The organism is Kaistella soli, assembly GCF_019038595.1.
Lineage (GTDB): Bacteria > Bacteroidota > Bacteroidia > Flavobacteriales > Weeksellaceae > Kaistella > Kaistella soli.
Map to the genome: position 1 here is coordinate 519,045 of NZ_JAHOPF010000001.1, position 57,671 is coordinate 576,715.

Sequence of the window (57,671 nt, forward strand, 5' to 3'; positions counted from 1 at the left end):
GTAAAGAAAAATGACGATAAGATTTATAACTATATCGTAAACGGAAACCTTACAGTAAAAGGAAAAACCAACGCCGTTTCTTTCCCTGCAAAAATTTCTTACAGCAAAGGGGTAGTAAGCCTGGTTTCTAACAAATTTTCTTTCGACAGACAGAAGTTTGATGTAGCTTATAAAGCAGCAATGCAGGATGTTTTGGTAAAAGACGACATCGATATGTTGGTAAAAGTTACCGCAAAATAATTCCTTAAAAATATTTGGATTGAAAGAGCAGGTTTTCCCTGCTCTTTTTTTATTTTTACATTATGAAACTTTACGTGATAAGCGGACTTGGTGCCGATTTCAAAGTTCTGGAGAAACTCAGGTTCCCTGCCCATCTGGAAGTGGTTTTCATTGATTGGCTGATTCCTGAACGCGGCGAAACTTTTCACCGATATGTGGAAAGGATGGCTGAGAAAATTGACGCCTCAGAGCCTTTCTGCCTTTTAGGATATTCCTTTGGCGGCATTATGGTGCAGGAAATTGATAAAATAAAACCTGCAGAAAAAATTGTTATCCTTGGAAGCATAAAATCAGATAAGGAAAAGTCACGTTTCATTAAAGTGGGAGAAATTACCCGTCTTCCCAAATACCTTCCGGAAAATATTTTTACCGAGAAATCTGCTTTGGCTTATTCATTTTTAAGGAAATTTTTCGATCCGAAAAATCCAAAAATCATGGAATACTTTACGGTAAGAAATCCTTATTACCTGAAATGGAGTATTGAAAAAATCGCTGCCTGGAAATTTGACGAAAACCCAAAAGTGATTCAGATTCTGGCAGATAAAGACATTGTTTTTCCAATCAGATATTCAAAACCAAATTACGTGATCGAAAACGGAACACATCTTTTCCCGGCTACAAAACCGCGTGAAGTCTCCGCTATTTTGAATGAAATTTTCAGTTGATTATTTTTTCAGTTTAAAATCTTCGTCTTTCATCATCATTCGTAAAACCATCCATAAGCCTATGATTGCGGCCGCACAGAAAAAAATCATGGCAACACCGGGATAACCCAGAATCGTGAAGGAGGATGGGATTCTCATGAGCAGTGCGGCACCGATAATCAGGGAAGCTACAATTAAACCTATGGAGATTCTGTTTGCGACTTTTTGAAAACCGTCTGTCAGCCTCTGTTCGTCAATGGCGTCTATTTTCAGTTCAAATTCGTTATTGGCAAGCTTTTCTGTGATAATGTTGAGTCTTTGGGGAAGTTTTTCTGCGAGTTTTTTAGCTTCAAGGGCTTCTGCGAAAAAATTATGAGGTTTGAGTTCCTGCATAATTTTTTTCTGCATCATTTTTTCGACATTTCTTTCGATCGCCCGCTGCAGATCATATTCCGGAGTCAGTACAGCTACAATCTGATCCATATTCATCAGGATTTTTCCAAGAATGTTAAGTTCAACCGGAAGTTTAATACCTTTTTCAGCCGCGGTTTTATTCATCTGAATAAGCAGTCTGCCGGTCTGCATGTCCTTGGCGGTTTTATTCTGTGAATCCAAAACGAGGCGGTTAATGGATTTCCTGAAATTCGAAAGGTCTGCCGTTTTATCATATTCGCTCATTTTCAGCAGCTCTTCGGAAGTTTCGTCGCCATTATATTTGCTGATTGCAATGAGTAGTTTTAAAATATTTTCCCGGAGTTCGGGTCCGAATTTAGCCACCATTCCCAGATCCATCAGGGCAATTTTGTGATCTTTGGTAAGATGCACATTTCCGGGATGTGGATCGGCGTGCGCAAAACCGTCCAGAACAACCTGTTTGAGATAACACGCCACGAGATCGTCAATCAGCGGCCGGTAGTTGGTTTCAATTCTTGAAATAGGAGAGATACCGGTGATTTTCTGCCCGTCGATATATTCCATCGTGAGAACTTTCGAGGTAGAATAGCCTGCTATCGGCTGAGGAACGATAATGCGTGGATATTTCTCCATATTTCTTCCCAGAGTCACCAGGTTTTCTGCTTCTTTTACATAATCGAGTTCGTTCAGAAGGATAAACCGGAGTTCATCCAGAATATCATCAACGGCATATTTTTTCGCGGTATTATTATGTTTTACGGCAAAATCGGTAAGTTCTTTTAAAGTGTCAAGATCTTCAATAAAATTTTTTCTGACGCCGGGTCTCTGAATTTTAACGGCAACTTCCTTTCCTGAGCGCAGAACGGCTCTGTGAACCTGGCCGATGGATGCGCTGGCAACAGGCTCAATTTCAAAGCTTTCAAAGGCCTTGGAAATTCTCTGCCCAATCTCTTCTTCAACAATTTTCTGAATCTCGCTGTAGGGAATTTCGTCCACATGGTCCTGCAGTGCTTCGAGGGCTTCCAGATAAGCTTCCGGAATCAGATCGGGTCTGGTGGAAAGCAGCTGTCCGAGTTTAACATAGGTTGGCCCCATTTTTTTTAGGTCTTCCGCCAGTTCTTCGGGCTTTTGGTATTGATATTCTGTGTCATCACTGGTCTGCTCGCTATTAAGTGCGTTGTCGGCTGCAGCTTTAAAAACATCACTGTTCCAGTATTTCAGGATGAAGGAGATAAATTTTGAATAGGTATTGAATTTTTCAGGGATTGTCGCCATATTTTCATGTTTGAAATTATCGTTACAAAAACTGTGCTTAAGCTCTGATTTTTTATTTGGTCAATTAAAATTTCAAATGGCATTTCTAATCTGGTGAGAAATTCCCTTAAAATTTTCCGTAGTTCAAGAGTATAGGAAACTATATCCCGTCAAAGCTGAAATCTACATTGGGTTTTTTCTTTTTTATAAAGAGGTAAAGTTCGGCTGCCAGTAACATTCCGATGGTCGGACAAAGCATATAAAGCCAAAAATCAGTATAAATATGTGCAGGAACTGCACTTGCAATGGTTCTTGCCGGATTCATTCCAAACCCGGAAACCGGCCCGGCGATATACACATAAATTCCGACCAAAACAGCAGATGCATAGGGAACAGCATTTTTAAACCGCGTATCCGAAACGAACAAAACCATTGCAATCATTAGAAATGCGGTGAAGGTCTCCATCGTTGCAGCTTCAGTTATTGAAATGGTTTTCCCCGGAACGGTGACCGCAAAATTTACCGGAGGATCTGTTAAAAACCTGCCCATCAGAAATGACATGATATACACCGCCAGCATGCCGCCAATCGTTTGAAAGACAGAGTACCATATTAAATTTTCCAGGCTCAGCTGGCCAAGTCTCCACCGCATAATGCTGACAGAAGGATTGATAAATGCGCCAGAAGGAGAGGTTAACGGTGACAAGAAAATAAAAAGTGCCGTTGTTCCCATCGCCGCTGCCATGATGAATAACCTGATTTTGGGATTAGGTATTGCAGCATTTAAGGCAGAACCGTGATGTTCCAGCAGTCCGGAAAAAAAACAGGCAGATACCATAAACAGGAAAAGTCCCAAACCCTCCATCAGGAAAAAACGGTAGTTGGATTTTAAAACTTTTAGCAAGGTTTGAAGGTTTAAATTAAATTTTTTAAATATTCGCCCACCCGGATTGCATTGGCAATAATTGTCAGAGACGGATTTACAGCGCCTGAACTGGGAAAAAAGGAGCCGTCAACCACATATAAATTATCAATTTCGTGAGTTTTACAGTTGATGTCAAGCACAGAAGTTTCAGGATTGTCGCCAAAACGCAGAGTTCCGACCTGATGGGCAACTCCTGCAAGTGGAATCTTTTTGCTGATGTTAATGTTTTCAGGCAAAAACTTTATTTCGTCTTCAATTTCCGTTAATATTTTTGAGAACTTTTTGATCAGTCTGTTAAATCCGTCTTCGTTATTTTCGGTGTAATTCAGCTGAACTTGTCCTTTATTCCATAAAACGCGGTTTTCATAATCGGGTAAGTCTTCGCCGGTAAACCACCAGTCCACCGAATGTTGCGACATTTCGTCAAGGAATTTTCCAGGGGTAAAAATGGGTGCATCGTCTTTCAGCATGTACCGGTTGCTTTTTCCCATCAGCTGCACGGTTCCCATAGGGAATTCAAAATCTTCATCACCGAAATAAAAATCAGTAACCGCAAGGGTTTTCTGAAATTTAGTTCTGTTTTCCTTGGTGGAAATGGCAAGCATTGCCGCATTTTGATGTTTCATAAAATTCCGGCCAACCTGATCGCTTTTATTGGCCAAACCATTAGGGTGTTTCTCATTGGCAGATTTTAAAAACAAAAGTGCAGAATTGATGGCACCACAGGAAACAATCACGGTTTCAGCGGAAAAAATCTGTTTTTCATTCTGGAGATAAGTTTCCACTCCTACAATTTTGTTTCCTTCATCGTTGGTCAGAAGTCTTTCTGCCATTGCTTCTGTAAGCAGATTGACATTTTCTTTTTTCATTATCGGACGGATGCAGTTGATGTCCGCATCGGCTTTGGCATGAATTAAACAGGGAAAACCATCGCAGGTATCACATTTTATACACTGGCTTTCAAGCGGATTTCTTTCATTTAATTTAATCCCCAACGGAATATCAAACGGTTTCAATCCGTAATTTTTCAGTGCTGTCCGGATGTCAGCGATTCTGGGTTCATCCAAAACCGCTTCGAAAGGAAAAGGTTCTGATCTGAAAGGCTCCGTCGGATCTTCTCCGCTTTTACCATGCACATCGTACAGTTTTTCTGCTTTGTCATAGAATTTTTCGAAATCCTTATATTTTATAGGCCAGGACGGGGAAACTCCTGCGCAATGCTGTATTTCTTCAAAATCTTTTTCGCGGAGCCGGAACAAAGCCGCACCGTAAACTTTGGTATTTCCACCCACCCAATATCCGGTTCCGGGATGGATGCTTTCGCCATTTTTATCCTTCCAAACCTCTTTTGTATGATAGCGTTCTTCGCCGAAAACGGCAACCGAATCCCAGTTTTCCTTTTCTTGGGGAAGAAATTTCCCGCGCTCTAGGATCAATATTGATTTGCCTGAATCTGCCAGGATTTGTGCAATAGTGCCGCCGCCCGCTCCGGTTCCGATGATGATATAATCGTAATGTGTTTTCATCTATTATTAACTTATTATCAAAATCAGGTCCTGGATGATTATTTTTAAAAACTTTTTAGTATTTAAGTACTGCAGTTAGATGGAAATGTAAATCTCAAAAGTGGTTTTATTGATATTTTTAATTTTACCGGCCCTGATTTTTCTTTTGTTTTTCAAGTTTTTTAAAATATCCTCTGAACAGAAAATTGTGTTTCAGAGCCTCGAGATTCTGGTTAAGATTATAACTCGCTTTATTGATATTTACCATCGTAGAATCGATGTTTTTAACCAGCGTAGAGTCGTTCGACAGGTAATTGATGGCTCCCTTTCCTTCCTTTGCGTTACGGATCGTGGCATTCAAGTTGTCTACCGTTCTGTTGATGCTTGCGGAGGATTGGTCGAGATTTATGATGACTTTTTTTACTTTATTGGCAACAGCGGTATCTTTCAGAACGCCTATTACATTTTCTTTCCTGTCGAGCCCGGAAATCATTTGGTTCAGCTGACTGATCGTTCGCGTAGTTCCACGGCTTGTATTTTTCAGATAGGCAATACTTGCTCTGAGTTCGCTGACGCTGATTTTCAGATCTTTTCCCATATCCTGATCATTCAGCAAAATGCCTAACGGTCCGTGTCCTCCATTAATTTTATCAGAAATTTCCAGAAAATTTTTGGTGATCATCTGGGCATTAGTGTTGGTTTTGCTCAGGGTTTTGAGTAAATCGTCGGTGCTTACTTTTCGGTCTGTTTTAATGAGATCTCCGCTCGTAACGCCGGGCTGATTTCCGCTTCCGGGGATGATATTAATGACCATGTTTCCCACCAGTCCGTCGGTTCCGATACTTGCATGTGCATCTTTTTTAATGAAACGGAAAACGTCTTTTTCGATCACCATTTCCACGCTGATCAGGGTGTCGCTGATGATTTCTATCTCTTTAACGGAACCGGCATTGATCCCCGAAAACCGCACTGCGTTACCAGGCTGTAAACCGCTCACGTTATTGAAGTTGGCTCTCAATGTTTCGGTTTTTCCAAAAATCTGCTGTTTGCTGCCGATATAATAAATGGCCAGGATAAAAATTATTAATCCGATGAGGACAAATAAACCGAGCCTTAGTTTTTGTGATACTGACTTTTCCATTTTCAATAAGTTATTTAAAAAACGCCTGCACTTCCGGATCTTTGGATCTGGAAAGTTCCTCAAAGGTGCCTTCGGCGTAATTTTTTCCGTCAATTAATAAAATCATTCTATTGGAAATCACTCTTGCACAGTCTACGTCATGGGTTATGATAATTGAGGAAGTATTGTATTTTTTCTGGACAGATTTCATGAGAATAATAATCTCTTTTGCTGTAATCGGATCCAGACCTGTGGTAGGTTCATCATAAATAATGATTTTGGGCTGCAGGATCAGTGTTCGCGCGAGTGCGATTCTCCGCTTCATGCCGCCGGAAAGCTCACTGGGCATCAAATCAATTGAATGGGCCAATCCAACATTTTCCAGGGCTTCAACAACAAGTGGAGTAGGATCTTTCAGGATACCGAATTTTTTGGTATGTCTTCTCAATGGAAATTCTAGATTTTCTCTCACCGACATGGAGTCATACAGTGCGCTTCCCTGAAAAAGAAAACCGACTTCAGTGCGGAGATCATCCAGTTCTTCATGGTTCAGAAGATCTGTTTCTTTTCCCATAATTTCAATGGTGCCGCTGTCCGGGATTTCTAAACCGATTAAACATTTAATCATTACTGATTTCCCAGCTCCGGATTTTCCCATCACCACTAAGTTTTCACCTTCAAATAAGGTGAGATTGAAATGGTCGAGCACAACATTTTCCCCGAATCTTTTTCCCAGATTTTTTATATTGATTAACGGCGTTATTTGGTGATCTGTTTTCATTTCACTGCACAAAAATATTGGTAATAAGTACGGCGATAAAATCGATAATAAACAGAAACACGGAGGAATAAACCACCGCTGAATTGGCGGCAACTCCTACACCTTCTGTCCCTTTGCTGCAGTAATATCCTTTGAAGCAGCCTACTAAACTTATCGCAAAACCGAAAAAGAAACTTTTGATGGTCGCCGGAATCAGGTCACTGAATTCCAGACTGTTAAACACCTGATTGAAATAAAGCGTAAACGAAACCTGACCTTTGGTGCTTTCCACTAAATAGGAACCGAAAATTGCAATAAAATCACTGTACATCACCAGAACCGGAAGCATCATGGTTGTTGCTAAAATCCTGGTTATCACAAGATATTTGAAAGGATTGGTTCCGGAAACTTCCATGGCATCAATCTGTTCTGTGACCCGCATGGAACCGATTTCGGCCCCAATTCCTGAACCTACTTTTCCTGCGCAGATCAGTCCGGTAATAATAGGTCCTATTTCCCTGATGATCGAAATGCCCACCATGGCCGGAATCATCGAAACGGCGCCGAATTCCTGCAGCGTAGGCCTGGTCTGCAAAGTGAAAACCAAACCGATGATAAGTCCTGTAACCGTCACCAGAAACAGAGAAAGGTTGCCGATATAAAAGCACTGTTTTAGAAATTCCTGAAATTCATAAGGCTTTTTAAATACCTCTTTGAAAAACCGGAGCGAAAAATAACTGAGATCACCTATTTCAACAATAAATAATTTTAAAGGACTGATGATATGACTAAAAACATTCATATTAAATCAGATGAAAATAGTATTCAGAAATTTATCACTATCGAATTTACTTATTTTTCAGCATAAATTCATTAAATAAAAGAGGAAATATAGAGGTTATGAGTTTCGGAAGACTATTTTGATTTTTATTAAATATTATATCCCAATAAAGCCTTATTTTTGTAACATTATGCAGTCAATAAGTGTTTTTGAAATTATCAAAGTGGGTATCGGTCCATCCAGCTCCCACACTATGGGACCGTGGAATGCGGCAGAAAGTTTTTTAAATTTGATCGGTAGAAGCCGTCCGCTTTCTGACGTAAAAGAAGTTTTCGTTGAATTTTTTGGATCACTGGCTAAAACGGGCATCGGACACGGAACTGATATCGCAGGAATGTTGGGGCTTTCCGGCGAAAATTTCAAAACAATTGATACCACATCCATCGATTCAAAAATTGAGGCGATTAAATCTTCCAATCAAATTAATTTGGGCGGCGAAAAAGTCATTCCTTTTTTCTACGGAGTTCATTTGATTTTAAATAAAGGGAAATCTTTAGATTTTCATCCGAACGGAATGATCTTTAAGGCTGTTTTTGAAAACGGTGAAGAGCTGAGCCAGGATTATTATTCCATAGGCGGCGGATTTATTGCCACCCAGGAAGAAAATTCTTACGAAAAACATTGTATCAGAACCCTCTATCCGTGTCATAACGGCGATGATATAATTAAATATGTGAACAGATTAGGTCTGGAAAAAATTTCAGATTTAATTTTCATGAATGAAGAATCGTGGCGGACAAAGGAAGAAACGGAAAAGGAAGCAATTTATATCTGGCAGCAAATCAAAGAATGTATTTACAAAGGCGTCAATAAGGAAGGAATTCTTCCAGGCGGACTGAATGTAACGCGCCGTGCAGCAGGTCTGAACAGAAAACTGCTCGGTGATAAAAGATATAATAATATTGATGAATGGTTCAAACTGGTCGTGGATGCAGAGGAAACCTTTATCAATATCAATAAATGGGTGTCGTGTTTTGCCTTGGCGGTGAATGAGGAAAATGCCAGTTTCGGACGGATTATTACAGCACCTACCAACGGCGCAAGCGGCGTCATTCCTGCAGTTTTAATGTATGCACAGGCTTTTACAGAACATGACAGTCAGGAAGATATCATCCGATTTCTTTTAGTGGCGGGAGAAATAGGGACTTTATTCAAAAAAAATGCGACTATTTCCGCAGCGATGGGAGGCTGTCAGGCAGAAGTGGGCGTTTCTTCGGCAATGGCCGCGGCAGGACTTACTGAAATCATGGGCGGATCGCCGGGACAGGTTCTGATGGCAGCAGAAATTGCAATGGAACATCATCTTGGAATGACCTGTGACCCGATTGCCGGTTTGGTGCAGATTCCCTGTATTGAAAGGAATTCGATGGGAGCAATAAAAGCGATTACTGCAGCAAATATCGCAATAGAATCTGATCCTGCAAAAGCAAAAGTCTCGCTCGATCAGGTAATTCAGTCGATGTGGGATACGGCTCAGAGTATGAGCGACAGATTCAAGGAAACCTCAGAAGGCGGTTTGGCAATTGCAGTAAATGTAGCGGAATGTTAGTGAAGGTTTTTTTATTTGTCTTGAAACTGTTATTTTCTTAGTTTTAGGCAAATTTAAAATATATATATGAAAGGAATTTTTACAATCTTATTTATTTCGTTCTCTCTGGCTGTTTTTGCACAGTCCAATATCCCGGAAACTTCGGAGAAAGGCATTCTCATACTGAAAGACAATACTTCAGTGTCGTATAAAAACCTTAAATACGAAAAAGGAAAGTTGACTTATACCAACACTGCTAACGGCAAAAATGAGTTTGTTTACGATGCTTCCGTACAGGAAATTAAAGACGGTATGGAAGAGCATTCGTCAATCCTTACGAACCCAAAAAAGTTAACCTCTAATGAGGAGATAAGAAGGTATCTGGAAGCTGGTAATAATGATGTTTATATGAAAGGTAAGAAAACCAGTTCCCTTGGAACGGGGTTTCTGGTGGGAGGTGCCGCATGTTTTGTTGTCGGAGCCGTTTTAAATCTTTCTGCACCCGCTGAAACTCCTTCAGTTACAAACCAGACCACTGAATCCACAGGAAGCCCGGTGCCTCTAATTATAGGTTTAGCTGGGATGGGCACCGGATTAGTTATGAAAATTTCGGGCAATTCAAAAATGAAAGAAGCTATAAACAGTTATAAATCTGCAGATAACAGCAAAACCAAAACCGAATACTTTCTGGTGAATAACCTAAATGGCATTGGTTTAAAGATGAAGTTTTAAAAAAAAGACGCTTGATAATTTCAGCGTCTTTTTTTTTTATCTCAGTTCAATTATTTCTCTAAAATTCCCCGGATTTTATTGGCGTTTCTGATGAGTTCTTCGAGAAGTTCATAATTCTCTTTTTCCAAAGCAGACTTAAATTTTCTTAGCTGTGAAATATGCTCATTCAGAACATCCAGCACATTTTCTTTATTCTGTTTGAAGATCGGAACCCACATCTCCGGATGCGATTTTGCGAGACGTACTGTACTCGAAAATCCAGTACTTGCCAGTTGAAAAATCGTGTCTTCTTCACGCTCTTTCTCTAAAACCGTATTGGCCAAAGCATAAGAAGTGATGTGCGAAATATGCGAAATATATGCGGCATGAACATCGTGATCATCGGCATTCATATAAATCAAATGCATATCGAGATTTTCTGCCGTATTTTCAACGGTTTTTAAAGCGTCTTCAGAAGACTGTTCGCGGTCGCAAATCACAGCGGCTCTTCCGGCAAAACTCTCTGAAACGGCGGATTTAGGCCCGGAATTTTCCGTTCCCCACATCGGGTGAAAAGCAACAAAACGGTTTCTGTTCGGATGGTTTTTTACAGCATTTACAATTCCTGATTTTGTAGAACCTGCATCCATTACCGTTTGATTTTCCGTAACTAAATCTAAAATTCCCGGCAGTATTTTTCTTGAAGCATCCACCGGAATCGCAATAATAACAAGATCTGAATGGGAAACAGCATTTTCAAGTGTGGAAGCCTCATCAATTATCCCGCGTTCTTTGGCTTCAAGCAGGTGGTTTTCGTTCTGATCAACGCCGAAAACATAAGAAGCAAAACCTTTTGCTTTAAGTTTCAGCGCCATTGATCCGCCAATTAATCCGACTCCGATGATGGTAATTTTCATTGCTGCAATGAGTAATTAAATGTCAATAAAATTTATCTGATTTTTTTTAGTGAATGAAAAGTGGCTTCCTCTTTACATTTTTCGAAGCTTACCTCATATCTTGGATTTTTACTGGGATAGGCCAATACATAATCCGGACACGGTTTTTTCTGGGCATTGCTCTTTTCAAAGTTTATTTCGCCTTTGGTAATTATACTGTCTTTTAGGAATTTTTCATCAATTTTATTTTCGTCCATTGCCTGGGAAAAAGCAGGAGAGTATACCATTTTTTTCGACAGGGTTTCCGCAATTACCCTTGAATTTGGCAGGTAGCCGCTGCAGCTTGCGCCTTTTTTATTCAGAATGAAAAATACGAGTAAAAGTCCCGGAACCAGTCCGATTAAGAAAAATTTTAATTTCCTCATTTAAAAAATCAAAAGGTTAATATCGTGATAAGTAAGATCGAAACGGTCGCACACCAACTTTTTCGTATGACGGCCTTTGTACATGTAAAGGGACTGCTTTATTTCGTTTTTACGGACAAGCATATTGTCGAAGCCGCCTTCTTCATCGTAATTTAAGAGATAACTCAAGAAGAAATTAGAGATCGCTTTTGTCGTCGTTCTCGGCATTTTGGAAGTAAGATTCGGTAAACCGCAATGAATAACGCCGTGTTTGATAATATACGGGTTTTCCATATCCGTGAGTTCGGATGTTTCAATAACCTTTCCGTTGTCAATCGTCACATCAATAATAACGCTTCCTTTCTTCATTTTAGTTACCATTTCTTCGGTAACGATAGGGGACAGACTTAATTTTGAAAGTGCACCAATCACGACATCTGCTCTTTTTAAACTTTTTGAAAGTTCTTTAGGATCAATGATAGAAGTCGGAACTCTGCCGTCCACCATCATATGAAGTCTGCGGAGTTTCGAAAGGGAATTGTCAAAAACTTTTACACTTGCTCCTAGACCTAAAGCTGCCTTTGTCGCGAATTCTCCCACAATTCCGGCACCCAGAACCACCACTTCTGTGGGACGTACACCTGTAATTCCGCCCAACATTAATCCGTTTGAAAGTGCAACCAGTTCGGCTGCATAAAGGATAGAAATGCTGCCTGCGATTTCACCTATAAGCCGCACGAGTGAGAGCTGTTTGTATTCGTCTACGATAAATTCAAACGCAATTGCATTCACTTTTTTCTCGGCCAGCTTTTTAAAATACTCCTGGTCCCTCAGATTGATCTGAAGCGCTGAGATAAGATAAGTACAAGGTCTCAGATACTCGATCTCATCCATGGTAGGCGGATTTATTTTCAAAACCAAATCCTGTTGGTAAGCTTCTTTGGGATCGTAAGTGATTTTCGCACCTGATTCCGAATATTGCAGATCTGTGAAAAAAGAGCCTTCACCGGCACCGGTTTCAACAATAATCTGATGTCCGTGGGCCACAAGAACCTGCACGGCATCGGGGGTGAGGCAAGTTCTACGTTCATTAAGGCAGGTTTCTTTCGGAACTCCTATGCTGAACTGTTTTCCTTTTTTAACAACTTCCAGTTTTTCTTCTTTAGGCATTAATTCCTGTTCAGAAAAAGGGGTGAAAATATGTGTAGTGCTCATATTATGATTAATATTCCAATTCTGTCGGGTGTGATTGAATCAGGTTTTTTTAAGGGAACAAAGATACAATCATTTCACCAGTAAATAATTAAATTTATTTGAAGCTGATAAGACGCTCTTCTCCGTTGTTTTCAATCTTCATTTCGTGATGCGGGAAATCAGCAAGATCTTCCTCATACACTTCAGGCCATTCAATAATGCAGAGGTAAGCGTTATCAAGATATTCTTCCATCCCGATATCATACACCTCACTGATGTTTTTCATCCGGTAAAGATCGAAATGGAAAACGTTTCCTTTTGGAGTATGATATTCGTTGACGATGGCATAAGTAGGCGAGGATACTTCATCTCCGCTTCCCAGACTTTTTAAAAAAAACTGCGTGAAAGTGGTTTTCCCGGCTCCTAAATTTCCTTTTAAAAGCAAAATGTTATGCTGAAGCTCCGGCACGATTTGGTCAACCACATTCTGCCATTCTTCAATTTTATGAATATTAAATTCCATCTTTATTATTTGTAAATCTCTACTTCTATTTCCCCGTTTTCACTTACTGCGCCGCGATACATTCCGGCCGTGTTAAAAGGCATGGCAATATTGCCGTCTTTATCCAATGCAATAAGTCCGCCGTCACCGCCCATTTTTTCTATTTCGTCGATGGTCTCCTGAGCGGCGGTCTTAAGGTCTTTATTCAGATATTCCATCTTGGCAGCGACGGTTCTTGCGGCAGTAGCGCGGATAAAGAATTCTCCCCAGCCGGTTCCTGAAATGCCAACCTGTGTATTAGCATAAGTTCCAGCACCAATAATGGGTGCATCGCCGATTCTGCCGTATTTTTTGTTGGTCATGCCGCCGGTTGAAGTTCCCGCAGCGATATTTCCTTTACGGTCCAGAGCCACAGCTCCTACTGTCCCGAATTTCTGATCAATTTCGTAGGAGGCGGGTAAATTATTCTGAGATATTTTAGTTGGGTTTTGGGCTTCTTTTTTCTTTACCTTCTGCAAACCGTCCCAGCGTTCCTTGGTCCAGAAATATTTTGGATCTACAATCTCCAGACCCTGTAACTTCGCAAATTTTTCGGCTCCTTCACCGCTCAACATTACATGCTCCGATTTTTCCATCACTGCAATTGCTGCTTTAATAGGGTTTTTGATGGTGTGTACTCCTGCAATCGCTCCGGCTGATTTATTTTTTCCGGACATGATCGAGGCATCCAGTTCATTTTTCTCATCACTGGTGAAGACCGCACCTTTGCCTGCATTGAAAAGTGGGGAGTCTTCTAATATTACAATGGCAGCCGCTACAGCTTCTACAGAAGTTTTTCCGTAGGTAAACTCTTTATACCCTGCTTTTAAAGCTTCGGTAAGTTTAGCTTTGTAGGCGTTTTCTTTCTCCTGCGTCATTGCTTCTCGCGTAATGGTTCCCGCACCTCCGTGAATCACCATCACATATTTTTTCTGACCGAAAAAAAATGTCGAGATGAAAATAAACAAAGTAACAGCAGCGTTTTTCATGGATAATTTTTTTTCAAAAATAATGAAAATTTCATGGTGCGGGCGAAGGAAGTGCTGAAAAGTTTCTCGGGAAATTTACATTTCAACTACTTATTTCCTATTTTTACCGAATGATTTCGAAAGCGACCATTGATAAAATTTTTTCTACAATCCGGGTGGAAGAAATCATCGGCGAATATGTGCAGCTGAAAAGGGCAGGCTCTAATTTTAAAGGGCTGAGCCCGTTTCATGAAGAGAAATCGCCAAGTTTTGTGGTGTCGCCGAGCAAGCAGATCTGGAAGGATTTTTCTAGCGGTAAAGGAGGTACAGCAATTTCTTTTCTCATGGAAATTGAGAATTTTACTTATCCTGAAGCCCTGCGGCATGCTGCAAAAAAATACGGCATCGAAATCGAAGAAGATATCCGGGAATTAACAGAGGATGAAAAACAGTCGCAAACCGATAAGGAATTGCTGTTCAAAATCCATGAAGTCGCCAACACTTTCTTTCAGGAACAGCTTTTTGATACGGAAGAAGGAAGGTCAATCGGATATTCCTATTTTAAAGAACGGGAACTCCGCGACGAAATCATCAAAAAATTTCAGCTTGGTTATTCGCCGGAACAGAAAAATGCTTTTACGGAATCGGCGTTAAATAAAGGATATTCCAAAGAAATTTTAGAAAAATCAGGACTTTCTATTTTTCCTGAAAATTCTCCCAACGGTATTGACAGGTTCCGTGAAAGGGTGATATTTCCTATTCACAGTTTTTCCGGAAGAGTACTTGGTTTCGGAGCAAGGATTCTTAAGAATAACATTAAAACCGCAAAATATCTCAATTCTCCGGAAACCGAAATCTACCATAAATCCAATGTTCTTTACGGTTTAAACCAAAGCAAGCAGGCGATTTCTAAAAATAATCTCTGCCTTTTGGTGGAAGGTTATATGGACGTTATCGCGCTTCACCAGAGCGGAATTGAAAACGTAGTTTCAAGTTCAGGTACGGCGCTGACAGTAGAACAGATAAAGCTCATCAAAAGGCTTACTGAAAATGTAACGATTCTTTTCGATGGCGATAAAGCAGGAATTAAAGCGAGTTTCAGAAGTATCGATATGCTGCTTTCAGAGTCGATGAACATTAGAGTACTGCTATTTCCTGACGGTGATGATCCGGATTCGTTTGCGAGAAAGCATCCTCAGGATTATGTGGAGAATTTCATTAAAAATGAAGCGAAAGATTTTATTGATTTTAAAGCCGAAATTCTTTTAAAAGAAGCCGGCGACGACCCGATTAAAAAAGCAGAATCAATCCGTGATATCGTAAAATCGGTAGGTTTTGTACAGAACGCGCTGAAACAGGAAATATATTTAAAAGAGGTTTCGAATAAATTTAAACTTTCAGAGCAGTCGCTTTTTAATGAGCTGAACGTTCAGAAACAGCTTCAGAAACAACATGTTTCGCCACAGCAAAGACAGGAAACGCAGGTAAAACCCAGGCTGGAGAAAGTAACCGAGGTTTTTGAAACCATCAATTCGCTCTTGATGTTGGAAGACAAACTGGTGGACCTCATGTTAAATTATGGTGACCGGGTTTTGGATAGAAAAGACGACGAAAACAAACCTTATCAGATCACCGTCATCGAAGAAATCATCAATCATCTGGATGAGGATGAATGCGAAATACAGTCTGAAATCAATAAAAAGATCATTTCGGAAATAAAAGAAGGAATCGCGGAAAATAAGCTTCGTTTCGGAAACTTTTTTATGACCTTGATGGATGAAGACATTCAGGGAAAAATAGCTGATGCATTGATAGAACCTTACGAACTTAGTAACTGGGAAAAGTACAGCATCACGCCGATAAAGCCCGGATCAAAACTGTCGGAACAGATTTCAGAAACATTATTTAAATATAAAAGAGATTATGTTTTGAAAATTGTGGAAGATTTGAAAAAAGAACTTGTCAGCGCTGAAAACAAGGACGAAATCTATATGAAGCTGGTGAAACTTTCTCAGCTCAAGAACAAACTTTCCGAAGTTACCCACCGGATTTTATGACAGATTGTCGGTTTTTTGGTTGTGGAATATTGTTTGCGTAAATTTGAAATACAGGAAAAATAATAAGCCTTAAAAATTTATAAATAAAATTAAAATGGACATAAAAAAAGATTTCAGAGATTTCTCTGTAAAACATTTAGGAAACAGCGGATTGGCTACGGATCAGTATATGGGAATGTATGGCCCAACCAATCTTACCCCGTATATCATGGAGGAAAGACGTTTAAACGTAGCTCAGATGGACGTTTTTTCGCGTCTGATGATGGACAGAATCATCTTTCTCGGAACCGGAATTGACGATCAGGTTGCCAACATTGTAACTGCGCAGCTTTTATTCCTCGAAAGTTCAGACGCTTCCAAAGATATTCAGATTTACATCAACTCTCCGGGCGGAAGTGTATATGCCGGTTTAGGAATTTATGACACGATGCAGATTATCAAGCCTGATGTTTCCACGATCTGTACAGGAATGGCCGCTTCAATGGGTGCCGTTCTTCTGGTTGCAGGTGAAAAAGGAAAACGTTCCGCGCTGAAACATTCCCGAGTGATGATTCACCAGCCTTCCGGCGGTGCACAGGGTGTGGCTTCCGACATGGAAATTAATCTGAGAGAAATGCTGAAACTCAAAAAAGAGTTGTATGATATAATCTCTATTCACTCCGGACAAACCTACGAATGGGTTGAAAAAGCGTCTGACAGAGACTACTGGATGACTTCCACTGAAGCAAAAGAATTTGGAATGGTGGATGAAGTTCTGGAAAGAAAAGTAGAGAAATAATTTCGCAACTCCTGTTAAAAACAAAAAGAACGCAATTTGCGTTCTTTTTTTATGAATGATTTTGGAAGTTTTTTAAGAATTAAAACCCTGAATAATTTTTGCGAAGTCATCAATTTTCAAAGCTGCGCCTCCGATTAAACCACCGTCGATATCAGGTTGCGAGAAGATTTCTTTTGCATTGTCAGGTTTTACAGAACCGCCGTATAAAATAGAAATTTCATCCGCTACTTCCTGTCCGTATTTTGCGGCAATCAGACTTCTGATGTGTGCATGGATTTCCTGCGCCTGTTCCGGACTTGCAGTTTCGCCTGTCCCGATTGCCCAAACGGGTTCGTAAGCGATCACCACTTTTTTAATTTCTTCAGCTGAAAGTGTGAAAAGTGCAACTTCTGTCTGGTTTTTTACGACTTCAAAGTGTTGTCCGGATTTTCTCTGTTCCAAAGTTTCTCCGTTGCAGTAAATTGGGATCAAACCTTTATCCAAAGCCAGTTTTACTTTTCTGTTGCAGTGCGAATCGGTTTCGCCGTGGTACTGTCTGCGTTCTGAATGGCCGATAATTGCTCCGGTAGCTTCGATGGATTCCAGCATGTCTGCGGAAATTTCGCCGGTGTAAGCGCCACTTTCATATTCGCTCATATCCTGTGCAAAAACGCCGATTTCATCCTGCTCATATAAATCTTTCGCCATCATCAGATAGAGGGAAGGAGGTGCGATCCAAACTTCACAGTTGGTGCTGTTGTTCTTTTTGTATTCGAGTAACTGAAACATCAGCTGTTGTGCTTCAATTACGTTTTTGTTCATCTTCCAGTTTCCTGCAACAATATTTTTTCTCATAGTACAATTTTATTTTTAACAAAATTCCGAAATACCCAGTAATAAAAAAAATAAAGCGGAATGATTACATTCATTACGCCTCAGTTTTTTTAAGAATTTTAATCCAGATTCCACATCTGTTTCAGCAGTTTGTAGAAACGGTGCTCGTCTTCACTTACATTATTGTCCGCCTTGATCAGCGATTTTGCGAATTCTGCAAAACTTTTTCTCTCCTCTTCGATAGAATCGTCGTGGAAGCAGCGCGCATGAAATTCGAAATGATCTTTCCAGTCTTCTGGTTTCAAAGTGGCAATCACATCCAGCTCGTTGTCCAGATTCATTTTAAAGGGAAATTCTTCCGCAAGATATTCCTGCACTTTTAATCCTTCAGCCGGAGCAAATTCTCCGTCAACAGACGATAGAATCATTAAAAGATGATAACCTGCGATTGATTTATTTGATTTTTGCATCTGTTTATTTATTTTAGTTTGTTTGAAATTGTGGTCACGAATACCTGAAATATTCGGTTTTTATTGCTTTAAATAGTCTTCAGCAGACATTTTATCAATGATTTTTCCATTCTGTAAAGTTAAAACAAAAGGGTTACTTCTTGCAATTGTTTTAATGGCAGTGGCGTCCATCATTGCATTATTGATGGTTTTGAATGTATTCGGATTGGTGGAAACTCCCAGGATCAGCGCATCTTTCTGCGATTTCAGCTTGGCTTCGGTTTCCGCTAAAACGGTTTTGTCCACCTGATTGGGTTTGTAAGAGAAAACCAGCACCGCTTTTGGCGATTTCAAGATTTCTTCCGTTAAATCCATTCCTTCAGGACTTTCAGGTTTGAATTTAGCGATCTCAGATGAATAACCCTGCTTTACGATCTTGGAAGTTGTTTTTCCGTCCTCTATTTTCCATGGCGAGCCTTCTTCCCAGTATTTTTTATCGTTCACGTAATCATCCTGATTTACTTCCAGAACTTCGCCCGTTTTTTCGTTTTTCAGGGAATAGAATGTCTTATATTCTGAAGGGTTCTTTTCAATTTTTGCTTTTTCTGAATTTAAATCCGTTCCTGTTTTATAATCCCGGAAATCAATTAATGGCTCATGGAAAATTCCGTGCGCAATGACCATCGCCATTCCCAAAGCAAAAACAGTAAGGACAATAAATTTTGAAGGTTTGTTGGGTTGAAGCTGCTGAAACTGGTTTCTGTATAAAAACCAAAGCACTATCAATCCGATAAGCAGGATTAAATCCTTGACAAAACTCTGCCACGGCGTAAATTTGAGAGCGTCTCCAAAACAGCCGCAATCGGTCACTTTATTAAAATATGCCGAATAGAAAGTGAGAAACGCAAAGAAAACACAAACGGCAATTAAAGCAGTTAGCGTGAATTTAAGACGGATTTTCAATAAAAGCATCAGTCCTAATATCAGTTCGAACGCTACGACGAAAATGGCAATCACAAGCGCCTGGCTTTCCAGAAAAGGCATATTGAAAACCGACGGTGAAAAATATTCTTCCAGTTTAAAGGAAAATCCGACCGCGTCAACCGCTTTTACAAAACCGGATGCGATGAAAATAATGCCGATGATAATGCGTAAAATATGTTTCATAGTTTTGGATAAGAAAATCACAATTAGTTTTTTTTAAATAATTTCGGGTTTAAACTCCGCGTCATTTTCTGAAAATTTAATCAGACAGAAAACCGCATAATTCAGCATATCGAAATAATTGGCGTCAATCCCTTCGGAAACGAGTGTTTCGCCTGCGTTGTCCTCGATCTGTTTGGTTCTCAGGACTTTCTGGTAAATCAAATCGGTGATTGAAGAAATTCTCATTTCGCGCCACGCTTCGCCGTAATCGTGGTTTTTCCGCATCATTAATTCTTTGGCTTCATTTGCAAACCGGTCGTAAAGTGCCAAGATCTCGTTTTTGTCCTGTTTGAAATCATCTGCAAAACCTTTCTCCAGCTGTATTAACCCAATAATGGAATAGTTGACGATGGCGATGAAATTTTCTTCCTCAGATTCGCCAACTTTAGAAATTCCGGTGGTTTGAAAATTTCTTAAACTTTTTACTTTGATGAAGATCTGGTCGGTTAAAGACGGCGTTCTCAATACCCGGAAAGACGCACCGTAATCTGTAAGTTTTTTACTGAATAAGTCCCGGCAAACACTTATAACTTCGTCGAACTGTTTTGATGTTTTCTGCATAAAATTTCTAAACTGTTCAAAGATAAGAATTTTGTGTGGAAAAGGGAAGCCGCTGTTCTGCAGATTCACTAAACAATTTACGTAAATTTGCCGCTATGAAACTTCAGACCGCCAGTGATCAGCACGCTTTTTTTTCCATCAACTGTTATGGGAAACTCATTGATTTGTCTTCACCGAAAATCATGGGAATCCTTAATCTGACGCCCGACTCTTTTTCCGATGGCGGAAAGCATAATGAAGAAAAGAAAGCATTAATTCACGCAGAAAATATGTTGAGGAGCGGTGCCGAGATCATCGATATTGGGCCACAGTCAACAAGACCAAATGCTGAGTTTTTACCTGCGGAAGAGGAAATTTCAAGAATTGGAAATATGATTTCTCTTATTAAAAAGGAATTTCCGGAAGCATTGATTTCTCTTGATACTTTTTATTCAGAAGTGGTAAGATTTGGTTTTAACGAAGGTTTGGATATTGTGAATGACATTTCGGGCGGAATGTTTGATGACAAAATGTTTGAAACCGTTGCTGAAACCGGATTACCTTATATTTTAATGCACGTAAATCCAACCTACGAATCAATGCATGAAAAACTGATTGATGACGATATCATTCTGAATATCAACCGGTATTTTTCTGAAAAGATGGGGGAGTTAAAAAAAGCCGGAGTGAAAGATGTTATTCTGGATCCTGGTTTTGGATTTGGGAAAACGGTGGAACAGCAGCATCAGATGATTGATGAACTGGATCATATCGGTTTTGGTAAATATCCTTTACTGGTAGGGATTTCAAGGAAGTCTTTTATATACAAACCTTTAGGAAAACAACCTTCCGACATTAATCCGGAAACGCAAAGGCTTCATCTCAGGCTTCTGGAGAAAGGAGCGAAGATTCTCCGTGTCCACGATGTTGCAGAAGCAAAGAAAACGGTTGATTTATTTCTGAACAGTTAATTCATCCCTGAAAGTTTTTCTGAATATTCTTTGGCAAACTGTTCGCGATCTTTATTGAGCTGATGAAGGTTTACAGGTAAGATATAATTGAACAGAATTTTTTCTTCATCATCTAAAAAGATCAGTTCTTTCTCTTCGCCGTCAATCATCTGCGCGAATATTTCCCACATCGAAGTGTCTTTCATTTTCAGTAATTCAAAAAATTGGGATGCTTTGATCTGTATGATTTTCATTGATATCTCTGTTTTAATTTTTGCAAAAATAGTGTTTTGTGCCGGTTCCCGCGTAAGCGATGTGAGAGGAATCCTTTTTGGGATTGGCGGCGGCTTCGCCGTCGCCAATCCCAAAAAGATTGTAACGGACGTAGCGACCCGCGCACTGGGAAAGCTGTGGCGAGGGATACGCCCCAATTAAAATCCTAAAAAATTAAGTTTCAGCTGGATGGCAAAATTTTCTTTAAACGGCAGCGTAGAGTAGTGCCCAACTCTGTAGAAAAACCCCAGATTGAAAGGTGTTCCCATGAAGTTATTGCTTTCAAGACCAATCTCCTGATAAAGGTGATCAAGTTTCTGAAACTCAAAATTGTGATATTCAGGATTCTTCATATCGCCGGTAATTCCGCGGTAAACCACGTCGAAACTCGAAATGTTTTTCCCGAATGTTTTGAAATACCAGGGAATCCTGTGGGTAAAATAATAGCCCACAAATTTGTCGTTGTAGTATTTTCCGCCTTCCATCGTGGCAAAACCCAGGAAAGATGTCAGGTTAAAATTAAAACTGTCTTTTCCGCTTCCTAAGCCATTCATCGCAAAATGGTGCCAAACAGGAGCTTCACCGGAAATCAAACCTCCATAAACGCGGATTCCCGTTACGCCGGCTTTAGTTTTAAAGTTGTGCTGCGCCAAAATATCGAAGCGGCTGTAATTAAGGTCTCCGCCAAATGTTTTAAGACCCTGTTCGTAATTTAGGTAAAATTCAGGGAAACTCTGTTCATAGGTAAACTTTCCTGAGGGCGTCATGATGTTTTTCGATTTCGGAGCGTATTTCAGGGTCAGCAGGGAGGCGAAATTTTCAAACTTTGGACCGCGGTTCATAAAATCATACCCGAAAGTGGCTTCTTCATTGTCTTTTTTTGCGGAAACATTTAATGTTAAAGCGTTGCTTAAATCATTCTCGAAAGAAAGTTTAAAACCGTCGTGTCGGTAAAACCTGTCGTTTTTCAAATCAATCCCGGAATTCATGATTTTCATTTTGAAGTTCCATAAATTTTCATTGAAGCGTCCTGCAGCAACTACATCATTATAATATTCGGCCCGGAAAAATGAGTTTTTTTCAAGCGTAGTTTTTACGTCAATTCCAACGCCGTATTTCCAGGTTTCGTCTTTGAAACCATAGGCAAGATAGGCGTCAGGGGAAATATATTTGTTAAATCTTTCATTAAGCTTTCCGGCGAGTCCCAAGCGGAAGCCCTCAAATTTATTGTACTTGAGAATTTGCGAGGCATCAAAATCTACTTTTCCGATGCGTATTTTCCCTTTGATTAAACCGGTAAATGCATTTAATTTCTGGTCGAGTTTATATTTTTTTCCAACGCTGTCAATTTTTTCGTAGGTCATTTTTTCACGTGCTGTCAGGGAATCAGTCCTGAAGCGATCCAGCGTTGTTCCGTCAGCATTCTGCACATCCATCGTGTATCCTGAAAAGTCTTTTCTCTTTTCTTCAATAGGAGTTTTAAAATCGAAATAATCCGCGATTACAAAGACATAGTTTCCGAATTTCTGTTTGTCTTTATTTTCTGCTTTTTCACCTGCTTTTTCACCTGTTTTTTCATCGGTTTTTTTGGAATCAAAAACAGTGGAACCCATTTTTACCTTGTAATTTTCCTTACTCAGAAACCATTTGTTATTTATCGGTTTCCAGATGCTGGTGATGGTACCTTCGCTTTTTTTCTTGCTGTTGCTTTCGATTTTTTTCAGACCGAAAGTTTCAGTGTCCACATAAATATAACCGTTGTATTTTCTTTTATCAATAGGCTTTTTGTAATCAACCTGACGGAAACGGATCACATAATTTTTTCTGCCCTCGATTTCAATGGTATCGGTTAAAAAGAATCGGTAAAGCGTACGGTTTTCTTCACGGATTTCCCTTGGGATGCGGTTTCTGTTGGATCGCAGCGTCATCATTTCATAAATCGGCTGTTTCAGTCCGGAAACCCGGTTGTCCAGAACCGTTATCTTTTCGCCGTATTTTTTCGAAAATAAAAATTCGGAAGCTCTCTCCCACAGAAAAAGTTTACTCGAGCCCATCAGTTTCATGACATTCACACTTTCAATTGAATCTTTCCGCTCTTCTTTTGACTGTACCTTTTCCGGAAGACGTTTTAAAGAATCAATTCTTTTTTCGAGGTAGTGGTTGTAGTTTTTAATACTGTCTTCATCGATATCCAGAGAGATTTTTTCATAAGATTTAAAAGAGTAGGAATCGAGGCTTTGTGGGGAGTTCTTTTGGTAATTATCGTTTACTTTCTGCAGAATCTGCAGTGCGCGGGGATCACTTTTGTCGTTGATCACCACTGTTTCGATAGACTGCGTTTTGGGATCGGCTTTTGAAAGTGCAAGTTCCATCACTTTATCCACCACGGCGTCATCGTCGTAATATCCTGCCGCTTTCACGGTTACTTTTTTACATTTTGTTCTGAATTCAAGAACGCCGCCAGCATTGGTTTTTCCTAAATTATTACTGTTACAGAAAACCGACGCATTCGAAAGCGGAGTTCCTTCTCCTGCTCTGAGAACGGTGATTTTTGACTGCCCGAAAATATTCAGAAAAATGAAAGAAAAGAGTAGCGCCGACAGTTTATTCATAGCAACAAAAGTATTCAAAAATATCTGAATCTTACTTGTCCGTCGAAAAATATTGAATGTATGAAAGTGATTCTGAAGGTGTTTCTGATTAAATAAATCAGGAAATCCGTCCCCATTTATTCTTCCCTTTGTATTGTTTCACGTAATAGTTTCTTAAACTTAAATGTTCCGGATGTTCCAAATGGGCATCTTTTTTTAATAAATATTCTACTGCAGATTTTGCGGCTTTAATGATTTTTCCGTCGCTTACCAGATCAAGTTTTTTGAAATCAACGACACCGCTCTGTTGAGTTCCCAAAATATCACCGGGACCGCGAAGCTGCATATCAACTTCGGAAATTTTAAATCCGTCATTGGTTTCGGTCATGGTTTTAATCCTCGTTCTGCTTTCTTTGCTGAGTTTATCTGAAGTCATTAAAATACAGTAGCTCTGTTCCGCGCCGCGTCCAACTCTTCCGCGGAGCTGATGAAGCTGTGATAACCCGAATCTTTCCGCACTTTCGATAATCATTACGGAAGCATTCGGAACGTTTACACCCACTTCGATCACGGTGGTTGCGACCATAATTTCCGCTTTTCCCGACGCAAAATACTGCATCGCGGCATCTTTTTCAGCAGGTTTCATTCTTCCGTGCAGCATAGTGACGTTTTTTCCTTCAAAAAACTCAACAATATGGTCGAAATTTTCCATTAAATTCTTGTAATCCAGCGTTTCAGATTCTTCAATTAACGGATAGACAAAATAAACCTGACGGCCTTTTTCAATTTCGTCTCTCGCAAACCTGAACACAGAAAGCCGGTCTTTTTCCCTTCTGTGGGCGGTAATAATTGGTTTCCTTCCCACAGGCATTTCGTCGATAACTGAAACGTCCAGATCGCTGTAAAAACTCATTGCCAAAGTTCGGGGGATCGGAGTAGCGGTCATGACTAAAATATGAGGAGGAACCTTGTTTTTTGCCCAAAGTTTCGCGCGCTGAGCCACGCCAAAACGGTGCTGTTCATCAATAATTGCCAGTCCGAGGTTTTTAAACCGGACGATGTCTTCCAAAACCGCATGCGTTCCCACCAAAATTGAAAGTTCCCCGTTCAGCAGTTCTTCATGAATGATTTTCCTTTCTGAAGTTTTGGTGGAACCGGTTAAAATGCGGACTTTAATATTGGTGTTTATCAACAGTTCATTAATTGAATTGAAATGCTGCTGCGCCAGAATTTCCGTCGGAGCCATCATACAGCTCTGAAAACCGTTGTCCATCGCAATCAGCATCGCAAGAAGCGCGACCATCGTTTTCCCTGAACCTACGTCGCCCTGAAGAAGCCTGTTCATCTGTATGGGTTTCTTCATGTCGGTACGGATTTCTTTTAAAACCCGTTTTTGTGCATTGGTAAGGTCAAAAGGAAGTGCATTTTCATAAAAACCTTTGAAGTTTTCACCGATTTTAGGAAAAGGATTTCCAACTACAGAGGTATTCTGATGCTGCTTTTTCAAACCGTAACCCAACTGAAAGAAAAATGCTTCTTCAAACTTTAACCTTCTGTTCGCGTGCTCGAAATGGTTGAAATCTTTAGGAAAATGAATGTGATAAAATGCGGGAATTCTTCCGATTAATTTTAAGCTTTTCATTAAAGCGTCGGGCATATTTTCCTCCATTAATGAAGGCAAATTGATGGTGATTTCTGAGAGAACCGTTTGAAAAAATTTATTATTAATTCCTCTTTTGGAGAGTTTTTCACTTCCCGGATAAATAGGAAGAAGCGAGCCTGAAAGTGCTTTTTTTTCGTCAATCTCAATTTCCGGATGCGGCATTGAAAAGTTTCCGTTAAACAGATTGATTCTCCCGAAAATAAAGATTTCCCGGTTGAGAGGAATCTGCTCTTTCAGCCATTTGGAATAGCGGAACCAAACGAGTTCTAAAGTCCCGGTCTCATCTCTGAACTTGGCAGACATCCTTTTCTGTCCGTTTCCGTAGCCAATTTCCTGGATGTCGGTAATTTTGCCTTTAAGCTGGATTTCAGCATCTGGTTCTTCTGTCAAGCCGCCTATCTTATGAATTTTACTTTTATCAATATACCGTAAAGGGTAAAAAGTAAGAAAATCTTCTACCGTCGCTATTCCCAATACATTTCTAATGAATTTGGCGCGTTCAGGACCGATTCCTTTTAAGAATTCTATGGAGGTTTCTAAAGTGATTTTCGTTCAGATAAGATGCGGACGAATTTCGGGAAAATAAAAAAGACTTCCAAAATTAATTTGAAAGTCTGAGTTTTTAATTAAATATAAATTTAAGAACTAATCTTTTATACCGGATTTAAATTTTTTCTGATAGTTTTCCCATTGTTCGCGGGTGTCTATCTTTTTATAGTCATCGTTCGCAATAAACGGAATATAAGGCTCCAGTTCCCGGGCTGTAAGTGCGCCCTGCAGAATGGTGATCGGCATACTTTGTTCATCCAAGAAAACGGTTGTAGGCACGGCATTGACGTTCATAAAACTGGTGAATTCGTGCATGGAATTTTTTCTTTTTCCTGCTTCAAATCCGGGATTGGAAAATGTTCTTCCGAAAAGGGTAATGCTTTCTTTACCTTCCGCATTGAATTTTACGGGATAATAATTTTCATTCAGATATTTTGCGATTACAGGATGGTTGTAGGTGTTTTTTTCCATGATTTTGCACGGTCCGCACCAGTCTGCGTAGAAATCGATCAGAATCTTTCTAGGTTGGTTTTTCTGCGCTTCCACAGCCTGTTCCAAAGTCATCCACTTTACTTGCGAATACGCAAAAGAAATTATTAAAAGAAAAAATAAGTACGTGATTTTTTTCATCAGTGGTTTGATTACAAAAAAAGGTTTTTGTTAAACGGTTATCTTACTTCCTGCATCAGTTTTTTCACCAATGGAGAAATGATAATTAAAAGCACCCCGGCGATTAAAGCATAAATCCCTAATTGTTTATAACCTTCAGTATAGGTAACGAATTTATCCATATTTGAGGCGCCTTCATCTGCGGTGGCCATGTTTGCACCGATAATTCCCGCAACATACTGTCCGTAAGCTGAAGCGAGAAACCACATTCCCATCATCATTCCCTGTAATTTTTCAGTGGAAAGTTTAGTCATAATAGAGAGGCCGATCGGTGAAAGACAAAGCTCCCCAAATGTGATGACCAATAATGCGATGGTAAAAATATTAAGTGAAGTTATACCTTGTAAATCTGCAAAAAACCTTGTTGCAAACAATACATAATATCCTAAACCAAGGAAAATAAATCCTAAACCGAATTTAATTAAAGTGTTCGGCTCCAGTTTTCTTTTGCTCAGCCAAATCCAGAATAAACCGACAAGAGGAGCAAGGAAAATGATGAAAAAAGCACCGCCTGAATTGTTAACGCCATTTGGATCCAGTCCCAGTAAGTCTTTATTCAAGTTATTGGCAGCGAAAATACTTAATGAACCTCCAGACTGCTCATAAATTCCCCAGAAAATAATAGAGAAAATAATGAAAACCAAAGCAGCCCACAATTTTTTTCTTTCTGCGGAAGTCACTTTTGTCATTTCATAGAAAAGATAGAGCAGCGTTGCAGGACCTACGACATACATGAACAAATCGGTGTATTCCGGTACAGAAACCATTGTCATAATGAGCGGAACAAAGATCAGGGATAATATATAAACTCCGTATTCTTTCCATTTTTCCAGTGGAACTGCAGTTCCGTCAGATAATATTTTTAAAGGCTGAAGACCAATGGGTCCCAGTCTTCTTTGGGTGAATATAAAGTTAATTAAGCTGATTACCATTACGATAGCCGCTAAACCAAAAGCGACATTCCAGCGTTTGTCTTCAGGAATAAAGTTTGACAGCATTTCACCTTTCCCGATTGCGATACAGAGATAACCGCCGAGAAGCGCTCCTAAATTAATTCCTGCATAGAACAGCGAAAAACCTGCATCGGTACGTGAATCTCCGGATTTGTAAAGTTTGCCCACCATCGTGGAGATATTCGGTTTAAAAAAACCTGTTCCTACAACGGTAAAGGAAATACCGAGGAAGAAAAAATCATGAGGATTGGTAGCTAAAATTAAACTCCCGACAATCATCAGTAATCCTCCCCAAAACAGTGATTTTCTGAATCCTAAAATTTTATCGGCAAAAAGTCCGCCGACAAAGGTAAAAGCATATACAAATGCCTGTGTGGCTCCATACTGAAGATTGGCCTGCTGGTCGCCGAATTTCAATTGGGAAATCATGAAGAAAACGAGCATTCCTCGCATTCCGTAGAAACAGAAACGTTCCCACATTTCGGAGAAAAAGAGTGACCATATCTGCTTTGGATATTTACCTTTAAAATCCTGTATTTGTTCGAGAGTTAAGTTCATAATGAATTTAATGAAGATGATTTAACAGTTGTTTTACGGGGAAATTCTTCGTTTTCCCACCGATTGCATTTACGAAAATAGAAAAAACCACCGAATAATCGGTGGTTTTATTCCAATATATGTTACACAGATTAATTTACTCCGTGCATTTTCTTTTCTAACCAACGGCTCATTACGAACAGAATTAATGCTGCAACACCACACATTACGATGAATACGAGGAAGAAATCGAAAAGATTAGCAATCTCATATCCTAAGAAGTGGGTAGTTTTTTCTCCCTGTCCGGCTTCTCCGTTTCCTGGAATCAATGCTGACAAAGTTCCCGCAAATTTGTTTGCAGCCGCATTTGCCAGAAACCATGTTCCCATTAACAGTGAAGAAAAACGAAGCGGTGAAAGTTTAGATACCATTGAAAGTCCTATCGGAGAAAGACAAAGTTCTCCCATGGTGTGAATTACATAAAGCGCAATCAGCCAGAACATGGAAACTTTATCCATGATTCCAAGACCGTATACTGCAAATGCGATTACTACATAACCTAATGAAACCAATGCCAAACCAATCGCCATTTTCTTTGGTGAAGAAGGCTCCATACCTCTGTTTCCTAATCTCAGCCATAAAGATGAGAATAATGGAGCCAATAGGATAATTGCCAATGGATTAACTGACTGGAAGTAACTTGCAGGCATTTCCCAACCGAATAAATTTCTGTCGGTTTGTCTGTCTGCAAAAATAGTTAATGAAGCTCCGGCCTGCTCGAATGCACCCCAGAAGAATATAACAAAGAATGCGAGAATGAAAATAACCATAATTCTCTCGCGTTCCTGTTTTGTTAAAGATTTATCTGTTAAAACGATAAGTGGCATTGCAACCATGGCACCATAAATTAAATAACCAATAATGTCAAGATCGCTTTGGAACATTGTTTTGAAATTCATCAAAAAGAAAATTACTCCAATTGAACCTAAAACAAGTCCGATCTGTGCAATACCAAATTTGTTAGTAGGCATACCGATTGGTTTGTTTTCATGGTCAATAAGTAATTTGTTTTTCTGCAGCATGAAGGTAAATAAACCGATTACCATCCCAATTCCTGCCGCAAGGAATCCCCACTTAAAATCAACTTTTTCAGCCAGGGTTCCGCAAATCAGCGGAGAGAAAAACGCTCCAAGGTTAATACCCATATAGAAAATGGTAAAAGCAGAATCAACTCTTCGGTCCCCTTTGGGATATAGCTGACCTACCATTGTGGAAATATTCGGTTTGAAAAATCCGTTTCCGATAATCAGCATCGTAAGACCGATCCACATCAAAGTAATGGCAGAACCTCCCGAGGTAGACGCACTGAAAAACATAATAAACTGACCCAGAGCCATCAGAACGCCTCCGATTTCGATACTTCTTCTGTTCCCCAGAAAACGGTCTGCAAGATAACCTCCTAAAAGCGGGGTAAGATATACCAGGCCGGTGTAACTTCCGTAAATTTGTGAAGCTTCTGCGTCGCCCATTAAAAGCATTTTCGTCATATACAAAACGAAAATCGCACGCATACCGTAATAAGAGAAACGCTCCCACATTTCTGTCATAAACAAAAGATAGAGTCCTTTCGGGTGCCCTGTTTGCACTGCTGTGTCCATATTTTTTATGTGTTAATAATTGTTAAGAAGCAAATATAGTTTTTTTTCCTTTTCTGCGGTGATAATTTTTATTTTAAAAAAAAGAAAAGTGCCGAATTTCTTCAGCACTTTTTAAGATATGTAAATAATATAATTAATTCACTCCCTTTTCCTTCATTATCTTATTTAATCTTTTCAGAATCGATAATCCGAGAAGAGTAGCTAAGAGCAATAAACCGAAGTTTACAATGAAAAAATTTGCCTTGTTTTCGTAGTCATACCAAAAACTTGCCAATACTCCAGAAAGTTTGTTTCCGATAGAAGTGGAAAGAAAGAAACCTCCCATCATCAAAGCGGTAATCCTAGGAGGAGAAAGTTTCGAAACCAGAGACAGTCCCATCGGTGAAAGGCATAATTCGCCAATGGTAATAACACCGTAAGCTGCCACCAGCCAAAGTGCGGAGACTTTAACCAAACCATTGTCACCGGCGTACACCGCGCCTATCATTACCAAACACGAAAGTGCAGAAATGAATAGACCGAGAACAATTTTGCTCGGTGTGGTAGGTTCTTTGCCTTTTTTTCGGAGGTACATAAAAAAGCCTACTACGACAGGAGTTAAAATAATTACCCAAAACGGATTTACCGACTGGAATAACTCTGTATTATAGAGATAAACATTTTTCTCCGGATTAGCTTCCATCACTGCTTTCTTTGCTGGATCTTCATTCCTGAAATAGATGTCTTTTCCCTGCTCTTTTACCGCATTTCCTGCTTTATCTTTTTGAGCCTGATATTGATTGTCATAAACATTAACTTCCTTTGTCTCATAATTTTTTGAATCTACAAGGTAAATAGATTCCAGAGGTTTCTCTGCTACAGCCGGAACACTTCTGTCCGTATAATAGTTTGCCCATCTTGTAAGCGCGGTTCCGTTCTGTTTAAAAACTGCCCAGAACATTAAACTTACCGCGAAAATTGCAAGTAAAGCACCGATAGGTTTTTTATCTTCCGCGTTGGCTTTAACATAAAGCATCACATAAAAATATACCACCGGAAGACACGCAAATATGAAGGCATCCGTAGAATCGCTACCGAAAATATTATCCGGAATTATCCAACCGATAATACCTGCAATAATTGCCGGTAAAAAAACTTTAACCAAAATATCTGAAATCTTGGTGTCACCTTCCTGAGCTGGCTTAATAACATTCGCTTTTAAAATATGCTTTCTTCCTAATGTAAAGATGATCAAACCTAGAAACATACCAACTCCTGCGGTCATAAATGCTTCTCCCCAACCGAATTTGTTACGCATGAATGCTGCGATGATATTACAAACAAAAGCACCGATATTAATTCCCATATAGAAGATGTTGTAACCCGCATCTTTATTGGCTTTATACGGTTCTTCTTCATAAAGATTTCCCAACAGGGTGGAGATACTCGGTTTGAAGAATCCGTTTCCTAGAATAATTAAACCCATAGAAGCGTAAAACAGAGAAATATCCTGAAAATATCCTAATCCGATATAGCCAAGACCCATCAATGCTCCTCCGATGTAAATCGCTTTCATATAACCTAAAACGCGGTCGGCCAAAAAACCGCCAAGAAAAGGCGTCAGATAGGTGAGGGCGATGAATGTACCAAAGATATCGTCTGCATTTTTATCATTAAAAGAAAGTCCGCCTGTTTCTTTCGGGTCGATCATGTACAGAACAAAAATTCCGAGAATGAGATAATATCCGAAACGCTCCCACATTTCTGTGAAAAACAGGTATGGCAGCCCTTTTGGGTGTTTGTTTGTGGTCTTATTTTCCATTTTTTAAGTTATTTCAGTAAATATATTTTTGATTAATAAAAAAAGCTCCGGTAAAAGAGCTTTCGGTATCATTTGAAAACGGTTTTATTAAAGGTTTTGTAAAATAAAATCGGTCATTTTCTGATAAAGTTGTGGACGGGTCTGTCCGCCGAATATTCCGTGATTTTTATCCGGATAAGCCATGAATTCGAACTGTTTTTTGTTTTGAATCAAAGCTTCAGAAAATTCCATTGAATTCTGGAAATGTACATTGTCATCAGCTGTTCCGTGGATTAACAGGAACTTTCCTTTCAACAGTTTGGCATATTCTGTAGGTGAATTTTCGTCATAACCTTTAGGGTTTTCCTGTGGAGTTCTTAAGAATCTTTCCGTGTAAACGGTATCATAATATCTCCAGTTGGTTACCGGTGCTACCGCAATACCTGCTTTGAAAACATCTGCACCTTTCGTAAGCGCCAGACTTGCCATGTATCCGCCAAAACTCCATCCGAAAATCCCAATTCTGGATTTGTCGATATAACTTTGATTTCCGAACCATTTCGCTGCGGTAATCTGATCTTCAATCTCGTATTTACCAAGGTTCATATACGTAACTTTTTTGTATTTTGTGCCTTTGAAACCGGTTCCGCGTCCGTCAACACATGCTACAATATATCCCTGCTGAACCAGATGATTGAACCACAAACCGTTCCCGCCATCCCAGGAATTCGATACGCTTTGCGATCCCGGTCCTGAATACTGGAACATGAAAAGCGGATATTTTTTATTCGGGTCGAAATTTTTCGGTTTCATCACCCACGCATTCATCTGATCACCGGCTTCATTTGGAATGGTCAGATATTCTCTTGCCACCCAATTGTCAGCCTGCAGTTTTTTCAACTGCTCATTATTGTTCTGAAGTTCTTTTACAGTTTTTCCGTTTCCGTCCTTCAAAACGTAGGTGTAAGGTCTTGTGGAAGTGGAGGAAGTCTCGATGAAATAATTGTAATTTCCGCTGAAGCTCGCACTGTTATTTCCTTCACCGTTCGAAAGAAGTGTTGTTTTTCCGTTTTCGATATTCACTTTGGAAACTACTTTGTTGATGCTTCCTTTTTCGGTGGTCTGAATAAGAACTTCTTTTGTTTTTGGATTAAATCCGTAATAATCAGTTACTTCCCAGTTTCCTTTGGTGATCTGTTTTTTCAGTTTTCCGTTTTGATCATACCAGTACAAATGGCGGTTTCCGTCACGTTCCGAACCCCAGATGAATGAGTTGTCAGCAAGAAATTCTAAAGTCACATTATCGGTATCTACCCATTTATCGTCGGTTTCTGTAAATAACTTCTGGATATTTCCTGTTTTGGTATTCACTTTTAAAACATCTGATGCATTTTGGGTTCTTTCAGAAGTAATTAAAATAATTTCATCCGCTTTTGCTGTTTTATATATGTTCGGAATGTAGTAATTTTTGAAACCTGAAAGATCTAAAGGAATGGTTTTTCCGGAATCCAATCGGAATAATTGCGCTGAAACCACTGAGTTTTTTTCACCTGCTTTAGGATATTTAAACCGCATTTCTGAAGGATAGAGCTGCTTTCCGTAAATCGGGATATACATTTCCGGAACTTCAGTTTCGTTGGATTTAACAAAAACAATCGCATCTGAATTTTTGGTCCATTCATATTGTTTTGCATGTCCGAATTCCTCTTCATAAACCCAGTCTGCAAGACCGTTAAGAATGGAATTCTTCTTTCCGTCTGTAGTAATCTGTGTGATTTTTCCTGAACTCAGATCCTGGTAGAAAAGATTGTTTTCTGAAATAAAAGCAACCTTGGTTCCGTCAGGTGAGAAAGTAGGTTCCTGAACTGAGTTTCCGTTATTTAAATTCAAGACTTTCCCCGATTTTAAATCTTTTACATCAAATTTCCCCAGGAAAGAATGTCTGTAAATAGGGTCACTGCTTTTTAATAACAGTATCTTAGATTCGTCATCATTGAAAATATAGGATTGGTAACTTCCGTCAACAATATTTCCTTCTTTCATCGAAGTTTTATAGGAATATTTTGCAATTCCTGTCGGCTCGATCACCGCGTAATTTTCACCGTTTTTCAGCGAAGCAATTCCTGAGATTCCTTTTCCGCGGTAATACCCGGAATATATTTTATCAAGTGTAATCTCTTGCGAGAAAACCATTACAGAAGCAATGACTGAGAGGGATAAAAAGATTTTTTTCATGAATTAAATTTGATAAGATCTCAAAGATAGCAAAATTCTTAAAATAGCGTTAATCTTTCCTCAAATAGTAGTATTGGTAATAAAATTGTTGCTATTTTATAAAATAACTAAAAATCATCAAATGGAAACTTTTAATTCAGAAAAATTGTGCAGCTACCGGTTAGATCACCGGAAAGTGCTTACTGGTTTTGCTAAATTCAGCGATGCCGAACGTTACGCAGAAGAAAACGGAGGTGAAGTAGTAGAAGTGGGTTTTACCGACGGAAATGATAATCCCCAAATTACGAGCGCCGGCGGACTGATTGAAAAAAAACTCCATTTCTTTGTAGAAGCCGGACCGGATTATAAATTCATTCATTCATCAGATTCAGGATTTAGGCATTATGCTGATGATCTTCAGAAGCTTAAAGCTAAAGCCGACCGGCTGAGTCCCGAAGAGAAATATATTTCCAATGCTGAAATTGAAATTGCGGAAGATCCCATTATCGTTCTGAAAAATGATCATTTTGAATCCGTAACTTCCAGAGAAAGATGCAAATATCTGAAACATGCCCACGTTTACGAAATCGGAGTTTCATTACCTGTATAACTACAAAAATTACCAAAATGGCAACGAAAAAATATTCCACCAAAGCAAGTGAAAAAATTGGTAAAGTGATGCACGAATTCAAAGAAGGCGAACTGAAATCTTCATCAGCAGACAAAGTTACTGACAAAAAGCAGGCGATCGCAATCGGTATTTCCGAAGCAAAAGAAGAGGGTTTAAAGGTTCCAAAAAAAACTAAAAAATAAAGAAATCTGGAACCGGAATATTGACCGGAACCGAATTTACTTCTGTTTTCCGTGGTCTTCGTTATGTGTAAAACCAATAGCCTTTACAGGTGCTTCTACGACTTTGTAGTTTTCAAGCTCGTCTTTCAACGCAGCCAATCTTTTAGGAAAATCATCGTAATTATTTACCGATACATCCTGTATAAAGTCAGCTACCTGGTTCAGATACTCTTCCGTAAGTTTAGTGGAAGCTTCGCGTAAAGCGGATTCTAAAAGTTTCCCTTCTATTTTAATATCTTCCGAACTGTTTTTTAAGTAACGGCTTCGGATTCGTTTTTTCAGACTTTGGGTAAAATCAATAATCATGGTATTTGAAAAGACTTTCATTTTTGAAGAAATCTCCTCCCAAAACGGAAGATGATCTGCGTTATTCTTCACTAAAATCTTCATTAGAAGTGCATCTTTGGTGAGATTTTCTGTCATATAATACAAAATCATTTCTGAACGTTCGCGTGCATTTGGGGGGAAAATAGGAATCATCACATCAAACCTTCCGGGTGCCAGAAGTTCCCTGTCAATTTCAACGACCGAAGTAGCTGAGCCTACCATCAACAGATCCTCCTGTTCAAAATGGTCAATATAATGCAGTACCATTTCTTTGGTTTCTTCGTCACATGAAGAAACAGATTTTGCGTCACTTCTTTCACTCATAATGTCATCGAAATCTTCCATGAAGAGAAGAACTTTTTTTTCTTTCATCATCTGAACTAAAAAATCGTTGAAACTGGTTTTATTCCCATCAACAAAGGAAGTTCCGAAATAATATTTCTTTACCTCTTTAAACTGATATCCCACGATTTCTGCAATTTTTGTGGCCCAGAAAATTTTCCCGCTGCCCGGAGGACCGTAAAGAATAATCCCCGCAGGTTTATTAATTCCCCAATCGGTGAGCGGTGTAAGATTGATAAATGGATCTAAGGTTTTCGAAATAAAGAAAAAAAGGTCGCGGTAACCGATGAAATCACGTTCTGCCAAACTTGATTTTTTTCCGAAATAATTATATACAAACTGGTAGTTTCCTCCCAGTTTATGGTCAATTCCAAAACTTGAAACGGAGGATTTGTACATTCCGTTATCGAAAAGTTTGCCTTTGTCTGCTTCAATAACACCGGCAACTTTATCAGTAGGCTGGTGGATATTACCTGCAATATCTTCAATAGACTTATTCTGTTCTAGATCAGTTTCATATTTTTTTAAGAAAGCAATATTTTCTCTGGCGAATTTTTCAAAATCTTTTTTAACATCAAAACTTGTGGTAATACATTCCGAAAGTTCCAGATCAAAATCCTGAATGAATTTAATAAAACTTTCTGATGATATTTTAAGTTCCTTTGCAAGTACGGCAAGTTTCATACAATAAATTTTTGTTTGATATTAATTCTACAAAAATTATGCTGAATTGGAACTTCAGTAAGATAAATGAAAATTTAAATCCTAAAAGTAAAGATTAGTGAATTTGGAAATCTTTCGTGATTAAAATTTGGGAATTAAGGTTCAAAACTCTCAAATTTTCCATTCTCGTAAAACATTACAATTCTTTTTATTTTACTGCTTTGATTATCAGTCTGTTGATTCACGGTGTTTTTTTCCTGAACGTCTAATCGCTGAGAATCCGATATTTTTTCTTTTTCGGGAATTGGTGCGTAAATTTCCGATTCTCGCGGGAGATCTTTTTTCACTTGATCTTCACTTTCTGTTATGCCAAAATTATCATCGTCAATTAAAGAGAATAAATCGGGCAGGGAAGACGTCTTTGGTTTTTCGGGAATTACTTCCGGTTCCTGAGTTTTCAACATTTCGCCGTCACCCATAATTAACCAATCCCACTGTATTTGAGGAAAACGATCTTTTATCTTAATGAGAAAATCCAGGGAAGGTTTATTTCTTCCTGACGTGATGTGCGAAATGTTCGAACGCTGCACATCGATCTCATCAGCAAATTCAGAAGAGGAAAGTTCTGAATATTCTATGATTTTTGAAATTCTCTCATTTAAATTCATAGTTACAAATGTAAATAATATTTTCACAAATATAAAATACAAAAGTAAACAAATTGATAAGTACTGCATTTACAAAAGTAAACCAACGTGTATGACGTTGGTTTGATGGATATTGAGTAAGATTAATTTAAAATTAACGATGTAAATTTTCTTCGTTTTCAGGATTTACTTTTAATTTGCGCTCTATTTTATTCTCCGGGAAAATTAAGGAGAAGAAGATACTCAGCCCTAAAATACCTACGATAATAAGTAAGGAATGAGTGGTTGTAAAGCCCAGTTCTTCGAGATAAATATGGAAAAGCATCTTTAAACCGATAAACGTCAAAAGAACTGATAAACCTATTTTCAGAAAACGGAATTTGTCGATGATACCAGCCAGCAAAAAGAACATGGAACGCAAACCGATGATCGCAAAAATATTGGAGAAAAACACGACGTAAGCATCTTTCGTTACTGAGAATATTGCTGGTATACTGTCCACGGCAAAGATCAGATCGGTAGCTTCTATGATCAGGAGAACCAGGAAAAGCGGTGTGACCTTTTTAACGCCGTCAATGGTGACGAAAAATTTATTTCCTACAAAGTGGTCGTGTACTTTAAAAAAACGTTTGGCAAACTTTACAATGGGATGGTTCTGGGTATCGATCTTTTCGTCGCTGTCTTTATCAAAAAACATTTTTATTCCCGTAAACACCAGGAATGCTCCGAATACATACATAATCCAGCTGAACTTCGCAATAAGTGCTGCACCTACGAATATAAAGATGAAACGCATTACAATAGCCCCCAGAATGCCCCAGAACAACACGCGGTGATAATTCTTCTGAGCGACCCCAAAGGCACCGAATATAAGGACCATCACAAAGATATTATCCACTGAAAGCGCATATTCCACCACGTAACCTGTGAGATATTCCAAACCTAAATTCTGGTTATATAACTGTATGCTGTTTTCAAGATCGCCCGGGATGACTTTTACCGCATGATGATGCGAATTAATGACCTGCTGCAGTTTTTCCATACTGTCGATGCCGTGGAGTAGGTGACCGTATGAGATAAGCACAAAATAAAAGCACATGGAGAGCGCAACGACAAAAAAGCTCATCAGGCCTGCCTGCTTCATCGAAATCGTGTCTGATTTTTTCTTTAATAACCCTAAATCCAGAGCGAGGATAAAAAAGATAAATACTAAAAACCCAAGTAGGAAAATTGTCTCGTTTGTCATCTTATAAAATATTGGCAAATATACTGAATTAATCATTTTCAGATTAATTTACAAATGTAACAATGTTCGAATTTAACCGTAGATTGATTTCATGCATGTTTATATTTTTTCCCGGCAAATAGGGTTTTCCACAGCTATTTGAACTTTAAGTAAGTTTAATTATTCAGTTTAGATAGAAGCAATTAAAAACTGTTTTTCAATGAGTTACAAATTTTAATTAGGAATTATGCAATCCACAATTTTACCAACAGACAATCTGACATTTTGACCCGTTTAATTAATTTACAAAAGTTAATTTTAAATTTCCGGCAAAAAAGAATTAAATTTGAAAAATGTAAAATGTTACGAATGCCTGAAAATTTCATCTACAGAAAAAACCCTGATTTCCCAAACCGTTATATTTCCCCGCAAAAATTATTTTTTTACCTACAGACGAATTACAGCGACTGTATAACTGAGATTGGTAAATCATTTTTGGAGAAACCTATTTTTAAGATGAGTCTGGGAAATGGTGACATTAAAGTACTGGCATGGTCGCAGATGCATGGGAACGAATCCAACGCAACCCACGCAATGCTCGATTTAATGGAAGTTTTTAAGCATCAGCCGGAATTAAAAGAAGATCTGTTTTCCGATATTACACTTGATTTTATTTTTATGCTGAATCCAGACGGTTCTGAAAAATGGAGCCGCAGAAATGCTTTGGATATCGATATGAACCGCGATTTTCTTAAACTTTCAAGTAAAGAATTTCCTATTCTCAAAAATATTGCAGAAAACGGAAACTACAGCTACGGACTCAATCTGCACGAACAGAGAACAATTTTTACCACTGATGGTGAACATCCGGCAACACTTTCATTTTTAGCTCCTTCTGTAAATCATGAAAGAGAAATTACGGAGACCCGGAAAAAAGCGATGGCGGTGATTGCTAAAATTTATGAAAATCTGAAAAGTGAGCTACCGAAGCAGATTGCGAGATATTCTGACGAATTTTATCCTACCTCCACCGGCGATAATTTCACGAAAATGGGAATACCTACCATTTTATATGAAGGCGGACATTTCGCAAACGATTATAAAAGAGAAGGGACAAGAAAGTTTTACACTTTGGCTTTGTATGAAGGATTAAAAGCCATATCTGAACTGAAAGGATCCACCGAAAACTGGGAATTATATCAGCAGATTCCGGAAAACAAGGAGACTCATTATGACATTATATACAGAAATGTGAAACTCAATACAGATTTTGAATGTATTCTGGATATTGCGGTTCAGTTTAAAGAAGAGATCGTAGAAGGCGACGACGAAATTTCATTTATCCCGGTGGTGATGGAAGTGGGTGATGTCGGCAGAAAGAAAGGCTGGAAAGAAATAGACTGTGAGGGTAAAACATTTATTTCTGAAAGAAAATTTCCCAAACTTGATGCAGAAGTCGATTTCCGGATTGAATAAAAAAGCGAAGTCATTGACTTCGCTTTATATATTTTTAATTGATAATTAATTAACCACCTTAATTCCGGAAGCCATAAATCTGATCTCTTCCTGAGGTTTGGTAATAGCATCGATTTCCGCCTGAGATTTTTTTGCATCTTCAGCATAATGTTTCTGTTCATCTACAGAAATTACTTTCGTTTCTGCGTTGCCTTCCAATACTACATTTTTACCGATCAGAGCGGTAGGAACGAAGAACGCATAGTCTTTCATTTTTACAAAAAACTTATCGTTATTTTCTGTTTCTACTGTTAACCAACAGCCTTTTTTATCACAAACATCGGTTACTTTGCCTTTTACCGCTATGTTTTCAACTTTTTTTGCCTTTTTTAATTTCTTCTCTAGATTCTTTGCAGAAATTGCAGTCTTTTCAGCTTTTGCAGAAACCTGAGCACCATAAACATCACCAACCAAAGCATTTCCTGCTGGCGGACCTGATTTTTTTTCTGTTTCCTGAGCAAAAACGACTGTGGAAAACGCAATAGTTAATAAAAGAGCTAATTTTTTCATTTTTTTTAATTTCCACAAAAATAATAAATATTTTTCATTCAAATTTTTATAAAACTAAATTTTGAATAAAATTGATCAATTAGTCTCACTCAAAAAGGAAAATCATTACATAAAATTAATATATTTACGGCTTTCAAATTTGAATACGGAAAATTACCGGTATTCTAAAGCGGAAAATTGAAAACTAATTTTTTATGAAGAAAAAACTCAAACTGTGGGATTCCACAATGCTCGTAATGGGCTCTATGATCGGAAGCGGAATATTTATCGTAAGTTCCGATATGATGCGGAATCTCGGCTCAGGCTACTGGCTCATTGCAGTGTGGATTATTACGGGCATCATGACGGTGGCAGCTGCAATTTCTTACGGAGAACTTTCTTCCATGTTTCCGAAAGCCGGTGGACAATACACTTATATGACAGAAATTTTCGGGAAAATGACAGGCTTTCTCTACGGGTGGGGTCTTTTTACGGTAATACAAACCGGAACAATTGCTGCAGTAGCAATGGCTTTCGGAAAGTTTACCGCTTATCTGATCCCTGCGCTTAACAATTCTCAACCGATCTTCCAAAGTGGAAGTTTCAAAATAACCTGGGTTCAGATTTTAGCAATTGTCGTGATCTTACTCCTCACTTTTATCAATACGAAAGGGGTGAAAAACGGCAAATTTCTGCAGAATATTTTTACAACTTCTAAAATTATAGCACTGCTCGGCATTATTGTTTTCGGATTTCTTTTTGTGAAAGATTCACAGTGGGCGCAAAACATGAGTTTTGGATGGAATGCCTTTCAGGATTTTGGAAAAGAAGTAGGAAACGATCTGATGCCAACCGGCTGGAAATCTATCGGAAGTCTTACCCTCTTAGGCGGTATTGCAGCAGCGATGGTTGGATCGGTTTTCAGTTCTGTTGCCTGGGAAAATGTCACATTTGTTTCAGGAGAAATTGAAAATCCGAAAAAAAACGTTGTGAAAGCAATGGTGTTGGGAACCACAGTGGTAATGGTTTTGTATCTTTTGGTCAATTTTGTTTATCTCAACGCTTTGGATCGTGACGGTATTGCATTTGCTGATAAAAACCGTCCTGCAGTTGCCGCTTCGGAAGTTATTTTCGGTAATCTCGGAACAGTGATTATGGCGGTTTTAGTTATGATTTCTACTTTTGGCTGTATCAACGGTTTGGTTTTAGCCGGAGCGCGCGTGTTCCAGACGATGGCAAAAGACGGACTGTTTTTTAAACAGGCGATCGAGAACAATAAAAATGAGGTTCCAGAAAAATCGCTCTGGATGCAGGGAATTTGGGCGTCAGTTCTTGCACTCAGCGGGCAGTACGGAGACTTACTCGATATGATTTCCTTCGTGATTGTCTTATTTTATATGATTACCGTTTTTGGAGTAATCTACCTTAGAATCAAAAAACCCGACCTCGAGAGACCTTATAAAACCTGGCTTTATCCGGTAACACCTGTTTTGTATCTCTTAATCGGAAGTGCCTTTTGTATTCTACTCATTTGGTTCAAGCCTCAGTACACATGGCCGGGATTCATCCTGATCTCACTTGGATTACCCGTATATTGGTTTATCAACAGGAGAAAAGCGGAATAATTTCTTAGAAGCAACAAGGTTTTCGCTTCTGTGAAAAACCCGTCCTGCTGTTCATTACAATCTTTCCACAGCCAGCAGGGCTAAAAGCTCTGCCGTTTCTCTTTTTAAAAAATGTCGCGCAAGTAAAAAAATGAACTGTTAATTATTTTGTATTTTTATAAAAAGAAAAAATGTCAGAATTAGTCCCTGTTTTTCAGTCCTCCTATCTCTATGAAATCGAATTGGCAAAAACCAAGCTCGCTTCAAGAGCCATACCAAGCCATATCAAAAATGAGTACGTTAATAATATTGCCGTTTTTCCCATCTCTCAAAATTACTTTCTGATGGTCAATGAAAAAGATTTAGAGGAGGCTCTGAAAATTCTTCAGGAAACGAACGAAATAGATGAAGACGAAAATCTGTTATAACCCGCGGAAAAACACCTCATCTTACTTCTAGCCCCGATTGCAGTGTAAATCCTTTTTTGCCAGGCTTAGGTTGGGCTGAAAAAAGATTGCAGCGGAAAGCGGGACCGTACTTCCGGAAAATATCACACTTTCCTGCTCCTAAAAACCCTTCGTTTTCCTTTTGTCCTGCCTCATAAATTCCTTATCTTTGGCCCAAATTTTACAACAAAATGATCGACTGGAAAACCGTAAAAGAATACGAAGATATTACCTATCAAAAAAGTGGTGCAGTTGCAAGAATTGCGATCAACAGACCTGAGGTCCGCAACGCATTTCGCCCGAAAACTACCTCAGAATTATATGATGCTTTTTACCACGTTTCAGAAGATGCTTCTGTAGGCGTTGTACTGCTTACCGGCGAAGGTCCGAGTCCGAAAGACGGCGGACACGCATTTTGCAGCGGTGGTGACCAAAAAGCTCGTGGAGAACAGGGTTACGTTGGTGAAGACGGACGTCACCGTTTGAATATTTTGGAAGTTCAGCGGCTGATCCGTTTTATGCCGAAAGTAGTCATTGCCGTGGTAAACGGCTGGGCAGTTGGCGGCGGACATTCATTACACGTTGTTTGCGACCTTACTTTAGCCAGTGAAGAACACGCGATTTTCAAACAGACAGATGCTGATGTTACAAGCTTTGACGGTGGTTACGGTTCTGCATATTTGGCGAAAATGGTCGGACAGAAAAAAGCCCGTGAAATTTTCTTTTTGGGAAGAAACTATTCAGCGAAAGAAGCGGAAGCAATGGGAATGGTAAATGCGGTAATTCCTCATGCTGAACTGGAAGAAACTTCTTATCAGTGGGCCCAGGAAATTTTAGGAAAATCACCAATGTCAATCCGGATGCTCAAATTCGCAATGAATTTAACTGATGACGGAATGGTAGGACAGCAGGTTTTTGCAGGTGAAGCCACGCGTTTAGCTTACATGACGGAGGAAGCCAAAGAAGGCAGAAACGCATTCCTTGAAAAAAGAAAGCCCGATTTCGGGGAAAACAAATGGATTTCTTAACATAAGTATTCAGTGGTGAGCACGGTGCTCATTACCATTACTTAATACTTATTTTTTTATGACTGATTGGATACAAGCCGCAAGACTGCGCACTTTGCCGCTTTCTCTGAGCGGAATTATAATGGGTTCTTTCATTGCAAGATGGAGAATTTTAGAAAACGGCGGAACCTGGGACTGGAGGATTTTTGCGATGGCCATGCTGGTGACGCTTCTTTATCAGGTGCTGTCAAATTTCGCAAACGATTATGGGGACGGCGTTAAAGGAACCGATAAACTCAGAGCAAATGAGGCAGAACAGAGAGCTGTAGCTTCAGGCAGAATAACAGCGAATCAAATGAAAAATGCCGTGATTCTGTTTGCGGTGCTTTCCCTGATTGCAACCGTTGCGCTTTTATATCTCGCATTTTTCAAAGAAAATTTAATGAACGAATTCTACATATTCGTAGGATTGGGAATAGCGTGTATTTTAGCAGCGATTGGGTATACCGTTGGAAAAAAACCTTACGGTTACATGGGTCTCGGAGATGTTTTTGTTTTCATATTTTTCGGATTGGTTTCGGTATGCGGAAGTTATTTCCTGTTCACCAAAACTTTTCACTGGGACATGCTTCTTCCAGCGACAGCGATAGGAATGTTAAGCGCCGCAGTGCTGAATCTGAATAACATGCGCGACATTGAAAGTGATGCCTTAAGCGGCAAAAAAACGCTGGCTTTAAGACTCGGTTTTAAAAAGGCGATGGTTTATGAAGTCATTCTTTTGCAGCTGCCTTTAATTCTGATTCTTGTTTTCATGATGATGAACGGCCTGCATACGGAAAGGAAATATTACGCTTTCATCTTTTTTATTCTGATGTTTCCTATGACAGGACTCCGGAGAAAAATAATGCTGGTAAAAGAACCGAGTGAACTGGATCCGTTCTTAAAACAGGTCGGTATCATGACTTTGATGATGGCGGTTTTAGTAGCGTTTGGACTCAATTATTTTTAACCGAAACACAACCAAAATGAAAATACAATATCTCGGACAAAACTGTTTTCTGTTCACCTATAACGGAAAAAATATCTTAAGCGATCCTTTTTACAATCATGGGAAAGTACAGTCGGGTTTTGATATCGCAGCACAGAAAATTGATTTTATATTGATTACTCATGCTCACGGCGATCATACCGCTGATGTAAAAGAAGTTCTGCAGCATCATCCTGAGGCCCGAATTATTGCTCAGCCAGAAATCTCTGCATATTTTGGTCATTCAAATTCCATCGATATTAATTTCGGCGGCTCTGCAAAGTTTGATGATCTGAAGATTTCCATGGTTCCGGCAAGTCACACGAGCTCTTTTCCGGACGGAACTTACGGCGGAGAACCTTGCGGCTATGTTTTCAGATTTCAGGGAAAAAACGTTTATCTGGCAGGCGACACCGGCGTAATGGCTGATATGGGAATATTTCCGCAACTGTTCGGTAATATTGACTTAGCAATACTTCCGATCGGTTCGCATTATACGATGTGTGCCAGAAAAGCAAGTTTTGCAGCGGCTGAATTATTAAAAACAAATAAAGTGATCGGCTGTCATTTCGATACGTTTGCACCGATAAAAATCAATCACGAAGAAGCTTTAAAACGTTTTGAAGAAAAAGGAGTGGAGTTGGTGCTGCCTCAACTGGGAGAAATACTTGACGTATAGACACAAAAAATGGCAAGCTACCTAAATCACACCGCTACAACCGTTTACCTTTGCTGCGTTCCCACCCTGGAGGATTCACAGGAGCTGGTTGTTTAGGACTTGCCGGTGCAAAGATAAGGGTTTAATTCAAAATTCAAAACTCAAATTCAAAAAAAAATAAAAATTATAATTTTCTGGTATGGTAAAAAATGTTTATGCTGTTGGTTTCGTGTTGTTTATTGCAACGATGGTAATTTTTTTCGGAATGTATTTTTTCGGTATGAACACCGATTATTTCAATAATTCACTGCTTTTAAACGCATTTCTGCTTCCTGTTGTATATGTAGCCGGGGCTTATATTTCTGTAATTTCCGCTAAAAAAGCCGGACAGCCGATGGGATTTCAGGCTGTTTTCGGAAGGGCTTTCAAACCGACGTTTGTCGGGGGATTTCTTTCGATAGTTACGATGTATCTTTTCCTGAATTTTGTTGATAAAGATGCAAAAGACTTGCTCAATTTCCAGTATATCGACAGACAGAAAACCGAGCTCAATAACGAATACAACAAAGCAAAAGTGGGCATGACTGATGAAGGGCAGAAGAAAGAACTCGATAAAAATTATAACGCGCGTCTGCAGAGTTTTTCCCCTGAAATGATTAAAGATAAAGACATGTTTTCGTTCCGTCAGTTTACCTATTATTTCGGGGCGATTATGGTTTTTTACGTAATTTTATCCGTGTTTTTCGGAAGTTTTTTCCGAAGCAGAATCGAGCATTAAATCTTTGCTAATCAATTTTAAAATAACTGTATATAATCTGAATTTACAATTTCAATACAATAAATGAATTTATCCATCATTATACCTCTTCTCAACGAAGAAGAATCTCTTGAAGAACTGTTCTCAAGAATCGACAAAGTGTGTAAAACGGCAAACCTGTCTTACGAAATCTGGTTCGTAGACGACGGAAGCACCGATCTTTCCTGGAGCATTATCGAAAACATGAAAATTCAGTTTCCACAGATTCATGGGATTAAATTTTCCAGAAATTATGGAAAATCCCAGGCACTTCATGCAGCTTTCGAAAGAGCAAACGGCGACGTGGTAATCACTATGGATGCTGATCTGCAGGACTTTCCGGAAGAAATTCCTGAACTCTACAAAATGGTGAAGGAAGAAAACTACGATATTGTTTCGGGCTGGAAAAAGAAGCGTTTTGATAACGTAATGACCAAAAATCTTCCGTCTAAACTTTTCAATTCAGCAGCCAGAAAAGTTTCAGGCGTTGAACTTCACGATTTCAACTGCGGGTTGAAAGCCTACAAAAAACAGGTCGTAAAATCCATTGACGTTTACGGTGACATGCACCGTTATATTCCGGTTTTGGCTGCTAATGCAGGTTTCAGAAGAATTACCGAAAAAGAAGTGCAGCATCAGGCAAGACCTTATGGTATATCGAAATTCGGTACCGAAAGATTTGTCCGAGGGTTTTTAGATTTAATTACGCTTTGGTTTGTAAGCCGTTTCGGCGGAAGACCCATGCATTTCTTTGGCGCAGTCGGCACTTTGATGTTTATCATTGGGTTTCTTTCCGCCCTTTGGTTGGGAATTTCAAAATTGATTGATGTTTCCCGCGGAATTTATGGCCATCTTCTGACCAACAATGCGTGGTTTTTTATTGCATTAACCATGATGGTTTTAGGAACATTGCTTTTTATCGCAGGGTTTTTAGGTGAAATGCTCATCAGAACCAACCGCGAACATAAAAATTATAATATTGACGAAGTAATTTAAGATGCATTCCTCAGGAATGCTGTCTAAATAAGATCTAAGCATGAAGAATATATTTTTTCTGATTTTAATCTTTTCCGTGATCTCCTGCGGAAAAATTTCTCCCAAAGGAAATATCGAAAGCAAAGATATTCCGCTTGAAGAATTTGTAAATCTTAATTTGAAAGGGAAATTCCGGGTGTTTTACATTCATTCCGACAAAAATTTTGTGAACGTTGAAACCTATCCGAATATCTTAAATAACCTGAAGATTAAAATCAAGGATAAAACCCTGAACATTGAAGAAAAAAGGAAGACTGAAGGAGTTGATTTTTATAATGTTACCATCTATTCAAAATTTAATTTAGAGAAAGTTTCCATCTCTGATTCAGTGGAAATGAACATTTCGAGCGAAATTAAGACCGATAACTTTAGGTTGAATTTAAAAAATAGCAGTAAATTTATTGGGTCGGTAAATTCACGCAGAGCAGAAGTGGAGATGACGCAGAAAAGCCGGGCGAACTTTTTGGGTAAAACCAAAAATGCTGTCTTAAAAATCTCTGACACTGCCAGTATCATTGCGCCGTACTGGTACATCGAAAACCTGAACATTGATTCCCAAAACGGAAATTATGCAGAAGTGAATGTGAAAGATTCTTTAAAAGGAAATATTAAAAACACTTCAAAACTTGTGTACTATAATGATCCGATCCGTGCTTTTAAAATAGATAAAACGGCTGACGTAAAGAATAAAAAACTGGAGTAAATCTCCAAAAAAAATAAAGTCAAATAATACCAAACTAAATTAAACATGACTACTTTAGAAAAAGCAAAACTCTGGCTTACAGATACTTTCGATGAAGAAACAAAAAACACCGTCCAACAGTGGATTGATTCTGGCTCCGATGAACTTGAGGATTCTTTTTACAGAGAATTAGAGTTCGGCACCGGCGGAATGCGCGGGATAATGGGAGTGGGAACCAACAGACTTAATAAATATACGCTGGGACAGGCGACGCAAGGTTTGGCTAATTATCTTCACACAAAGTTTCCAGGGGAAGAGATTAAAGTAGCGATTGCTTATGATGTGCGTAATAATTCCAAGGAATTCGGGAAAATGTGTGCAGATGTGCTTACAGCAAACGGTATCAAGGTTTTGCTTTTCAAAGAACACCGCCCGACTCCTGAGCTTTCTTTCACTGTTCGTGACAAAAAATGTAATGCTGGAATCGTTTTAACAGCGTCACATAATCCACCTGAATACAACGGTTACAAGGTTTACTGGAATGACGGAGCGCAGATTGTTCCACCGGATGACGAAAATATTATTAGAGAAGTGTATGCTACTAAATTTGATGATATCAAATTCAGCGGAAATGATGATTTGATCGAATGGATTGGTGAAGAACAGGACAAGGTTTACATTGATACCTGTATAGAAAATTCCCTTTATCAGAAAGATAAAAAAGGATATGACAATTTAAATATCGTATTTACCTCTATCCACGGAACCACGTATAAAACGGTGCCGCAGGCACTGAAAAAAGCAGGTTTCCAGAAAATTGATCTGGTACGTGAGCAGATGATTCCGAGCGGAAATTTCCCAACGGTGGATTCTCCTAACCCGGAAGAACCTGCAGCACTGGAAATGGCTTTGGATCTTGCAAGAATTACGAACGGCGATATCGTGATCGGAACTGATCCGGATGGCGACAGACTGGGAATTGCAGTAAGAAATCTTGACGGTGAAATGCAGCTTCTGAACGGAAACCAATGTAATATGATCCTCACGTATTACATTCTCGACCAGTGGAAAAAAGCCGGCAGAATTACCGGAAAAGAATTCATCGGTTCCACCATCGTTACTTCAGATGTTTTTTATGATGTTGCGGCAAAATTCGGGGTTGAATGTAAAGTTGGTTTAACAGGATTTAAATGGATCGGAAAAATGATTCGCGATAACGAAGGCAAAGAAAAATTTGTCTGCGGTGGTGAGGAAAGTTTCGGATTTATGACCGGAGATTTTGTACGGGATAAAGATTCCTGTGGTTCAATCTTGCTTGCATGCGAAATTGCAGCATGGTGCAAAGCCAATGGTAGAACAATGTATCAGTACATGATCGAGATTTATAAAGAAATCGGGATGTACCACGAAGGTTTAATTAATGTCGTGAAAAAAGGAAGAACCGGAGCTGAAGAAATCAAACAGATGATGACAGATTTCCGGGAAAACCCGCCAAAAGAAATTGCAGGATCTAAAGTTGCTGAAGTAAAAGATTTCCAGGAGCAGACTTCTCTGAATCTATCTGACAATAAAAAATCGGTGATGGACGGAATTCCAAAATCGAATGTTTTGATCTACTATACGGAAGACGGAACAAAGGTATGTGTAAGACCTTCGGGAACAGAACCAAAAATAAAATTCTATGTTTCTGTGAAAGATTCAATTGCTTCTGAGCAGGATTTTAAAGAAAAACTGGTGATTTTAGATCAGAAAATCAATCAGGTAAAAGCAGATTTAAAACTGTAAAATTGAAGAATATTTTGCACTATCAATCTAATTAAAAATTTGAAAGCGGTGAATGGCAGCCGTTTACCGCTTTCTTTTACCCTCAAATAAAAACCGACGTGAAAGTATCAAAACTCGCCCAAAACCTTATCGGTTCAGAAATTATCAAAATAGGAAATCAGGTCAATGATTTAAAAGCACAGGGAGCTGAAATTGCGAATCTTACTATTGGCGATTTAGATTCCAACATTTATCCGATTCCTGCACAGCTGAAAGAGGAAATTCAGAAAGCTTATCAGAATAACTTAACGAATTATCCGCCTGCAAACGGACTTTTATCTTTAAGACAGGCAGTTTCCAAAGATTTGAAAAACCGCTGGAATCTTGACTATTCGCCCGAAGAAATTCTTGTGGCAGGTGGTTCAAGACCTCTTATTTACGCCACTTTCAAAACCATTGTGGATGAAGGCGATAAAGTGATTTATCCGATTCCGTCATGGAACAACAATCACTATTCTTATTTAACTCACGCTGAAAAAATTGAAGTTGAAACCTCTCAGTCTAATAATTTTCTTCCTACCGCGGAAGAATTAAAACCGCACTTAGAAGGTGCAACTTTGCTCGCGCTCTGTTCCCCGCTGAATCCTACGGGTACAATGTTTACAAAGGATCAGCTCACCGAAATCTGCCAATTGGTTTTGGAAGAAAACAAAAGACGCGGCGAAAACGAGAAACCTCTTTACATCATGTACGACCAGATTTACGCGATGCTTACTTTTGGTCAGGAACATTTTAATCCGGTTTCCTTATTCCCTGAACTTAAAAAATACACCGTTTTTATCGACGGAACTTCAAAATGCTTTGCTGCAACTGGCGTAAGAGTAGGATGGAGTTTTGGTCCGGGAGAAATCATTGATAAAATGAAAGCTTTGCTTGGTCATATCGGTGCATGGGCTCCAAAACCTGAGCAGCAGGCGGTTTCCATCTTCCTCAATGAAACTGAAAACGTGGATGCTTTCGTTGATGATTACAAAGGGAAAATGGCAGCAAGTCTTTCTGCGCTTCACAACGGAATTCAGGATATGAAATCAAGGGGTTTCGCTGTAGAAAGCATTAAGCCGATGGGCGCGTTATATTTAACCATCGAACTCGATTATTTAGGAAAAATTAAACCTGACGGTTCGCAGATCGCGGATTCCTCAGATCTTGTTTTCTATCTGATCAATGAAGCCGGCGTTGCGCTGGTACCGTTTTCCGCATTTGGAAATTCACGGAATATGCCATGGTTCAGAGCTTCAGCAGGTGGTTTGTCTTTGGAGGAAATCAAAGCAATGTTGCCAAGACTTGAAAACGCACTTTCAAAACTGTCGTAATTTATGAAAATCATCGCTGTAATTCCTGCCCGGTATGAAGCCAGCCGTTTTCCCGGAAAGCTGATGCAGATTCTCGGAGAAAAGACGGTGATCGCCACCACTTATCAGAACGTCATGGAAACGGGGCTGTTTGATGATGTTTTCGTGGCTACAGATTCTGAGATTATTTTTGAGGAAATCAGAAAAAACGGTGGAAACGCCGTAATGACTGGAAAACATGAAACTGGAAGTGACCGGATTGCCGAAGCTGTTCAGAATATTGAATGTGATATTGTGGTGAACGTTCAGGGCGATGAGCCTTTCCTGAAAACAGAACCTTTGAAACAGCTGATATCGGTTTTTAACGATGATCCTGAGGAAAAAATTTCTTTAGCTTCGTTAAAAATTAAACTGAAGAATACTGAAGAAATAGAAAATCCTAATAATGTAAAAGTAATTAGTGATAATGCGGGTTTTGCTCTTTATTTCAGCCGTTCGGTGATCCCTTATCCGAGAGAAATTCATCCCGCAGTAGAATATTTTAAGCATATCGGCGTTTATGCATTCAGGAAAAATGCGTTGCTTAATTTCGCGAAACTTCCGATGAAGCCTTTGGAAATATCAGAAAAAATCGAATGTATCCGTTATTTGGAATACGGCATGAGAATAAAAATGATTGAAACCGATTTTGTAGGATTAGGAATTGATGTTCCGGAAGATCTGGAAAAAGCAAGAGCAATTCTTAAAAGTGGAATTTAATTTTTTACGCATTTAAGTTCAAAAAGTATATATTTGAAAAATAAATTGATCGATTTAATGAAAAAGATAGTATTAGTATTCATCATGATGATGAGCGGATTTGTTTCCGCACAAACCGCAAAAGAAATTATCGACCAAAATATAGAATTATCAGGAGGTTTGACAAACTGGAAGTTGTTGAATTCTACCATTTTACAGGGAAGACTTACGTTGGGGATCAACGATTCTTATCAGATCAAGATTTTTCAGCAAAGACCTAATCTGACAAAAACAGTGATCACCGTTAACAAAAAAGAAACTGCAATAGAAGGTTACGACGGAAAAAAAGGGTATGCCATGAATTATGCGACCAATAAAATTCAGGAATATCCGAATTATAACGCAGAAAGTTTTGATACCGATTTTATCGATTGGGAAAATAAAGGTTTTGAAGCAAAATATCTGGGTAAAGAAAAAGTCGGCGATATCTACTGCCATAAGGTGGAACTCACGAAGAATGTGAACAAAACAATCTATTTCTTCGATACAAAAACGTATATGCTGCTGAAAGAAATTAAAAGCGACGAAACCATGACGTACAGTGATTACAGAAAGGTTGGCGGTTTGCTGATGCCTTTCAGAATTGAATCTTCATCACCCAAAAAGGACAGCGATTATGTGATGGTGATCAATGCGATTGAAACCAATAAAGTGCTGCCGCCGAATACTTTTAAGTTCTAAGAAACAGGATTCGGGCAGTTAAAGAAATTGTGAAGTTTAATTTTTAGAAATCAATCAGAATTAAGTTTACAGCTTAATTCCTAAAACATCAATATCATGAAAAAAATGTTCATCATTCTTCTGTCAATAGGGGCTTTTCTTCAGAATTGTACCCAACAGAAAAAGGAAATTTCAAAAGATAAAACTGATAAAACTACAGCCATGAAAAGTATTTATGATTATAAGGTAGAAAGCTTAGACGGTAAAGAAATCAATTTTGCCGACTTTAAAGGAAAAAAAATATTGGTTGTAAACACTGCCTCGGAATGCGGTTTCACACCACAGTATGCTGATCTGGAAAAAGTATCTGAAGAATATAAAAATAAACTCGTTGTAGTGGGTTTTCCGGCTAATAATTTTGGCGGACAGGAACCGGGAAGCAATGCTGAAATCGGGGCGTTCTGTCAGAAAAACTATGGCGTTACTTTCCCTCTGGCAGCTAAGGTTTCTGTAAAAGGAGATGACACGGCGCCCATCTTTAAATATCTGACGGAAAAAGATCTGAACGGCGTAAAAAACACGACCATTCTTTGGAATTTTACAAAATTCCTTCTTGATGAAAACGGTAAATTAATTGACAGCTTCATCAGTACTACGAAACCTACAGACGAAGCAATTACCAAATATCTGAAGTAAAAAAAATTAAAAAATAAAGGAATCCGCCTCAATACTATTGTGGCGGATTTTTATTTTTCAAATAGTTTCTAAAGCGTGTAATCCCAACTCTAATTCCGGTTTTTTAAAGAGCCGGCAGTTCTAATTGGCAACTGTAATTTGGAATTGCTATACACCGCCTACTGTACTTCTCCTTGTGATGTCTTTATCTCGATTATTATTTTAGCAATCCTACAGATAATGTACAATGAGATATACTGTAATCATACTATAACCATACTATATCCATACTACATCATAACTGATTGCATTATTAAGATGATATGAATGCAGCACCATCTGTTTATCTTGTTTTTTTGGTAGCGACATTAAAAATCCGTCTCAGCTGTGAGACGGATTTATTTATTTGAGCGGACTTTAACGGTACCTTTGGTGTTCTTTATTTTTGGAGAATTTAGCAATAATCGGCTTGAAGAGCGTTTTATATTTTTCGATATCGAACAGTTGCGAATCGGTGAGTGCTTTGTAAGTCAGCCAGGCTCCGAAAGGGAATAGTACCAAATTGGGCAACCACGCTGCGAGGTAAGGATCCATTTTTCCGGACCAAGCCATGTTTTCCACAGAAAGATTCAATACGTAGAAAATAATGAAAACCACGATCGCAATAACAACAGGAAGTCCCAATCCGCCTTTACGGATAATTGAACCTAAGCTGGAACCGATTAAAAAGAATATTAGACAGGTCACCGAATAGGCAAAGATCCTTTGCTGATAGATAATAATTCTTGAATAATAGGCGTGCAGATCCTGTATCTGCGGATTTTTGTTAACACTTAACTGTTTAATTCCCTCAATTTTATTGTACGCTGAGTAGAGAAGTTCCTGTTTTTTCTGTTTCTGTAAAGTATCTATTTTGGGTATTGGAACTTCCTTCACCGTAGGTTTCGTTCTGTCAATATAACTTACGTAACCATTAGTTTGATTCACCAGTTCGTTGGTGATATTGCCCAGAATACCGGCATTTTCTTTTTTGGTTTTTTCGATCGTTGTATTCAGTTCAATAAAATTCTGGAATGAATAGTCATCCGTTATTTTTTCTGATTCCAAAGCTTTGTTGATGATATCGGAGATATTAAAATGGGAAACCAGCGTATCGAATTTAATCGCCTGATCGGGCTGTTTTAATCTCTGATTATAGTCAACGTTCTCAATATTGTCCTCAAAAATATGTCCGTTGAAAAGGACAAGTTTTAAGAAACTGCGGTTATCTGCCGGAACAAATTTTCCTTTCTCGGCGATAATCGACTGTTGATTTTCATAAGAATTTGCCATTTTATGAATAAAAACGCCTTCCAGATTTTCACCGTTTTCACCGGTAATCTTATCAAACTTCACGCTGTATCCCGGTATCTGCTGGATAAACTGGCCAGGAGTGAAATTCAGTGCGGGTTTGGTGGCAGCAATATTATAGAGCATATTTTTGGCCTTCCGCTGGAAATCGGGAATTACATTATTTGAAAAGAAAAAAAGAAAAAGTGAAAATATAAAAGAGACAAAAAACAGCGGCAGCATAATTCTGGTCAGCGAAATTCCTGCGGCTTTCATGGCAGCGAGTTCGTAACGTTCCCCGAAATCCCCAAAAGTCATGATTGAAGAAAGCAGAATGGTTAAAGGCAGCACAAGCTGCACGACGATCGCAGAAAGGTAGGAGAGAAGCCTCAGAATTTCCCAGTAACTCAAACCTTTCCCGGTAAACTGTGCGAGTCTTATCCATATAATGTTCACCACAAATATGAAAAACAACACACTGAAAATAAAAATAAACGGGCCGAAAAAAGTTTTAATGACGTAGCCGTCAAGTTTTTTTATCATGCGTCAAATTTACCAAAAAAAGTCACAAAATTAAAGTCAAAATATTCCAAAAAAAATCCTCTCAAAAGGAGAGGATCTGTGATTTTATTTTAAAGTTCGGTGACCAGATAATTTTTGTATTGGTTTTTATCAAAATTAAACATCGTAGTGCTTAAAGCCTGATTTTCTTTATAGTCACTGATCGCAATAACTGATACTGAATTGTCTGCAGAAAACTGCTCCAGTTTTATCAGCTGCTTTTTCGCATCATTGACGAAAAGGTTTACTTCCTGAATACCGTTGTTTTTCACCGGGATCAGTTTTATTTTATCTGCTTTCACTCCGTTTACGGTTACTTTACCCAGATATTTTACATTATAGCCTTTTTTATACTCTTCAATATATGTCAGCGGAGAAAACATCTGTTCGTCGCCGTTTGGTTTTGCTACAGTAACTTCCTGATCTTCCGCAGAAATACTGTAAATTTTGTTTCCGTCAAAAATCTGCTCCGTTCCCATAATTTTCAGTTTGTATTTGTCTTTGGCGGAGTAGAAGATGCCGGGTTCGGTTTTGGTTACTTTTTTATTCGTCCCGGTTCCGTAAACGAATTTAAAATAGACATTGTTTTTAGATTTATAATTGCTGGAAACTGCATCTAACAAAGTTTTTGCTTTTGCATCGATTTTCTGTGCAGAAAAACTGGCCGCTGTTCCCAGTACCAAGATTCCAAGAGTAATTTTTTTCAATATATTTTTCATTCTTTCTTTATTTTTTGGATTAAAAATTTAACGCAATGTTAAACCGATGTTTAAAGTTTAAGTTTACTTGCGCAATTCTTCCAAAAACTGTTCCAAAGAATTTAGATCGCTGATCTGCACTTCTCTTGCTTTCGCTCCGTTAAAGCCCCCTACAATGCCGCTTGCCTCAAGCTGATCCATGATTCTTCCGGCCCGGTTATATCCGAGTTTCAGCTGTCTCTGAAGCATTGAAGTGGAACCCTGCTGCGTTGAAACGATGATTCTTGCTGCATCTTCAAACAGTGCGTCTTTTTCATTCGGATCAAAGGCACCTACAGTTGAAGTGGCTTCTTCACTTGAATATTCAGGAAGCATAAATGCACTTGCATACCCTTTCTGTTCACCGATAAATTCAGCAATTTTCTCTACTTCTGGCGTATCTACGAAAGCACATTGTAAACGCAGAATTTCATTTCCGTTGAAATAAAGCATATCACCTTTTCCAATAAGCTGGTCAGCGCCCGGAGAATCTAAAATCGTTCTTGAATCTACACTCGAAATTACGCGGAAAGCTGCTCTTGCAGGGAAATTAGCCTTGATCATTCCGGTGATTACATTTACGGAAGGTCTTTGCGTAGCCACAATTAAATGGATTCCTACCGCTCTTGCCAGCTGAGCAAGTCTTGCAATTGGAAGCTCCACTTCTTTACCCGCAGTCATGATTAAATCAGCGAATTCGTCCACCACCAAAACGATGTATGGAAGATAACGGTGTCCGTTTTCAGGATTCAGCTTCCTTTCACTGAATTTTTTGTTGTATTCTTTAATATTCTTACAGAAAGCGTTTTTAAGCAGATCGTAGCGCTGATCCATTTCGATACAGAGGGAATTCAGGGTATTGATTACTTTGTGGGTATCTGTGATAATCGCATCGTCACCATCTGGAAGTTTCGCCAGATAATGTCTTTCGATTTTTGAATACAGCGAAAGCTCCACTTTTTTAGGATCTACCATCACAAATTTCAGTTCGCTCGGATGTTTTTTATAAAGAAGCGAAGTAAGAATCGCATTGATACCGACAGATTTTCCCTGGCCGGTTGCTCCTGCCATCAGCAAGTGAGGCATTTTTGCCAAATCTGCCATGAAAATTTCGTTGGAAATCGTTTTTCCGAAAACCACCGGCAAATCCATATCGGTATTTTGGAATTTGTGGGACGCAATGACGCTCCTCATTGAAACCATCGACGGATTTTTCCTCGGTACTTCAATCCCAATGGTTCCTTTTCCAGGCATTGGTGCGATGATTCTGATGCCGAGTGCAGAAAGATTCAGGGCGATATCGTCCTGAAGTTTTTTAATAGAAGCCACACGGATTCCCGCTTCCGGTACAATTTCATATAAGGTAACGGTTGGTCCGACGGTCGCTTTGATTTCTGCAATTCCGACATTGAAGTTTTTCAGAAGACCAACGATTTTGTTTTTATTTTCCTCTAATTCTTCTCTGTTGATTGCGATTTCTTCGTTTCCGTAGTCTCTCAGCAGTTCTACAGTAGGCATCTGGAATTTTGCCAGCTCAAGTTTATGATCGTACAGACCGTGTCTGTCTACAAGTTCCTGAGATTTTTTATCGGATTCATCCAAGATATCCACCGTTTTAGCCACTTCGACTTTAAAATCGATATCATCTGTTGCGGGAATGGCTTCTGCAACAGGATTTAAACTCACGGAATTGCCGGAAGCTTCACTTACTGTGACATTCGGGGAAGAATGGTCGTCAAAAGAAGTTTTATTAGGAGTTTTTATGGTTTCAAAATGACTGCTGTCTTCCTCTTCAAAATCTTCATTTTCCTCAATATCTCCCGGAACATTTACGGGGCTCAAAAGTTGAGTAGGAGATTTTTCATTTCCGTCCTTCGTCATTTCCTCAAGCTCTTCATCCGCCTCAAAATTTTCTGAGCTTGGCATCATTGCTTTGACTCTTCCTAAAGTATTTTCGTTTAAATCGTTGAGCTTAGATTTTACATTGGAAGGATTCAAATTAAATTCAAGAATAAAATACAGCCCGATACTTACAAAAAGAACGAGCCAAAGACCTGCAGTTCCAATCACCGCATTCAGGAAATCCATAATCTGAAAACCGTAAACACCACTTAAAACGCCCTGACCTTTCGTCACAGCACCCATAAAAATGGGAAGCCAGCAGATAAAAAACAAAGAATGTCCAACGGTTTTCCAGGGTTTAAAATAATTCTTCTTCAGGATCACCATTCCGAAAACAAAATAAAGAAAGCCCACCGCAAAAGCTGCGATACCAATACTTTCAAAAATAAAAATATTGCCCAGCCAGTCGCCTATCTTGCCGAAAATATTGGATGATTTTACGGTTTTATCCAGCATGGTTCCCGCTTGGCTCTGATCTGCTTTCCAGTTCAGGAGGTAAGAAGCGAAAGAAAAGGTAAGAACGATCGAAATAATGACGAACAGAACGCCGAAAAAGATACGTGGTTTTGAAAGGATTTTATTTTGTTCAGCCGCGGCTGACGGGGTGTTTTTAGTATTTTTTTCCATAATATCAATGTGGGCAAATTTAATAATAAAAATTAAGAGTTTTTCTCGAATAAGCAATAAAATTTCACCATTTTATTTTTCTTTTCTTCTGCTTAAATTTTCAGGAATTATTTTCAAAAGATCAGTTGTAACAGCTTCTTAAACGCTTTTTAAAGCTTTGCTGAATTTTATATTAACATTACCTCCCGATTATTTTAAACATCTAAATTATGCGGAACAGTATTTGAACGTTTAAATAAATAATCACAAATTTTAAGATCATGAACAATAATAATTTGGAAAAACCT

The 57,671-nt window shown here is 38.9% G+C and carries 54 protein-coding genes and 1 other RNA gene (2 of these 55 cut by a window edge); 24 read left to right on the forward strand and 31 right to left on the reverse strand.

Going from position 1 to position 57,671, the window contains the following annotated elements; all coding sequences use genetic code 11:
• Window positions 1-240: the final stretch of a YceI family protein gene (locus KSK37_RS02435; protein ID WP_088358060.1), read on the forward strand. 327 nt of this gene lie to the left of the window's left edge; only the last 240 of its 567 coding nucleotides appear in the window; the start codon falls outside the window, past its left edge; its stop codon occupies window positions 238-240.
• 62 nt (window positions 241-302) lie between these two features.
• Window positions 303-944 carry an alpha/beta hydrolase gene (locus KSK37_RS02440; RefSeq protein WP_217199239.1) on the forward strand — a complete coding sequence of 214 codons (642 nt, stop codon included), beginning with the start codon at window positions 303-305 and terminating at the stop codon, window positions 942-944.
• Here KSK37_RS02440 and KSK37_RS02445 read toward each other — a convergent pair whose 3' ends face one another.
• The 6 genes from KSK37_RS02445 to KSK37_RS02470 all read right to left on the reverse strand — a co-directional run bounded on the left by KSK37_RS02445 (window position 945) and on the right by KSK37_RS02470 (window position 7,703).
• Window positions 945-2,612, reverse strand: coding sequence for an ABC1 kinase family protein (locus tag KSK37_RS02445; RefSeq protein ID WP_217199240.1), 1,668 nt, complete (start codon window positions 2,610-2,612; stop codon window positions 945-947). It abuts the gene before it with no gap.
• A gap of 139 nt (window positions 2,613-2,751) precedes the next feature.
• Complete coding sequence (locus KSK37_RS02450; RefSeq protein ID WP_217199241.1) at window positions 2,752-3,495, reverse strand: aquaporin; 744 nt, start codon at window positions 3,493-3,495, stop codon at window positions 2,752-2,754.
• Window positions 3,496-3,506: 11 nt separating this feature from the next.
• Window positions 3,507-5,042, reverse strand: coding sequence for a GMC oxidoreductase (locus KSK37_RS02455; protein WP_217199242.1), 1,536 nt, complete (start codon window positions 5,040-5,042; stop codon window positions 3,507-3,509).
• A 124-nt stretch (window positions 5,043-5,166) separates the two neighbouring features.
• Window positions 5,167-6,162: an MlaD family protein gene (locus KSK37_RS02460; RefSeq protein WP_217199244.1), complete on the reverse strand. Its 996-nt coding sequence runs from the start codon at window positions 6,160-6,162 to the stop codon at window positions 5,167-5,169.
• Window positions 6,163-6,172: 10 nt separating this feature from the next.
• Entirely contained in the window at window positions 6,173-6,922 is a 750-nt protein-coding gene (locus KSK37_RS02465; protein ID WP_088358054.1) for an ABC transporter ATP-binding protein, read from the reverse strand.
• A 1-nt stretch (window position 6,923) separates the two neighbouring features.
• Window positions 6,924-7,703, reverse strand: coding sequence for an MlaE family ABC transporter permease (locus tag KSK37_RS02470; protein ID WP_217199245.1), 780 nt, complete (start codon window positions 7,701-7,703; stop codon window positions 6,924-6,926).
• 169 nt (window positions 7,704-7,872) lie between these two features.
• Between KSK37_RS02470 and KSK37_RS02475 the strand changes: the two genes are divergently transcribed.
• The gene (locus tag KSK37_RS02475; RefSeq protein WP_217199246.1) at window positions 7,873-9,291 is read left to right on the forward strand and encodes an L-serine ammonia-lyase; all 1,419 of its coding nucleotides are present in this window, start codon (window positions 7,873-7,875) and stop codon (window positions 9,289-9,291) included.
• A gap of 66 nt (window positions 9,292-9,357) precedes the next feature.
• The gene (locus tag KSK37_RS02480; RefSeq protein ID WP_217199247.1) at window positions 9,358-10,002 is read left to right on the forward strand and encodes a hypothetical protein; all 645 of its coding nucleotides are present in this window, start codon (window positions 9,358-9,360) and stop codon (window positions 10,000-10,002) included.
• A gap of 50 nt (window positions 10,003-10,052) precedes the next feature.
• On the opposite strand, the gene KSK37_RS02485 is transcribed toward KSK37_RS02480, so the two are convergent.
• The 5 genes from KSK37_RS02485 to KSK37_RS02505 all read right to left on the reverse strand — a co-directional run bounded on the left by KSK37_RS02485 (window position 10,053) and on the right by KSK37_RS02505 (window position 14,005).
• The gene (locus tag KSK37_RS02485) at window positions 10,053-10,898 is read right to left on the reverse strand and encodes a prephenate dehydrogenase (protein ID WP_088358050.1); all 846 of its coding nucleotides are present in this window, start codon (window positions 10,896-10,898) and stop codon (window positions 10,053-10,055) included.
• A 32-nt stretch (window positions 10,899-10,930) separates the two neighbouring features.
• Entirely contained in the window at window positions 10,931-11,302 is a 372-nt protein-coding gene (locus KSK37_RS02490; protein WP_088358049.1) for a DUF4258 domain-containing protein, read from the reverse strand.
• On the reverse strand, window positions 11,303-12,496 hold the full coding sequence (locus KSK37_RS02495) for an alanine dehydrogenase (RefSeq protein WP_217199248.1): 1,194 nt from the start codon (window positions 12,494-12,496) through the stop codon (window positions 11,303-11,305).
• Window positions 12,497-12,590: 94 nt separating this feature from the next.
• Window positions 12,591-12,998: a tRNA (adenosine(37)-N6)-threonylcarbamoyltransferase complex ATPase subunit type 1 TsaE gene (gene tsaE / locus KSK37_RS02500; protein WP_217199249.1), complete on the reverse strand. Its 408-nt coding sequence runs from the start codon at window positions 12,996-12,998 to the stop codon at window positions 12,591-12,593.
• 5 nt (window positions 12,999-13,003) lie between these two features.
• A complete protein-coding gene (locus KSK37_RS02505; RefSeq protein WP_217199250.1) occupies window positions 13,004-14,005 on the reverse strand; it encodes an isoaspartyl peptidase/L-asparaginase family protein in 1,002 nt (333 codons plus the stop codon).
• Window positions 14,006-14,115: 110 nt separating this feature from the next.
• On the opposite strand from KSK37_RS02505, the gene dnaG reads away from it, so the two are divergent.
• Together dnaG and clpP are read left to right on the forward strand one after the other, a co-directional pair.
• A complete protein-coding gene (gene dnaG, locus KSK37_RS02510) occupies window positions 14,116-16,041 on the forward strand; it encodes a DNA primase (RefSeq protein ID WP_217199251.1) in 1,926 nt (641 codons plus the stop codon).
• Window positions 16,042-16,135: 94 nt separating this feature from the next.
• Window positions 16,136-16,819 carry an ATP-dependent Clp endopeptidase proteolytic subunit ClpP gene (gene clpP / locus KSK37_RS02515; RefSeq protein WP_217199252.1) on the forward strand — a complete coding sequence of 228 codons (684 nt, stop codon included), beginning with the start codon at window positions 16,136-16,138 and terminating at the stop codon, window positions 16,817-16,819.
• Between the two features lie 72 nt (window positions 16,820-16,891).
• Here the strand turns inward: clpP and tpiA are convergent, their stop codons facing one another.
• The 4 genes from tpiA to KSK37_RS02535 form a co-directional block, all read right to left on the reverse strand.
• Window positions 16,892-17,653: a triose-phosphate isomerase gene (gene tpiA, locus KSK37_RS02520; RefSeq protein WP_217199254.1), complete on the reverse strand. Its 762-nt coding sequence runs from the start codon at window positions 17,651-17,653 to the stop codon at window positions 16,892-16,894.
• A gap of 98 nt (window positions 17,654-17,751) precedes the next feature.
• On the reverse strand, window positions 17,752-18,102 hold the full coding sequence (locus KSK37_RS02525) for a TerB family tellurite resistance protein (protein ID WP_088358042.1): 351 nt from the start codon (window positions 18,100-18,102) through the stop codon (window positions 17,752-17,754).
• Between the two features lie 60 nt (window positions 18,103-18,162).
• Window positions 18,163-19,248, reverse strand: a complete 1,086-nt coding sequence (locus tag KSK37_RS02530; protein WP_217199255.1) for a BT_3928 family protein — start codon at window positions 19,246-19,248, stop codon at window positions 18,163-18,165.
• Between the two features lie 33 nt (window positions 19,249-19,281).
• Entirely contained in the window at window positions 19,282-19,848 is a 567-nt protein-coding gene (locus KSK37_RS02535; RefSeq protein WP_217199256.1) for a DUF1599 domain-containing protein, read from the reverse strand.
• Between the two features lie 95 nt (window positions 19,849-19,943).
• On the opposite strand from KSK37_RS02535, the gene folP reads away from it, so the two are divergent.
• Window positions 19,944-20,798: a dihydropteroate synthase gene (folP, locus tag KSK37_RS02540; protein ID WP_246566176.1), complete on the forward strand. Its 855-nt coding sequence runs from the start codon at window positions 19,944-19,946 to the stop codon at window positions 20,796-20,798.
• Here folP and KSK37_RS02545 read toward each other — a convergent pair.
• The 8 genes from KSK37_RS02545 to KSK37_RS02580 form a co-directional block, all read right to left on the reverse strand.
• A complete protein-coding gene (locus tag KSK37_RS02545; protein ID WP_088358040.1) occupies window positions 20,795-21,031 on the reverse strand; it encodes a hypothetical protein in 237 nt (78 codons plus the stop codon). The two genes, folP and KSK37_RS02545, sit on opposite strands and share 4 nt — an antisense overlap.
• A 177-nt stretch (window positions 21,032-21,208) precedes the next feature.
• Window positions 21,209-23,662 carry a DUF5686 family protein gene (locus KSK37_RS02550; RefSeq protein ID WP_217199257.1) on the reverse strand — a complete coding sequence of 818 codons (2,454 nt, stop codon included), beginning with the start codon at window positions 23,660-23,662 and terminating at the stop codon, window positions 21,209-21,211.
• Window positions 23,663-23,759: 97 nt separating this feature from the next.
• Complete coding sequence (gene recG / locus KSK37_RS02555; RefSeq protein WP_217199408.1) at window positions 23,760-25,850, reverse strand: ATP-dependent DNA helicase RecG; 2,091 nt, start codon at window positions 25,848-25,850, stop codon at window positions 23,760-23,762.
• Window positions 25,851-25,949: 99 nt separating this feature from the next.
• Complete coding sequence (locus KSK37_RS02560; RefSeq protein WP_217199258.1) at window positions 25,950-26,483, reverse strand: thioredoxin family protein; 534 nt, start codon at window positions 26,481-26,483, stop codon at window positions 25,950-25,952.
• Between the two features lie 38 nt (window positions 26,484-26,521).
• Entirely contained in the window at window positions 26,522-28,033 is a 1,512-nt protein-coding gene (locus KSK37_RS02565; RefSeq protein WP_217199259.1) for a peptide MFS transporter, read from the reverse strand.
• Window positions 28,034-28,164: 131 nt separating this feature from the next.
• Complete coding sequence (locus KSK37_RS02570; RefSeq protein ID WP_088358035.1) at window positions 28,165-29,670, reverse strand: peptide MFS transporter; 1,506 nt, start codon at window positions 29,668-29,670, stop codon at window positions 28,165-28,167.
• Between the two features lie 133 nt (window positions 29,671-29,803).
• Window positions 29,804-31,471, reverse strand: a complete 1,668-nt coding sequence (locus KSK37_RS02575) for a peptide MFS transporter (RefSeq protein ID WP_217199261.1) — start codon at window positions 31,469-31,471, stop codon at window positions 29,804-29,806.
• 87 nt (window positions 31,472-31,558) lie between these two features.
• On the reverse strand, window positions 31,559-33,685 hold the full coding sequence (locus KSK37_RS02580; RefSeq protein WP_217199263.1) for a S9 family peptidase: 2,127 nt from the start codon (window positions 33,683-33,685) through the stop codon (window positions 31,559-31,561).
• 121 nt (window positions 33,686-33,806) lie between these two features.
• On the opposite strand from KSK37_RS02580, the gene KSK37_RS02585 reads away from it, so the two are divergent.
• Together KSK37_RS02585 and KSK37_RS02590 are read left to right on the forward strand one after the other, a co-directional pair.
• Window positions 33,807-34,274 carry a hypothetical protein gene (locus KSK37_RS02585; protein WP_088358032.1) on the forward strand — a complete coding sequence of 156 codons (468 nt, stop codon included), beginning with the start codon at window positions 33,807-33,809 and terminating at the stop codon, window positions 34,272-34,274.
• A gap of 17 nt (window positions 34,275-34,291) precedes the next feature.
• Window positions 34,292-34,477, forward strand: coding sequence for a DUF6496 domain-containing protein (locus KSK37_RS02590; RefSeq protein ID WP_217199265.1), 186 nt, complete (start codon window positions 34,292-34,294; stop codon window positions 34,475-34,477).
• Window positions 34,478-34,513: 36 nt separating this feature from the next.
• Here KSK37_RS02590 and KSK37_RS02595 read toward each other — a convergent pair whose 3' ends face one another.
• From KSK37_RS02595 to KSK37_RS02605, 3 genes are all read right to left on the reverse strand, one after another.
• Window positions 34,514-35,869 (reverse strand): AAA family ATPase, encoded by a 1,356-nt coding sequence (locus KSK37_RS02595; RefSeq protein ID WP_088358030.1) that lies wholly within the window; start codon window positions 35,867-35,869, stop codon window positions 34,514-34,516.
• A 134-nt stretch (window positions 35,870-36,003) separates the two neighbouring features.
• A complete protein-coding gene (locus KSK37_RS02600; RefSeq protein ID WP_217199266.1) occupies window positions 36,004-36,516 on the reverse strand; it encodes a helix-turn-helix domain-containing protein in 513 nt (170 codons plus the stop codon).
• A gap of 133 nt (window positions 36,517-36,649) precedes the next feature.
• Complete coding sequence (locus KSK37_RS02605; protein WP_217199267.1) at window positions 36,650-37,741, reverse strand: TerC/Alx family metal homeostasis membrane protein; 1,092 nt, start codon at window positions 37,739-37,741, stop codon at window positions 36,650-36,652.
• Window positions 37,742-38,089: 348 nt separating this feature from the next.
• Between KSK37_RS02605 and KSK37_RS02610 the strand changes: the two genes are divergently transcribed.
• On the forward strand, window positions 38,090-39,196 hold the full coding sequence (locus tag KSK37_RS02610) for a M14 family zinc carboxypeptidase (RefSeq protein ID WP_217199268.1): 1,107 nt from the start codon (window positions 38,090-38,092) through the stop codon (window positions 39,194-39,196).
• 45 nt (window positions 39,197-39,241) lie between these two features.
• On the opposite strand, the gene KSK37_RS02615 is transcribed toward KSK37_RS02610, so the two are convergent.
• Window positions 39,242-39,745, reverse strand: coding sequence for a DUF4920 domain-containing protein (locus KSK37_RS02615; protein ID WP_217199269.1), 504 nt, complete (start codon window positions 39,743-39,745; stop codon window positions 39,242-39,244).
• Between the two features lie 194 nt (window positions 39,746-39,939).
• Here KSK37_RS02615 and KSK37_RS02620 point away from each other — a divergent pair, with 194 nt between their 5' ends.
• From KSK37_RS02620 to KSK37_RS02640, 5 genes are all read left to right on the forward strand, one after another.
• On the forward strand, window positions 39,940-41,349 hold the full coding sequence (locus KSK37_RS02620; RefSeq protein ID WP_088358026.1) for an APC family permease: 1,410 nt from the start codon (window positions 39,940-39,942) through the stop codon (window positions 41,347-41,349).
• 170 nt (window positions 41,350-41,519) lie between these two features.
• Window positions 41,520-41,756 carry a putative signal transducing protein gene (locus KSK37_RS02625; protein ID WP_088358025.1) on the forward strand — a complete coding sequence of 79 codons (237 nt, stop codon included), beginning with the start codon at window positions 41,520-41,522 and terminating at the stop codon, window positions 41,754-41,756.
• 209 nt (window positions 41,757-41,965) lie between these two features.
• Window positions 41,966-42,802 (forward strand): 1,4-dihydroxy-2-naphthoyl-CoA synthase, encoded by an 837-nt coding sequence (locus tag KSK37_RS02630; RefSeq protein ID WP_088358024.1) that lies wholly within the window; start codon window positions 41,966-41,968, stop codon window positions 42,800-42,802.
• Between the two features lie 58 nt (window positions 42,803-42,860).
• Window positions 42,861-43,790, forward strand: coding sequence for a 1,4-dihydroxy-2-naphthoate octaprenyltransferase (gene menA / locus KSK37_RS02635; protein ID WP_217199270.1), 930 nt, complete (start codon window positions 42,861-42,863; stop codon window positions 43,788-43,790).
• 16 nt (window positions 43,791-43,806) lie between these two features.
• Window positions 43,807-44,487, forward strand: coding sequence for a metal-dependent hydrolase (locus KSK37_RS02640; RefSeq protein WP_217199271.1), 681 nt, complete (start codon window positions 43,807-43,809; stop codon window positions 44,485-44,487).
• A gap of 7 nt (window positions 44,488-44,494) precedes the next feature.
• Here the strand turns inward: KSK37_RS02640 and ffs are convergent.
• Window positions 44,495-44,592: signal recognition particle sRNA small type (ffs, locus tag KSK37_RS02645), an RNA gene on the reverse strand.
• A 73-nt stretch (window positions 44,593-44,665) separates the two neighbouring features.
• Here ffs and KSK37_RS02650 point away from each other — a divergent pair.
• The 8 genes from KSK37_RS02650 (at window position 44,666) to KSK37_RS02685 (ending at window position 52,249) form a co-directional block, all read left to right on the forward strand.
• Window positions 44,666-45,244, forward strand: coding sequence for a DUF4199 family protein (locus KSK37_RS02650; RefSeq protein WP_217199274.1), 579 nt, complete (start codon window positions 44,666-44,668; stop codon window positions 45,242-45,244).
• 63 nt (window positions 45,245-45,307) lie between these two features.
• Window positions 45,308-46,258, forward strand: coding sequence for a glycosyltransferase family 2 protein (locus KSK37_RS02655; protein ID WP_217199275.1), 951 nt, complete (start codon window positions 45,308-45,310; stop codon window positions 46,256-46,258).
• Between the two features lie 40 nt (window positions 46,259-46,298).
• Window positions 46,299-47,000 carry a GIN domain-containing protein gene (locus tag KSK37_RS02660; protein ID WP_217199276.1) on the forward strand — a complete coding sequence of 234 codons (702 nt, stop codon included), beginning with the start codon at window positions 46,299-46,301 and terminating at the stop codon, window positions 46,998-47,000.
• A 45-nt stretch (window positions 47,001-47,045) separates the two neighbouring features.
• A complete protein-coding gene (locus KSK37_RS02665; protein ID WP_217199277.1) occupies window positions 47,046-48,764 on the forward strand; it encodes a phospho-sugar mutase in 1,719 nt (572 codons plus the stop codon).
• A gap of 98 nt (window positions 48,765-48,862) precedes the next feature.
• Complete coding sequence (locus tag KSK37_RS02670) at window positions 48,863-50,116, forward strand: pyridoxal phosphate-dependent aminotransferase (RefSeq protein ID WP_217199278.1); 1,254 nt, start codon at window positions 48,863-48,865, stop codon at window positions 50,114-50,116.
• A gap of 3 nt (window positions 50,117-50,119) precedes the next feature.
• Window positions 50,120-50,854, forward strand: coding sequence for a 3-deoxy-manno-octulosonate cytidylyltransferase (gene kdsB, locus KSK37_RS02675; protein ID WP_217199279.1), 735 nt, complete (start codon window positions 50,120-50,122; stop codon window positions 50,852-50,854).
• Between the two features lie 57 nt (window positions 50,855-50,911).
• Window positions 50,912-51,574, forward strand: a complete 663-nt coding sequence (locus tag KSK37_RS02680; RefSeq protein WP_217199280.1) for a histidine kinase — start codon at window positions 50,912-50,914, stop codon at window positions 51,572-51,574.
• Window positions 51,575-51,670: 96 nt separating this feature from the next.
• Window positions 51,671-52,249: a glutathione peroxidase gene (locus KSK37_RS02685; RefSeq protein ID WP_217199281.1), complete on the forward strand. Its 579-nt coding sequence runs from the start codon at window positions 51,671-51,673 to the stop codon at window positions 52,247-52,249.
• Window positions 52,250-52,645: 396 nt separating this feature from the next.
• On the opposite strand, the gene KSK37_RS02690 is transcribed toward KSK37_RS02685, so the two are convergent.
• The 3 genes from KSK37_RS02690 to KSK37_RS02700 all read right to left on the reverse strand — a co-directional run bounded on the left by KSK37_RS02690 (window position 52,646) and on the right by KSK37_RS02700 (window position 57,384).
• Window positions 52,646-54,100, reverse strand: coding sequence for an LptF/LptG family permease (locus KSK37_RS02690; protein ID WP_217199282.1), 1,455 nt, complete (start codon window positions 54,098-54,100; stop codon window positions 52,646-52,648).
• Window positions 54,101-54,189: 89 nt separating this feature from the next.
• A complete protein-coding gene (gene lolA1 / locus KSK37_RS02695; RefSeq protein WP_088358013.1) occupies window positions 54,190-54,837 on the reverse strand; it encodes an outer membrane lipoprotein periplasmic chaperone LolA1 in 648 nt (215 codons plus the stop codon).
• Between the two features lie 63 nt (window positions 54,838-54,900).
• Entirely contained in the window at window positions 54,901-57,384 is a 2,484-nt protein-coding gene (locus tag KSK37_RS02700) for an FtsK/SpoIIIE family DNA translocase (protein WP_217199284.1), read from the reverse strand.
• Between the two features lie 260 nt (window positions 57,385-57,644).
• Between KSK37_RS02700 and KSK37_RS02705 the strand changes: the two genes are divergently transcribed.
• Window positions 57,645-57,671: the 5' portion of a hypothetical protein gene (locus tag KSK37_RS02705; protein ID WP_217199286.1), read on the forward strand. The gene runs 234 nt beyond the window's last position; 27 of the gene's 261 nt are visible here — the first part of the coding sequence; it begins with the start codon at window positions 57,645-57,647; its stop codon lies off the right edge, out of view.

What these genes read in the sequence shown, in the direction of transcription:
- KSK37_RS02600 (WP_217199266.1), bottom strand. Translation starts at nt 36,516, where the DNA reads ATGAATTTAAATGAGAGAATTTCAAAAATCATAGAATATTCAGAACTT.
- menA (WP_217199270.1), top strand. Translation starts at nt 42,861, where the DNA reads ATGACTGATTGGATACAAGCCGCAAGACTGCGCACTTTGCCGCTTTCT.
- KSK37_RS02570 (WP_088358035.1), bottom strand. Translation starts at nt 29,670, where the DNA reads ATGGACACAGCAGTGCAAACAGGGCACCCGAAAGGACTCTATCTTTTG.
- KSK37_RS02660 (WP_217199276.1), top strand. Translation starts at nt 46,299, where the DNA reads ATGAAGAATATATTTTTTCTGATTTTAATCTTTTCCGTGATCTCCTGC.
- KSK37_RS02460 (WP_217199244.1), bottom strand. Translation starts at nt 6,162, where the DNA reads ATGGAAAAGTCAGTATCACAAAAACTAAGGCTCGGTTTATTTGTCCTC.
- KSK37_RS02505 (WP_217199250.1), bottom strand. Translation starts at nt 14,005, where the DNA reads ATGAAAAACGCTGCTGTTACTTTGTTTATTTTCATCTCGACATTTTTT.
- KSK37_RS02700 (WP_217199284.1), bottom strand. Translation starts at nt 57,384, where the DNA reads ATGGAAAAAAATACTAAAAACACCCCGTCAGCCGCGGCTGAACAAAAT.
- clpP (WP_217199252.1), top strand. Translation starts at nt 16,136, where the DNA reads ATGGACATAAAAAAAGATTTCAGAGATTTCTCTGTAAAACATTTAGGA.
- KSK37_RS02530 (WP_217199255.1), bottom strand. Translation starts at nt 19,248, where the DNA reads ATGAAACATATTTTACGCATTATCATCGGCATTATTTTCATCGCATCC.
- KSK37_RS02640 (WP_217199271.1), top strand. Translation starts at nt 43,807, where the DNA reads ATGAAAATACAATATCTCGGACAAAACTGTTTTCTGTTCACCTATAAC.
- KSK37_RS02495 (WP_217199248.1), bottom strand. Translation starts at nt 12,496, where the DNA reads ATGAGCACTACACATATTTTCACCCCTTTTTCTGAACAGGAATTAATG.
- KSK37_RS02475 (WP_217199246.1), top strand. Translation starts at nt 7,873, where the DNA reads ATGCAGTCAATAAGTGTTTTTGAAATTATCAAAGTGGGTATCGGTCCA.
- tsaE (WP_217199249.1), bottom strand. Translation starts at nt 12,998, where the DNA reads ATGGAATTTAATATTCATAAAATTGAAGAATGGCAGAATGTGGTTGAC.
- KSK37_RS02440 (WP_217199239.1), top strand. Translation starts at nt 303, where the DNA reads ATGAAACTTTACGTGATAAGCGGACTTGGTGCCGATTTCAAAGTTCTG.
- KSK37_RS02615 (WP_217199269.1), bottom strand. Translation starts at nt 39,745, where the DNA reads ATGAAAAAATTAGCTCTTTTATTAACTATTGCGTTTTCCACAGTCGTT.
- KSK37_RS02535 (WP_217199256.1), bottom strand. Translation starts at nt 19,848, where the DNA reads ATGCAGAAAACATCAAAACAGTTCGACGAAGTTATAAGTGTTTGCCGG.
- KSK37_RS02565 (WP_217199259.1), bottom strand. Translation starts at nt 28,033, where the DNA reads ATGAACTTAACTCTCGAACAAATACAGGATTTTAAAGGTAAATATCCA.
- KSK37_RS02455 (WP_217199242.1), bottom strand. Translation starts at nt 5,042, where the DNA reads ATGAAAACACATTACGATTATATCATCATCGGAACCGGAGCGGGCGGC.
- KSK37_RS02445 (WP_217199240.1), bottom strand. Translation starts at nt 2,612, where the DNA reads ATGGCGACAATCCCTGAAAAATTCAATACCTATTCAAAATTTATCTCC.
- KSK37_RS02625 (WP_088358025.1), top strand. Translation starts at nt 41,520, where the DNA reads ATGTCAGAATTAGTCCCTGTTTTTCAGTCCTCCTATCTCTATGAAATC.
- KSK37_RS02650 (WP_217199274.1), top strand. Translation starts at nt 44,666, where the DNA reads ATGGTAAAAAATGTTTATGCTGTTGGTTTCGTGTTGTTTATTGCAACG.
- KSK37_RS02690 (WP_217199282.1), bottom strand. Translation starts at nt 54,100, where the DNA reads ATGATAAAAAAACTTGACGGCTACGTCATTAAAACTTTTTTCGGCCCG.
- KSK37_RS02655 (WP_217199275.1), top strand. Translation starts at nt 45,308, where the DNA reads ATGAATTTATCCATCATTATACCTCTTCTCAACGAAGAAGAATCTCTT.
- KSK37_RS02470 (WP_217199245.1), bottom strand. Translation starts at nt 7,703, where the DNA reads ATGAATGTTTTTAGTCATATCATCAGTCCTTTAAAATTATTTATTGTT.
- lolA1 (WP_088358013.1), bottom strand. Translation starts at nt 54,837, where the DNA reads ATGAAAAATATATTGAAAAAAATTACTCTTGGAATCTTGGTACTGGGA.
- KSK37_RS02545 (WP_088358040.1), bottom strand. Translation starts at nt 21,031, where the DNA reads ATGAAAATCATACAGATCAAAGCATCCCAATTTTTTGAATTACTGAAA.
- dnaG (WP_217199251.1), top strand. Translation starts at nt 14,116, where the DNA reads ATGATTTCGAAAGCGACCATTGATAAAATTTTTTCTACAATCCGGGTG.
- KSK37_RS02680 (WP_217199280.1), top strand. Translation starts at nt 50,912, where the DNA reads ATGAAAAAGATAGTATTAGTATTCATCATGATGATGAGCGGATTTGTT.
- KSK37_RS02580 (WP_217199263.1), bottom strand. Translation starts at nt 33,685, where the DNA reads ATGAAAAAAATCTTTTTATCCCTCTCAGTCATTGCTTCTGTAATGGTT.
- KSK37_RS02685 (WP_217199281.1), top strand. Translation starts at nt 51,671, where the DNA reads ATGAAAAAAATGTTCATCATTCTTCTGTCAATAGGGGCTTTTCTTCAG.
- KSK37_RS02605 (WP_217199267.1), bottom strand. Translation starts at nt 37,741, where the DNA reads ATGACAAACGAGACAATTTTCCTACTTGGGTTTTTAGTATTTATCTTT.
- KSK37_RS02595 (WP_088358030.1), bottom strand. Translation starts at nt 35,869, where the DNA reads ATGAAACTTGCCGTACTTGCAAAGGAACTTAAAATATCATCAGAAAGT.
- folP (WP_246566176.1), top strand. Translation starts at nt 19,944, where the DNA reads ATGAAACTTCAGACCGCCAGTGATCAGCACGCTTTTTTTTCCATCAAC.
- KSK37_RS02590 (WP_217199265.1), top strand. Translation starts at nt 34,292, where the DNA reads ATGGCAACGAAAAAATATTCCACCAAAGCAAGTGAAAAAATTGGTAAA.
- kdsB (WP_217199279.1), top strand. Translation starts at nt 50,120, where the DNA reads ATGAAAATCATCGCTGTAATTCCTGCCCGGTATGAAGCCAGCCGTTTT.
- KSK37_RS02525 (WP_088358042.1), bottom strand. Translation starts at nt 18,102, where the DNA reads ATGCAAAAATCAAATAAATCAATCGCAGGTTATCATCTTTTAATGATT.
- KSK37_RS02480 (WP_217199247.1), top strand. Translation starts at nt 9,358, where the DNA reads ATGAAAGGAATTTTTACAATCTTATTTATTTCGTTCTCTCTGGCTGTT.
- KSK37_RS02575 (WP_217199261.1), bottom strand. Translation starts at nt 31,471, where the DNA reads ATGGAAAATAAGACCACAAACAAACACCCAAAAGGGCTGCCATACCTG.
- KSK37_RS02585 (WP_088358032.1), top strand. Translation starts at nt 33,807, where the DNA reads ATGGAAACTTTTAATTCAGAAAAATTGTGCAGCTACCGGTTAGATCAC.
- KSK37_RS02620 (WP_088358026.1), top strand. Translation starts at nt 39,940, where the DNA reads ATGAAGAAAAAACTCAAACTGTGGGATTCCACAATGCTCGTAATGGGC.
- KSK37_RS02665 (WP_217199277.1), top strand. Translation starts at nt 47,046, where the DNA reads ATGACTACTTTAGAAAAAGCAAAACTCTGGCTTACAGATACTTTCGAT.
- KSK37_RS02610 (WP_217199268.1), top strand. Translation starts at nt 38,090, where the DNA reads ATGCCTGAAAATTTCATCTACAGAAAAAACCCTGATTTCCCAAACCGT.
- KSK37_RS02560 (WP_217199258.1), bottom strand. Translation starts at nt 26,483, where the DNA reads ATGAAAAAAATCACGTACTTATTTTTTCTTTTAATAATTTCTTTTGCG.
- KSK37_RS02485 (WP_088358050.1), bottom strand. Translation starts at nt 10,898, where the DNA reads ATGAAAATTACCATCATCGGAGTCGGATTAATTGGCGGATCAATGGCG.
- KSK37_RS02465 (WP_088358054.1), bottom strand. Translation starts at nt 6,922, where the DNA reads ATGAAAACAGATCACCAAATAACGCCGTTAATCAATATAAAAAATCTG.
- KSK37_RS02630 (WP_088358024.1), top strand. Translation starts at nt 41,966, where the DNA reads ATGATCGACTGGAAAACCGTAAAAGAATACGAAGATATTACCTATCAA.
- KSK37_RS02490 (WP_088358049.1), bottom strand. Translation starts at nt 11,302, where the DNA reads ATGAGGAAATTAAAATTTTTCTTAATCGGACTGGTTCCGGGACTTTTA.
- tpiA (WP_217199254.1), bottom strand. Translation starts at nt 17,653, where the DNA reads ATGAGAAAAAATATTGTTGCAGGAAACTGGAAGATGAACAAAAACGTA.
- KSK37_RS02550 (WP_217199257.1), bottom strand. Translation starts at nt 23,662, where the DNA reads ATGAATAAACTGTCGGCGCTACTCTTTTCTTTCATTTTTCTGAATATT.